The 43,072-nt window shown below is 44.6% G+C and carries 44 protein-coding genes and 1 tRNA gene; 29 read left to right on the forward strand and 16 right to left on the reverse strand.

The window, feature by feature from the left end; all coding sequences use genetic code 11:
* Window positions 1-984, reverse strand: a 984-nt coding sequence (locus tag B3763_RS13040; RefSeq protein ID WP_286747108.1) for a DUF2723 domain-containing protein, incomplete at its 3' end; no start/stop codon positions are given.
* Between the two features lie 94 nt (window positions 985-1,078).
* Window positions 1,079-1,723, reverse strand: a complete 645-nt coding sequence (locus B3763_RS13045; protein ID WP_286747110.1) for a hypothetical protein — start codon at window positions 1,721-1,723, stop codon at window positions 1,079-1,081.
* Window positions 1,724-1,788: 65 nt separating this feature from the next.
* Here B3763_RS13045 and B3763_RS13050 point away from each other — a divergent pair, with 65 nt between their 5' ends.
* From B3763_RS13050 to B3763_RS13100, 11 genes are all read left to right on the forward strand, one after another.
* Entirely contained in the window at window positions 1,789-3,033 is a 1,245-nt protein-coding gene (locus B3763_RS13050; protein ID WP_286747112.1) for a tetratricopeptide repeat protein, read from the forward strand.
* A gap of 94 nt (window positions 3,034-3,127) precedes the next feature.
* Window positions 3,128-3,598 (forward strand): Lrp/AsnC family transcriptional regulator, encoded by a 471-nt coding sequence (locus B3763_RS13055; RefSeq protein WP_370298768.1) that lies wholly within the window; start codon window positions 3,128-3,130, stop codon window positions 3,596-3,598.
* Between the two features lie 5 nt (window positions 3,599-3,603).
* Window positions 3,604-4,107, forward strand: a complete 504-nt coding sequence (locus B3763_RS13060) for a phosphoribosyltransferase family protein (protein ID WP_189628335.1) — start codon at window positions 3,604-3,606, stop codon at window positions 4,105-4,107.
* Window positions 4,108-4,133: 26 nt separating this feature from the next.
* Window positions 4,134-4,955 (forward strand): mechanosensitive ion channel family protein, encoded by an 822-nt coding sequence (locus B3763_RS13065; protein ID WP_286747115.1) that lies wholly within the window; start codon window positions 4,134-4,136, stop codon window positions 4,953-4,955.
* Window positions 4,956-5,021: 66 nt separating this feature from the next.
* Window positions 5,022-5,840, forward strand: coding sequence for a 3-methyl-2-oxobutanoate hydroxymethyltransferase (gene panB, locus B3763_RS13070; RefSeq protein ID WP_189628333.1), 819 nt, complete (start codon window positions 5,022-5,024; stop codon window positions 5,838-5,840).
* Window positions 5,841-5,912: 72 nt separating this feature from the next.
* Window positions 5,913-7,139 carry an NADP-dependent isocitrate dehydrogenase gene (icd, locus tag B3763_RS13075; RefSeq protein WP_286747117.1) on the forward strand — a complete coding sequence of 409 codons (1,227 nt, stop codon included), beginning with the start codon at window positions 5,913-5,915 and terminating at the stop codon, window positions 7,137-7,139.
* Between the two features lie 45 nt (window positions 7,140-7,184).
* Window positions 7,185-7,817: an LON peptidase substrate-binding domain-containing protein gene (locus B3763_RS13080; protein ID WP_286747119.1), complete on the forward strand. Its 633-nt coding sequence runs from the start codon at window positions 7,185-7,187 to the stop codon at window positions 7,815-7,817.
* Window positions 7,818-7,819: 2 nt separating this feature from the next.
* Window positions 7,820-8,284 carry an NADH-quinone oxidoreductase subunit A gene (locus tag B3763_RS13085; RefSeq protein WP_286747121.1) on the forward strand — a complete coding sequence of 155 codons (465 nt, stop codon included), beginning with the start codon at window positions 7,820-7,822 and terminating at the stop codon, window positions 8,282-8,284.
* A gap of 1 nt (window position 8,285) precedes the next feature.
* Entirely contained in the window at window positions 8,286-8,807 is a 522-nt protein-coding gene (gene nuoB, locus B3763_RS13090) for an NADH-quinone oxidoreductase subunit NuoB (protein ID WP_189628329.1), read from the forward strand.
* Window positions 8,797-9,279: an NADH-quinone oxidoreductase subunit C gene (locus B3763_RS13095; protein WP_286747123.1), complete on the forward strand. Its 483-nt coding sequence runs from the start codon at window positions 8,797-8,799 to the stop codon at window positions 9,277-9,279. The genes nuoB and B3763_RS13095 overlap by 11 nt, the downstream gene beginning before the upstream one ends.
* Window positions 9,279-10,496 (forward strand): NADH-quinone oxidoreductase subunit D, encoded by a 1,218-nt coding sequence (locus B3763_RS13100; protein WP_189628327.1) that lies wholly within the window; start codon window positions 9,279-9,281, stop codon window positions 10,494-10,496. Before B3763_RS13095 ends, B3763_RS13100 begins: the two co-directional genes overlap by 1 nt.
* Window positions 10,497-10,502: 6 nt before the next feature.
* Here the strand turns inward: B3763_RS13100 and B3763_RS13105 are convergent, their stop codons facing one another.
* The gene (locus tag B3763_RS13105; RefSeq protein ID WP_286747126.1) at window positions 10,503-11,240 is read right to left on the reverse strand and encodes an SH3 domain-containing protein; all 738 of its coding nucleotides are present in this window, start codon (window positions 11,238-11,240) and stop codon (window positions 10,503-10,505) included.
* A gap of 73 nt (window positions 11,241-11,313) precedes the next feature.
* On the opposite strand from B3763_RS13105, the gene B3763_RS13110 reads away from it, so the two are divergent.
* The 10 genes from B3763_RS13110 (at window position 11,314) to B3763_RS13155 (ending at window position 22,634) form a co-directional block, all read left to right on the forward strand.
* A tRNA-Lys gene (locus tag B3763_RS13110) sits at window positions 11,314-11,386 on the forward strand.
* A gap of 196 nt (window positions 11,387-11,582) precedes the next feature.
* Window positions 11,583-12,383, forward strand: coding sequence for a glutamate racemase (gene murI, locus B3763_RS13115; protein ID WP_286747127.1), 801 nt, complete (start codon window positions 11,583-11,585; stop codon window positions 12,381-12,383).
* A gap of 193 nt (window positions 12,384-12,576) precedes the next feature.
* Window positions 12,577-13,674 carry a complex I subunit 1/NuoH family protein gene (locus tag B3763_RS13120; RefSeq protein ID WP_189628324.1) on the forward strand — a complete coding sequence of 366 codons (1,098 nt, stop codon included), beginning with the start codon at window positions 12,577-12,579 and terminating at the stop codon, window positions 13,672-13,674.
* Complete coding sequence (locus B3763_RS13125; protein WP_189628323.1) at window positions 13,671-14,570, forward strand: 4Fe-4S dicluster domain-containing protein; 900 nt, start codon at window positions 13,671-13,673, stop codon at window positions 14,568-14,570. The genes B3763_RS13120 and B3763_RS13125 overlap by 4 nt, the downstream gene beginning before the upstream one ends.
* Window position 14,571: 1 nt before the next feature.
* Entirely contained in the window at window positions 14,572-15,099 is a 528-nt protein-coding gene (locus tag B3763_RS13130; protein ID WP_189628322.1) for an NADH-quinone oxidoreductase subunit J, read from the forward strand.
* Complete coding sequence (gene nuoK / locus B3763_RS13135; protein WP_189628321.1) at window positions 15,089-15,391, forward strand: NADH-quinone oxidoreductase subunit NuoK; 303 nt, start codon at window positions 15,089-15,091, stop codon at window positions 15,389-15,391. Before B3763_RS13130 ends, nuoK begins: the two co-directional genes overlap by 11 nt.
* Complete coding sequence (gene nuoL / locus B3763_RS13140) at window positions 15,388-17,520, forward strand: NADH-quinone oxidoreductase subunit L (RefSeq protein ID WP_286747133.1); 2,133 nt, start codon at window positions 15,388-15,390, stop codon at window positions 17,518-17,520. The genes nuoK and nuoL overlap by 4 nt, the downstream gene beginning before the upstream one ends.
* A gap of 3 nt (window positions 17,521-17,523) precedes the next feature.
* On the forward strand, window positions 17,524-19,221 hold the full coding sequence (locus B3763_RS13145; protein WP_286747135.1) for a complex I subunit 4 family protein: 1,698 nt from the start codon (window positions 17,524-17,526) through the stop codon (window positions 19,219-19,221).
* Window positions 19,218-20,738: an NADH-quinone oxidoreductase subunit N gene (locus B3763_RS13150; protein ID WP_286747137.1), complete on the forward strand. Its 1,521-nt coding sequence runs from the start codon at window positions 19,218-19,220 to the stop codon at window positions 20,736-20,738. The genes B3763_RS13145 and B3763_RS13150 overlap by 4 nt, the downstream gene beginning before the upstream one ends.
* A gap of 9 nt (window positions 20,739-20,747) precedes the next feature.
* Window positions 20,748-22,634 (forward strand): amidophosphoribosyltransferase, encoded by a 1,887-nt coding sequence (locus B3763_RS13155; protein WP_286747139.1) that lies wholly within the window; start codon window positions 20,748-20,750, stop codon window positions 22,632-22,634.
* Between the two features lie 386 nt (window positions 22,635-23,020).
* On the opposite strand, the gene B3763_RS13160 is transcribed toward B3763_RS13155, so the two are convergent.
* Window positions 23,021-23,347, reverse strand: a complete 327-nt coding sequence (locus tag B3763_RS13160; RefSeq protein ID WP_189628316.1) for a HesB/IscA family protein — start codon at window positions 23,345-23,347, stop codon at window positions 23,021-23,023.
* Window position 23,348: 1 nt separating this feature from the next.
* Entirely contained in the window at window positions 23,349-23,756 is a 408-nt protein-coding gene (locus B3763_RS13165; RefSeq protein WP_189628315.1) for a hypothetical protein, read from the reverse strand.
* A 128-nt stretch (window positions 23,757-23,884) separates the two neighbouring features.
* Here B3763_RS13165 and mce point away from each other — a divergent pair, with 128 nt between their 5' ends.
* Both mce and thiL read left to right on the forward strand, forming a co-directional pair.
* The gene (gene mce / locus B3763_RS13170) at window positions 23,885-24,286 is read left to right on the forward strand and encodes a methylmalonyl-CoA epimerase (protein WP_189628314.1); all 402 of its coding nucleotides are present in this window, start codon (window positions 23,885-23,887) and stop codon (window positions 24,284-24,286) included.
* A 271-nt stretch (window positions 24,287-24,557) separates the two neighbouring features.
* A complete protein-coding gene (gene thiL, locus B3763_RS13175; RefSeq protein ID WP_286747143.1) occupies window positions 24,558-25,595 on the forward strand; it encodes a thiamine-phosphate kinase in 1,038 nt (345 codons plus the stop codon).
* On the opposite strand, the gene B3763_RS13180 is transcribed toward thiL, so the two are convergent.
* Complete coding sequence (locus tag B3763_RS13180) at window positions 25,581-26,384, reverse strand: J domain-containing protein (RefSeq protein WP_286747145.1); 804 nt, start codon at window positions 26,382-26,384, stop codon at window positions 25,581-25,583. The two genes, thiL and B3763_RS13180, sit on opposite strands and share 15 nt — an antisense overlap.
* A gap of 94 nt (window positions 26,385-26,478) precedes the next feature.
* Here B3763_RS13180 and B3763_RS13185 point away from each other — a divergent pair, with 94 nt between their 5' ends.
* On the forward strand, window positions 26,479-27,333 hold the full coding sequence (locus B3763_RS13185) for an aminotransferase class IV (RefSeq protein ID WP_286747147.1): 855 nt from the start codon (window positions 26,479-26,481) through the stop codon (window positions 27,331-27,333).
* On the opposite strand, the gene B3763_RS13190 is transcribed toward B3763_RS13185, so the two are convergent.
* From B3763_RS13190 to B3763_RS13210, 5 genes are all read right to left on the reverse strand, one after another.
* Window positions 27,312-27,605 carry a hypothetical protein gene (locus B3763_RS13190; protein ID WP_286747150.1) on the reverse strand — a complete coding sequence of 98 codons (294 nt, stop codon included), beginning with the start codon at window positions 27,603-27,605 and terminating at the stop codon, window positions 27,312-27,314. The two genes, B3763_RS13185 and B3763_RS13190, sit on opposite strands and share 22 nt — an antisense overlap.
* Window positions 27,606-27,685: 80 nt before the next feature.
* Window positions 27,686-28,051 (reverse strand): hypothetical protein, encoded by a 366-nt coding sequence (locus B3763_RS13195; RefSeq protein WP_189628309.1) that lies wholly within the window; start codon window positions 28,049-28,051, stop codon window positions 27,686-27,688.
* A 140-nt stretch (window positions 28,052-28,191) separates the two neighbouring features.
* Window positions 28,192-30,762, reverse strand: a complete 2,571-nt coding sequence (locus tag B3763_RS13200) for an ABC transporter permease (RefSeq protein WP_286747153.1) — start codon at window positions 30,760-30,762, stop codon at window positions 28,192-28,194.
* Window positions 30,749-31,084 carry a PadR family transcriptional regulator gene (locus tag B3763_RS13205; protein ID WP_189628307.1) on the reverse strand — a complete coding sequence of 112 codons (336 nt, stop codon included), beginning with the start codon at window positions 31,082-31,084 and terminating at the stop codon, window positions 30,749-30,751. The genes B3763_RS13200 and B3763_RS13205 overlap by 14 nt, the downstream gene beginning before the upstream one ends.
* 281 nt (window positions 31,085-31,365) lie before the next feature.
* Window positions 31,366-32,619, reverse strand: a complete 1,254-nt coding sequence (locus B3763_RS13210; RefSeq protein WP_189628306.1) for a cystathionine gamma-synthase family protein — start codon at window positions 32,617-32,619, stop codon at window positions 31,366-31,368.
* A 141-nt stretch (window positions 32,620-32,760) separates the two neighbouring features.
* Between B3763_RS13210 and B3763_RS13215 the strand changes: the two genes are divergently transcribed.
* Window positions 32,761-33,213 carry an Lrp/AsnC family transcriptional regulator gene (locus tag B3763_RS13215; protein ID WP_189628305.1) on the forward strand — a complete coding sequence of 151 codons (453 nt, stop codon included), beginning with the start codon at window positions 32,761-32,763 and terminating at the stop codon, window positions 33,211-33,213.
* A 50-nt stretch (window positions 33,214-33,263) separates the two neighbouring features.
* Here B3763_RS13215 and B3763_RS13220 read toward each other — a convergent pair whose 3' ends face one another.
* Window positions 33,264-34,574, reverse strand: coding sequence for a hypothetical protein (locus B3763_RS13220; protein WP_286747157.1), 1,311 nt, complete (start codon window positions 34,572-34,574; stop codon window positions 33,264-33,266).
* Window positions 34,575-34,826: 252 nt separating this feature from the next.
* Between B3763_RS13220 and B3763_RS13225 the strand changes: the two genes are divergently transcribed.
* Window positions 34,827-35,564 (forward strand): hypothetical protein, encoded by a 738-nt coding sequence (locus B3763_RS13225; RefSeq protein ID WP_286747159.1) that lies wholly within the window; start codon window positions 34,827-34,829, stop codon window positions 35,562-35,564.
* Here the strand turns inward: B3763_RS13225 and B3763_RS13230 are convergent.
* The 4 genes from B3763_RS13230 to fabG all read right to left on the reverse strand — a co-directional run bounded on the left by B3763_RS13230 (window position 35,515) and on the right by fabG (window position 39,798).
* A complete protein-coding gene (locus B3763_RS13230; RefSeq protein ID WP_189628302.1) occupies window positions 35,515-35,928 on the reverse strand; it encodes a DoxX family protein in 414 nt (137 codons plus the stop codon). The two genes, B3763_RS13225 and B3763_RS13230, sit on opposite strands and share 50 nt — an antisense overlap.
* 36 nt (window positions 35,929-35,964) lie before the next feature.
* On the reverse strand, window positions 35,965-36,777 hold the full coding sequence (locus B3763_RS13235; RefSeq protein ID WP_286747162.1) for a tetratricopeptide repeat protein: 813 nt from the start codon (window positions 36,775-36,777) through the stop codon (window positions 35,965-35,967).
* An 80-nt stretch (window positions 36,778-36,857) separates the two neighbouring features.
* Complete coding sequence (locus tag B3763_RS13240) at window positions 36,858-38,945, reverse strand: hypothetical protein (RefSeq protein ID WP_286747164.1); 2,088 nt, start codon at window positions 38,943-38,945, stop codon at window positions 36,858-36,860.
* 106 nt (window positions 38,946-39,051) lie between these two features.
* Complete coding sequence (gene fabG / locus B3763_RS13245) at window positions 39,052-39,798, reverse strand: 3-oxoacyl-[acyl-carrier-protein] reductase (protein WP_286747166.1); 747 nt, start codon at window positions 39,796-39,798, stop codon at window positions 39,052-39,054.
* Between the two features lie 153 nt (window positions 39,799-39,951).
* On the opposite strand from fabG, the gene lpdA reads away from it, so the two are divergent.
* From lpdA to B3763_RS13260, 3 genes are read left to right on the forward strand one after another with little or no spacing between them, the layout of a single operon-like run.
* Window positions 39,952-41,346 carry a dihydrolipoyl dehydrogenase gene (lpdA, locus tag B3763_RS13250; RefSeq protein WP_189628298.1) on the forward strand — a complete coding sequence of 465 codons (1,395 nt, stop codon included), beginning with the start codon at window positions 39,952-39,954 and terminating at the stop codon, window positions 41,344-41,346.
* A gap of 33 nt (window positions 41,347-41,379) precedes the next feature.
* Window positions 41,380-41,907 (forward strand): RNA polymerase sigma factor, encoded by a 528-nt coding sequence (locus B3763_RS13255; RefSeq protein WP_189628297.1) that lies wholly within the window; start codon window positions 41,380-41,382, stop codon window positions 41,905-41,907.
* 2 nt (window positions 41,908-41,909) lie between these two features.
* Entirely contained in the window at window positions 41,910-42,734 is an 825-nt protein-coding gene (locus B3763_RS13260) for an anti-sigma factor (RefSeq protein ID WP_286747170.1), read from the forward strand.
* The last annotated feature ends 338 nt before the right edge of the window (window positions 42,735-43,072 follow it).

A 43,072-nucleotide genomic window follows, 5' to 3' on the forward strand; every position in this document is an offset into this window, starting at 1 on the left:
TACATCCTCCGGATTGTTTTGGTCAATAGGTGGGTCGGCTCGCGAACGAATAAGAATGACGGCATAACAAGAATAACCAATGAGCACAAAGGCCATAGAAAGAATAAGTGTATTGAGCTTTACCATGTCTTTTTTGGCGGTAAAGCGTAACCCAAAAACAATAGCGGCTATTACCAAAATGGTAAGGAAAAGAGCTCCTGAGCCAAATGGAAGCCCAAACGTATTGACAAAGGTAATTTCGAATTTACCCGCAATTGTTGGTAGTCCGGGAATAATAAATGAGTTGATAAACAGTACAAGGAATAAGCTGAAGCCCAAGGCCACTAATACACCTTGCCAAGTTGGATTTTTATATTTTTTGAAGTAGTAAATAAGGCCCATAGCGGGTAGAGTAACCAAGCCGAGAAGGTGAACCCCGGTAGAAAGACCCATCATATAGGCAATGAATAAAAGCCATTTATTGGCTCTGCTTTCATCTTCTACCAGCTCCCATTTTAGAATGGCCCAGAAAACCACAGCCGTGAAGAAAGAAGACATGGCATATACCTCACCCTCTACAGCGCTGAACCAAAAAGAATCTGTAAAAGTAAAGGCAAGAGCACCTACAGCACCCGCACCGGCCAATAGTATCTTTTGCAGATCGGTTTCTTCACCAACTTTGGCCTGCAGCACTTTGCGGCCCAGCATTACAATAGACCAGTATAAGAAAAGAATAGTAAGGGCCGAGGCCAATACGCTCGACATATTTACCCAATAGGCCACTTTGGTAACATCTCCAAACGACAGGAAAGAGAATAAGCGGCCAATCAGCATAAAGAGTGGCGCCCCCGGAGGGTGCGATACTTCTAATTTAAAGGCAATGGCTATAAATTCACCACAGTCCCAAAAGCTTGCAGTTTCTTCTACAGTGAGCACATATGTGATCAGAGAAACCAGAAATACAGCCCACCCGGTAAGGTTGTTTATCTTCTTAAAATCTGTCATTTAACACCAATTTGAGGCGTGAAAATAGTAAAAATATACTAGGGCAACGGTTAATTTTTATTAATAGCCATGGCCTCTTGTCTGTGGCTGAAAATTACTCCGCAACGCCCAAATAAAACCATAGCCAAAGCAAAAAGAGCGGTACATATGAGGTGGCCACAATGGCATTGGCTACTGATTTCTTTTTTCTGGCCGCAAAGTCGACCCCATAGGTGAGCACAACCCAATAAGCCAACTCAAACACATTGAGTTGTTGGTTTACATACCAGTATTTTTGGGGTACCTCACTGTATTCATAAAAATTCATGAGTGAAAGGGGGTAAAAACTGTCATATTCCCAGTAGGTGGGGTCAGTTTCAATAAACATAAACCAGAAAATTTTAATGATTGTAGGTACAAAAAAGACCAGTTCGGCAATCATGGCAATGTTCCAGCATTTGTAAAAGTTTACATTATAGCCCCACATAAAGCATCCAACCCATAGCACAAAGCCCACAATGGTAAACTTGATTGCATAAACCACAGGGATGGACAGCATGTTAAGGCTTGCGATTATTTTAAATATGAGGGCCTGAGGTCCCTCCAGAAACTTGAAAGCCGCAATTTCGTCTACAATAAAGTTTTGCTGAACATAAAAAAGCAGTAGGTATACAACACAGAGAAGTATAAAAAACAATGGCTTGTTAAAGCCAAACCAACTTCGGGCCTGAAGCTCAAGATTGCTGAATTCTCTGGGCATGGGGAAACTATTTTGAGTAAAACTACGATTTAAGGACGAAGCTTAGAATTAAATTGTATCAATGCATGGCTATTGGACTAAGCGGCAGTAATTTTGCTTCAACTGCACTTATGAAATTTCTGAACACCAAAATTTTAGGGCTCCTGCTGTTTTGTTTTGTAGCCTTACCCAGGGCAGAAGCCACTCAGGCAAAGGCCGATAGTACTCAATACCTTTTGTTGAACATGGCACTGCAGCTGCAAATTACAGATGCGGTAGATAACATGTACAATTTTAAATTCAGGGAAGCAGAAATTGAGTTCAACTGGATGAAGTTCAACTACCCTGATCATCCATTGCCATACTTTCTGTTTGGCATTAGCACCTGGTGGCAAATGATGCCCAATCTGGACAAAGAAAGCCCGCTGGGAGATGAGTTTTTGGCTTATATGGATACGGCCATTGTCAAAGCCGAGGCCATGTTTAAGGCCGATGAAAACAACATAGAAGCTGCTTTCTTTTTAGCTGGTGCTCATGGCTTTGTAGGGCGCTATCATTCAGAGAAGAAAAATTGGTTCAGAGCAGCCGGGGCCGGAAAGAACGCCCTCAAGTACCTGGAGATAACCCAGGGCAACGAAAGTTTTAGCCCGGAAATTCTGTTCGGAGATGCCCTTTTTAACTACTACTCCATTTGGATTCGCGAAACTTATCCGATGCTCCGACCCATGCTAGTGTTCTTTCCCAAAGGCGATAAAGAACTGGGGCTTCGGCAGCTCAATGAGGTTTCCCGAAACGCTTTTTATACCCGAATAGAAGCTACTTATTTCCTGATGCGCATCAAGGCTTTTGAAACCAACGAAACGTTTGATGCGCTTCGACTGGCCGAAATGGTTCATAAAAAGTATCCTGACAACCCCTACTTTCACAGATTTTATGCCCGAATGTTATACACTTTGGGGCAGGACGCCCAGGCTCAGCAAGAATCTGAAGAAATTCTAAACAGAATAGACAAAGGGCAAGTTGGTTATGAAGAAGTAAGCGGAAGATACGCCAGCTTTTTTCTGGGGCACATTCACCGAAAAAGGGGAAGGCACCAAGAGGCAGAGAAGTATCTGAGGCAAGCAATACGCTTTACAGAGCAGTTGGTCGATGAGGAAGAGTCGGGCTACTATCTCTACGCTCAACTGTATCTGGCACAGTATGCTACACAGGCCGGTCGTTTTGAGGAGGCCCTCGAAAGAATAGATATCATTCGGGACAACTCCAAACGTAGAGACGGTGTCAATGAACAAGCCAGGGAACTGAAAAAAGAAATAAGAAAACGGAAATAATTCGGCTTAAGCTTTCTTTAGATTCTTTGGTAAAATATTCTTTGATCTTTGTACATTTGTGCCGAATTATATTTTGTAGTTAATCTTAAGTATTGTGAACCTCAAACTTGATAAAATCGACCGGAAGATTCTTGATATTCTTCAGTCGAACGCGAAGATTACTAACGCGCAGCTCTCTAAAGAAATTGGTCTTTCTCCTGCACCTACATTGGAGCGGGTGAAAAAACTGGAAAACTCCGGAATTATTAAAAGTTACCATGCCAAGCTCGATACAGATAAGATTGGTATGGGAGTGAGCACTTTTGTATACGTTACCCTTAAAGGCCACAACAAGCAGAATATAGAGATATTTCTGGAGGCCATAAATAAGATTAACGAGGTAATAGAGTGCCACCACGTGACCGGGTCTGGCGATTTCGTTTTGAAAATTATTGCCAAAGATATTGCCTCCTATCAGCAGCTTATGCTAGAAAAAGTGAGCGATATCTCAGTGGTTGATAATTTGCAGTCGATGGTGATCCTCTCTACCTTTAAGGATAGTAAGGTGATGCCAATCCCTGAATAGACCTTATGCAAACAACTGAGAAACGCATTCTGGAGAAAGCTCAAATAGAGCAGATCATACGGAGAATGGCTTACGAGATTTACGAGCAAAACTACGATGCCTCGAAAATCTTCCTGGCCGGTATTGATAACAACGGAGTAAAAATTTCTGAAATGCTGGCCCGTGAGGTGAGAGCCATTTCAGAGATTCCTGTCGAGCTTATTAGAATCGATATAGACAAAGAGGCTCAAAGCCAGCCTACGGTGAGCTTCTCCAAAGAGCCCGATGTGCCCAATTTTACCCTTATTGTGGTAGATGATGTGCTTAACTCCGGCCGAACCATGATTTATGCTCTGGATCCTTTTTTGAAAATGAAAGTGAGGAAAATCCAGACAGCCGTTTTAGTGAACCGAAGCCACAAAAGGTTTCCTATTGCCGTAGACTACAAAGGGTTTGAACTTGGCACAACCATCGAAGAGCATATCCACGTGCAATTGACAGACGAGGACTATTCAGCTTACTTGTATTAAACCCATTTCTTAACTAAAAACGAATTATGGAAACCTCTTTACAGGAACTTTGGAATAGTATTAATGAAGCAGTCTTAATCTACGGCCTCAAGGTATTAGGAGCACTAATTACCCTGATTATTGGGTCGTGGGTTATTAAAAAACTGGTAAAAACCTTTGGCAAAACACTCACCAAAAAAGGGGTAGATCCCACACTTATTCCTACGCTAAAAGGCGTAGTAAAAGTAGCCTTGTGGGCGGCCCTTATTCTGGCTTTTGTAAAACAGGTAGGTATAGAAACTTCCGGTTTTATTGCAGTATTTGGAGCTGCAGGTTTGGCCATAGGTTTGGCACTTCAAGGGTCACTTTCGAATTTTGCAGGAGGAATTCTAATCCTTACCATTAAACCCTTCAAGGCGGGAGATTTTGTAGAAGTAAATGGTCAGTCGGGCACAGTAAACTCAGTAACCATTTTTAATACCGTGTTAAAAACCCCCGATAACAAAACCATTTTCTTGCCCAACGGAGCTGTGGCCGGGGCCAACATTACCAATTTTACTTTGGAGCCCAAAAGAAGATGGGATAAGGTTTTTGGTATTGGTTATGACGATGATTTCGATAAGGCCAAGCAAATCATTTTAGACTTCTTGCAAGCCGATGAACGAGTGCATAAAGATCCTGCTCCTTTTGTGAGAGTGGGCAATCTTGGCGACAGCAGTGTAGATATTACGGTTCGGGCCTGGGTAGATAGCTCAGAATACTGGAACCTTAACTGGGATATGATCGAAAAAGTGAAGAAAGAATTCGACAAACAAGGAATCTCTATTCCATATCCTCAGCGAGATGTACACATCTACAACGAAAAGTAGATAGTCCATTCAAAACGTATCACCAAGGGGTAAATGCTTATATTTACCCCTTTAATTTTACCTGACATGTCCATCCATAAATCAGAAATAAAGAAGGTAACCACACATCAGTTGCAGGCCATGAAAGAGCGCGGAGAGAAAATATCTATGCTCACGGCCTACGATTTTTCAATGGCTAAACTTATAGATGCTGCCGGGGTGGATATAATACTGGTGGGCGACTCTGCCTCAAATGTAATGGCCGGCCACGAAACCACACTACCCATTACTCTGGATCAAATGATTTACCATGCCAGTTCAGTAATAAGAGCGGTTAGCCGAGCATTTGTGGTAGTAGATATTCCGTTTGGTTCATACCAGGGAAACTCCTCCGAAGCGCTGAGGTCTGCTATTCGTATAATGAAAGAGTCCGGAGCCCACTCTGTAAAAATGGAGGGCGGTGCCGAAATAAAAGAGTCCATAGTACGCGTACTTAGTGCCGGGGTTCCCGTAATGGGTCATCTGGGACTCACTCCACAGTCCATATACAAGTTTGGTACCTATGCGGTAAGGGCCAAGGAAGAAGAGGAAGCCGAAAAGCTCATTGCCGATGCCAAACTGCTGGAAGAGTGTGGCTGCTATGCCATAGTGCTGGAAAAAATACCGGCCGAGCTGGCCAGAAAAGTTTCGCAAGAAATTAACATACCAACCATTGGTATAGGAGCCGGGCCTGATTGCGATGGTCAGGTATTGGTAATGCACGATATGCTCGGCATTAATGCCGAGTTTAAGCCTCGATTTTTAAGGCAATATGCCGATTTGGGGACGGTAATTACCAATGCGGTAGGTCATTACATCAAAGATGTAAAGTCGGGCGACTTCCCCAATGAAAAGGAAAGCTATTAGTCTATCAAAAAAGTAGATTTTATTACATTGCGCATCCATATTTTTTAGTGAAGAAAATTCAAAAACTTAACCATGAGTGAACAAAAAATAACCATTAGCAATGGTGTGCTAAATGTTCCCGATCAACCCGTTGTTCCTTTTATTGAAGGCGATGGAACTGGTGTAGACATTTGGCCTGCCGCCAAAAACGTGATCGACAGTGCAGTGGCTAAAGCCTACAATGGCGCAAAGGCCATTCAGTGGAAAGAGGTTTTGGCAGGAGAAAAAGCCTTTAATGAAACAGGTGAATGGATGCCTGAGGCTACATTAGATGCATTTAGAGAATATTTGGTAGGAATTAAAGGGCCTTTGACTACTCCCGTTGGTGGAGGGATCAGGTCTTTAAACGTGGCTCTAAGACAAGAGCTCGATTTGTATGCCTGTGTTCGTCCGGTGCGCTGGTTTGAAGGTACACCCTCACCGGTAAAAGAGCCCGGCTTATGCGACATGGTGATTTTCAGAGAGAATACAGAAGATATTTATGCCGGTATTGAGTTCGAAAAAGGCTCAGACGATGCCCATAAGTTTGCAGCCCTTCTGAAGGAAAATTTCCCGGCCCGATTCAAAAAAGTAAGATTCCCCAATACGGCCGGATACGGCATTAAACCGGTTTCTGAAGAAGGAACCCACAGACTGGTGAAAGCGGCTATTGATTATGCTTTTGCTCAAAAGAGAGATTCAGTGACTTTGGTGCACAAAGGCAACATTATGAAGTTTACTGAAGGAGCCTTTAAGTCTTGGGGTTATGCCCTCGCCAAAGATCAGTATGGTGCGCAAGACTATGAAGGTGGCCCATGGCAAATTATTGAGAAGGATGGTCATCAGGTGATTATTAAAGATGTGATTGCCGATGCCTTCTTGCAGCAAATATTGTTGAGACCTGCCGAATACTCGGTTATTGCCACTCTCAACCTCAACGGAGACTATGTTTCTGATGCTCTTGCCGCCATGGTAGGAGGCATTGGTATTGCTCCGGGAGCCAACATTAACTATGCTACGGGCAACGCCATTTTTGAGGCAACTCATGGTACAGCTCCAAAATATGCCGGTCAGGATAAGGTAAATCCGGGTTCTGTAATTCTTTCAGGAGCCATGATGCTTGAGTATTTTGGATGGCAGGAAGCTGCAGACCTAATATACTCCGGTTTGGAAAAAGCCATAGCGTCTAAACGCGTCACTTACGATTTCGAACGATTAATGGAGGGAGCCACCCTTCTCAAATGCTCCGAATTTGGAGAAGAAATTGTAAAGAATATGTAAACAAAAGCCCCTTAAAGGGGCTTTTTTAGTAAAGTGCTTTTTCCGATGGTAAAACGCGTTGTTCCCTTCTTTCCGCTTCGGTTGGTGGCCTTTCCTGGCGAACAGGTCAACCTTCATATTTTCGAACCACGCTACAAACAGTTAATCCAGGAGTGTCTGGACAGCGGCAGCACCTTTGTCATTCCGGTTTTTCAGAATAGGGTATTAGACTTTGGTAGCGAAATGGAGATAGTGAGTTTGGTGAAGCGCTACACCACAGGCGAAATGGATATTATTACCCGTTGTATTAGCGCAGTGCAGGTTTTATCCTTTAAAGACAAACTGGGCGACAAGCTTTATGCAGGAGGAGAGGTAGAAAGCTTAGAAAACATTAACGACCCGAGCACTGAGCAGTGGAACGAGCTAAAAACATTGGCCAAAGAATTGGTGCAGGTATTGAAAATGGAAGATAAACTAGATGTAGATTTGGTCACCGATTCGTTTGAATTGGCTCATAAATTAGGTTTATCTTTAGAGCAGGAGTATGATATGCTGCAAATGGTGAGAGAGTCTCAAAGACAGACTTATATGATTAACCATTTAACCCGTGCGCTTCCGTTGGTCAAAGAAATGGAGCGGGCTAAGGAACGAATTCGAATGAATGGGCATTTTCAGCATCATGACCCACTGAATTTTTAAACATGATAGAAAGCAATCTTTCTGAATTTGGTGTTTTGCTCATCTTCATATTAGGAGCACTTCTCTTTGCTGTAGTTGGACTTCTGGCCTCTCGGTTCATTCGGCCCAACCGTCCGAATTTTGAGAAACTCACCACCTATGAGTCAGGCGAAGATACCGTAGGTTCTGCCTGGGGGCAATTCAACCTGAGATTCTATATTGTTGCGCTCATCTTTATTCTGTTTGAGGTAGAAATTATTTACCTGTTTCCCTGGGCGCTGGTTTTTGGCGATGAAGCCCTTGTGCGTGGAACCGACTGGCAATGGGCCTGGTTTGCCATGACAGAGATGTTCATTTTTATTGGAGTTTTGGCACTGGGTTTGGCCTATGCCTGGCGAAAGGGCTATCTCGATTGGGTGCGCCCACCACAGAAGGCAGCCTCCTTTAAGTCAAAAATTCCGGCAGAAGCCTATAAGAAGTATTTGTAATATGGGATTGCTCGACCAAAAGATTACGCACGGAGGGGTAATTATCTCCAAGTTAGATGACCTTATCAATTGGGCCAGGTTATCTTCTATGTGGCCCATGGGGTTTGGTACCGCCTGTTGTGCCATAGAGTTTATGAGCGCGCAGAGCACTCCATACGATCTGGACCGTTTTGGTGTAATACCCAGAGCAAGCCCCAGGCAGTCCGATGTAATGATAGTGGCCGGCACAGTTACATTCAAAATGGCCGATAGAGTACGCAGGCTCTACGAGCAAATGGCTGAGCCTCGTTATGTCATTTCCATGGGATCCTGCTCCAATTGTGGAGGCCCTTATTGGGAGCATGGCTATCACGTGGTAAAAGGGGTCGACCGCATTATCCCTGTTGACGTTTATGTGCCCGGATGTCCGCCTAGGCCCGAAGCATTGATTGGAGGACTTATTAAACTTCAGGACAAAATAAGAAGTGAGACTATTGTTGCCCCGAAAGCCGTAGAAAAAATACTTGGTACGCATGAAGGCTGAAGAAATAAAAATACTCCTTGAAAAAAGCTTTCCGGGAAAGGCATTCGAGCTGATTGAAAACGCTACGCCTCAAGGTTTAGGGGTGTCTGCCGAAGATCTGGTAGAGGTGATGGATTTTTTGCATACCCATAACCAGCTTTACTTCGATATGCTTTCCTGTATTACGGGCCTCGATAATGGCCCCGAAACCGGAACTATGGAGGTGATTTACAATCTCTACTCAATCCCTAACAATATTCATCTTATGGTGAAGGTGGTATTGAATAGAGACAAACCGACTATTGATTCGCTGGTAGACTTGTGGAAAACGGCCGACTGGCAAGAGCGGGAAGTTTTCGACATGTTTGGAATTCATTTCAACAATCACCCGGATTTGAGGCGAATTCTAATGCCTGCCGATTGGGAAGGTTACCCACTGCGCAATGATTATAAGGAACAAACTTATTACCGGGGTATGAAAGTAGAATACTAGTGGCTAATCAAGTACAATACATATTCGACAATAAGAATCTCAGGCAATCAGAGCCTCAGAAGTTCAGGCCGGAAGACCTGAAGCGAGACGAAATGATTGTGAACATTGGTCCGCAACACCCCTCTACTCATGGTGTGCTTCGCCTTGAAGTGATTACCTCCGGAGAAGAGATTGTAGAGGTTGTTCCGCATATTGGTTATTTGCATCGCTGTTTTGAAAAGCATGCGGAAAATCTGCCCTACAACCAAACCATACCATTTGTAGACCGCATGGACTATCTGGCTGCGATGAATTCAGAGCATGCCTTTGCCATGGGAGTTGAGCGAATGTTGGGGATTGAAAAGGATATTCCGGCGAGAGTAGAATATGTTCGGGTGGTAGTTGCCGAACTTAACAGACTGGCTTCGCACTTTGTTGCTTTAGGTAGCTATGGCATGGATCTGGGAGCTGTAACCGCTTTCTTCTGGATGATGCGCGACAGGGAGCATATTCTCAGGTTGCTGGAATGGGCCTCGGGTGCTCGTATGCTGTACAACTACATCTGGATTGGAGGGCTTTTTTATGATTTGCCGGTAGGTTTTGAAGAGCGTTGCCTCGAGTTTGTAAACTACCTCAAGCCCAAACTAAAAGAGCTGGAGCAAGTGGTGATTGACAATACCATCTTTGTAAATCGTACGGCCAATGTTGGGGTACTACCCTTAGATTTGGCCATCAACTATGGCATTACAGGGCCGATGTTGAGGGGTTCCGGTCTTCGGTTCGACTTACGTAAAGTAGATGCTTACTCTGTGTATCCTGAAATTGATTTTGATGTTCCTGTGGGTAAAGGCCAAATGGGGCAGTTGGGAGACTGCTGGGATAGAACCTGGGTGAGGGTGCAAGAGTGCTATGAGTCTATTCGTATTATAGAACAGGCTCTGGAAAAACTTACCAAGGAGCACAAGAGAGATCGGGATTTTGACCCACGAGCTATGGTGCCGAAAAAGATTCGCCCCAAGGCACAAGATATGTACGTTCGGGCAGAGAACCCGAAAGGGGAGACGGGCTTTTATTTCCGGGCCGATGGGAGGTCTGATATCCCTTTGCGCTGCAAAGCACGAGGGGCCAGTTTTGTGAACCTTTCCATCATTAATGAGTTAGCCAAAGGAGGGCAAATTGCCGACCTTATTGCCGTAATTGGTTCAATAGATATTGTGCTGGGAGAGGTAGATCGATAGCTTGAGTTAAAGCAACTTTTTAAGGTTGTTTTCTCTAATGTAGGCCCGTTGTCCTCTCCATTTAATTTCGTACCAGATGTCTTTCTTGCCAATGATTTCTACCTTGTGCCCCTGATCGATGATTTCCACCAACTCGGCTGCAGCTGAAGGGCCGGTCATGAGATAGGCTTTATTTTGCATTACCAGCCCTCTGGTTTTGGCTTGGTTAAGATTCACCACATAAAAAATAAGGGCCAGAATAATTAGCAAACTGGCTGCCAGGCTGGGCGACTTCGCTCCGTGCTTTTGGATTTTTCTATAGATCATGGCAACGATCAACACCGCCAGGGCAAAAAGTACACCCAGCACCTCTAGTTTATAATCTTCGACTGCTTTTTTGGCTTTTTCAAACTGGCTCATGTTGTAGCCTTCCAGTCCGTTAACACTGGCCAGTTGTTTCATCTTGTCCAGCACTTCTTCGTCTCCGGTAATCCGCAAATAGTCGTGCAGGTAAAGCAGGGCTTTGGCAATGTTGCCCATGGCTTCATTGCTATAGGCCATTTTGAGCAACATGGCAGGCGATGCTTCATTTTGCTCTTGATAGATTTTCTCGTAAATACTTAGCGATTGTGTGTACTTTCTTACGCTGAATAATGAATCTGCCTTCTCTAGCTCTTTTTTAAAGTCTTGACTATTAGATAGTTGTGGAGCTAAAAATAAAGCTAGAAATATTAAATTCAGAAAATTGAATCCTCTCTTTTGCATTTTGTTTTTAAGGTCTTACCTTTGCAACCGCAATTAAGGAAAACGACCTTAATTGCCCAATGAAAAACTTCTTGATCTGGTAGCTCAGTTGGTAGAGCATCTCCCTTTTAAGGAGAGGGTCCTGGGTTCGAGCCCCAGCCAGATCACCCTCAAAAGCCTCAGATTTTCTGAGGCTTTTTTTATGTTCAAAAGCGTTGATTTTATTGCCTTGGTTTTCATTTTCACCCACCTTTTGAAACGGGGTCTCATGGTTCACGAAGTTAGAAAGCATTTTAGCTTTAGTTTTACCGTTTACAATATTTAACGCTTTCTTTGAGTACCTACTTTTCAAGTTTAGCAAGAATGAATCGACCCATCGGAATATTTGATAGCGGACTAGGAGGCCTTACCGTGGCCAATGCCGTGTATAGGCACCTCCCCAACGAACGCATGGTTTATTTCGGAGACTCCGCTCATTTGCCCTATGGCGATAAGTCGGCCGCTACCATTCAGGCCTATTCCGTAAAAATTTGCGATGTGCTTTTGCAAAAACACTGTAAGCTCATACTTATAGCCTGCAATTCAGCTTCGGCAGCAGCTTATGAGCTGGTGAAGGCGTATGTGGGTTCCAAAGCCAAGGTGCTCAATGTGATTGATCCGGTGGTAGCCTATGTGGCCCACAAATATGCCGGTCGAAAAGTAGGGCTCATTGGCACTAAGCAAACAGTGGGGTCAGGTGTATATGAGTATCAACTAAAGGTTAAAGATCCTTCCATACAGTTTTGCGCTTTGCCAACTCCTCTGCTCGTGCCTATGATTGAAGAAGGGTTTCATAACAACAACATTTCTGAGGCCATCATTGAGCAGTATTTGGCCGACCCGCTTCTGGAAAATATTGATACGCTGATTTTAGGGTGTACACACTACCCACTTATTAAAAGTCAGATCGATAAGTTTTATGAAGGGCGTATAGAGGTAATTGATTCTTCTATGATTGTGGCTAAAGCCCTGGCTCACTACCTGGCCGAGCATGGGCTGGCTTCTGCTCAGCGGCAGGGAGAGCATGAGTTTCTGGTGTCAGACATTACCCCCTCTTTTGAAAAAGCGGCCGAACTGTTCTTTGGCCGAAAGGTGCCTCTGGAAAAACATATCCTTTGGGAGTAAGTTGTAACCCTTGAATAGGCTTGGGTAAAGAGGACTTTTATAAGCTCAAAAAAGCGATTATAAAGTGTTCTTTACAGATTCCATGAACTAATTTTACAAGCAGGTGTTAGTAGTCTATTAAAATGGTAGGCTATTGATTATCCGATCTAAGAATTAAGTGTTTAATTTGCATTAACCAAGGACTTCGTTCAGCGTGTACGCATTTCTATTCTTCCTTAATTTTTTACTGGTTTATACCGTATTTGCCGTCTATGCTGAACGTAAGATATCTGCTTTTATTCAAGATCGGTATGGGCCAATGGAAACAGGCTACTATGGCCTGCTTCAAACAGTGGCCGACTTACTAAAGCTTATTCAAAAAGAAGATATTGTTCCTCTAAAGGCCGACAGAAAACTGTTTAAGCCGGCTCCAGTCATTATTTTCACTGCAGTATTTGCCGGATTCGCGGTTCTGCCACTTACCTCCGGTTTTTCAGGCTCTTCGGCCCAAATTGGTATTTTCTATTTGTTGGCTATTGTGTCGCTTGATGTTGTGGGGATACTCATGGCCGGCTGGGGGAGCAATAGTAAGTATGCGCTTTGGGGGGCAATGCGTTCTGTGGCACAAATAATTTCATACGAAATACCCCTTGGACTCATGGTGGTTTGTGTGGTGCTTATTGCCCAAACACTCAACTTACAGGAAATTACTTACCAGCAGGGCATTTGGTGGGGGCATCAAAAGGCCGAGGCGGCCAACTACCTGTTTGGCATAAAAGCTTTGGGTATAGAAACTACTCATATTGGAGGAGTTTTAACCTGGAACATTATGCGTTCTCCACTTCTTCTCATTGGCTTTGTAATATTCTTTATTGCCTCTTTGGCAGAAAGTAACAGGGCTCCTTTCGATATTCCTGAGGCCGAATCGGAACTGGTGGCGGGCTTTCATGTAGAGTATTCGGGCTTTCGTTGGTCTATGATTATGCTGGCCGAATATGGAATGATGCTTCTGGTGGCATTTTTGGCGAGCATTCTGTTTTTGGGGGGCTGGAATAGTCCTTTCCCCAATATAGGGGGCGTACGACTTGCCGAGTGGACGAGCGGGATTCCGGGCACCTGGCCGGGGCATCTTTGGGGAGCTTTTTGGATGATTTCCAAAGCTTTGTTTTTAGTGGCGGTTCAAATGTGGATACGCTGGACTTACCCGCGATTGCGTTTGGATCAGCTCATGAGCCTGAGTTGGAAGTATTTAACTCCCGCATCTATACTTTTGGTATTGTTATGTGCAGTTTGGAGGCTGCTCATGCTATGAAAGGTTATTGGAGAAATATAAAAACGGCTACTAAAACCCTCAAAGAAGGGCTTAAGGTTACTGCCCGGCATATGAAAGATGCCCGTAACCAGCGTACAGCCATAGTTCCTCTGGCCGAGAACTATTTTGAGAAGCAAAATGCCATTTTCACCACGCAGTATCCTAAAGAGAAGCTCCCTGTGCCGGATCATGGGAGATACAAATTGCACAACGAGATCGATGACTGCATAGTCTGTGATAAGTGTGCCAAAGTATGCCCGGTTAATTGCATTGAAATTGAACCTCTCAGATCGGTTGAGGAAATCGGCAAAACATCGGATGGTACCCCAAAACGTATTTATGCGGCTAAGTTTAATATAGACATGGCCAAATGCTGTTTCTGTGGGTTGTGTACTACTGTGTGCCCTACCGAATGCCTTACCATGACCGATGAGTATGATTTTAGCGCTTTCGATTTTGCTGAGCATAACGTGCCATTTGCCACCATGACTCCCATGGAGATACTGCAGAAAAAGAAGGAGCTTGAAGAGTTTAATAAACAAAAGGAGGCGGCTAAAGCCTTAAGTAAAGAGGCTGTGCCCAAAGCGGAAACTCCGGCCAAGCCGAAAATAGGAGGTGCAAAGCCTGCCTTTAAGCCAAGAGTGCAGGGGGCTAAGCCCAAAGTGGCAGTAAAACCGCAAATACCTCAAAAGAAAACGGAAGAACCCAAAGAGACTGGCAGTTCTGAAGAGTCAAAAGCTAAGCCAAAACCTGTATTTAGACCAAAGGTGCAGCCCAGGCGTCCTTCAGGAGAAGAGAACGAACAGCAGGCCAAAGATGAGGCTCCTAAAAAAGCGGCAAGGCCGGTATTGAAGCCAAGAGTTCAACCCAAAAGAGACAAAAACGAGGAGGAGTAATATGGAGTTGGAAACTATACTTTTTTACTTCTTTGCTGCGCTCACAGGTTGCTCGGTTCTTTTTGTGGCCATTACCAAAAATATATTGTATGCGGCATTCGCCCTTATACTCACTTTTATAGGAGTAGCTGGTTTGTTTGTCTTTTTGGGAGCAGAATTTATAGCCATTACGCAAATATTGGTTTATGTAGGAGGTATTCTCATTCTATTGGTGTTTGGTGTAATGTTTACCCAAAGGCTCAAAGGCCAGCGGGTACAAACGGGCAGGTATCAGCTATTGCTTGGTTTTTTAACGGCCTCAGGTCTGTTGGGCCTGCTGATACAAACTATTCATAAGGGTTCCTTTAGCCAGCTACCGTGGGTAGACCAGGAACACACCCAACAGGTAGAACTGTCTTCTTTTGGGCTGAGCCTGATGACAGACTATGTATTGGCTTTTGAGGTGATTGGAATATTGCTTTTGTTAGCTCTGATAGGGGCGGTTCGTGTGGCAGGAAATGCCAGAAAGGAGGGAGCCGATGCTGCTTAACACAATGCTGGTATTGGGAGCGCTTATGTTCTGCTCAGGATTGTTTGTGGTACTCACCAAGAAAAACACCATAATGGTGCTCATTGGTATTGAGTTAATGCTTAATGCAGCCAACCTCAATCTCGTTACATTTAGCCGCTTCGACCCGCAGGCTCTTCAAGGGCAGGTATTTAGTCTGTTTGTGATTACTGTGGCCGCTGCAGAGGCTGCCGTGGCTTTGGCCATTGTGGTTAAGGTGTATAAGTACTTCAAGACCTCCGATCTGGATCGAGTAAAATCAATGAAGGGATGATTGAGTTAGACCACCTCATAGCACCAGAACAGTCGGAATACACCCTATGGGTTGTGGCTCTGCTGACTTTGCCTTTGCTTTCAGGTCTGATTTCTGCCTTCTTAAAACAACAGGCACCCTATGGTTCGAGCTTTCTGATTGGGCTAAACCTTGTAGTAGCAGGTTTTCTTGCCCTGTCACTATGGGATGAGCCGGTCAGTATTCGGGGTTCATGGTTTAGTTTAGCAGGCAATGATTTTACCTATTCCTTCTTTTTAGACCGGTTGGCTTTGGCTATGTCTGTCATAGTCAATTTTGTGGCCTTGCTGGTGCACCTGTTTTCTATAGAATACATGAGGGAAGACCCCTCTAAACCGCGGTATTTTGCCTATTTGGGGTTATTCACGTTTTCCATGATGGGCATAGTGCTTTTTCACAACCTGCTCTTTATGTTCATTTTTTGGGAGCTGGTGGGGCTTTCATCCTTTTTACTCATTGGGTTTTGGTTCGAAAAAAAGTCGGCATCCCTGGCGGCCAATAAGGCCTTTATCCTAAACCGAATTGGCGATCTGGGCTTTATTACGGGGCTTATGATTTTGTACACCCAATTTCAGACCCTGGATTTGGACGCAGTAAAGAGTTTAATGGCCATTTCTGAAATTGAAGATGGCAATTGGGTGGTAGCGTTCAAAAAAGCGGGTCAGGAAGTAATGGCCAGCCTTGATGGGCGCTGGTTGAGTGCGGCAGGCATAGCCCTCTTTTGTGGAGCAGTGGGTAAATCGGCTCAATTTCCTCTACAAGTTTGGTTGCCGGATGCCATGGAGGGACCAACCCCTGTTTCGGCATTGATTCATGCGGCCACCATGGTAGCAGCCGGAGTATTTATGCTGGCCAGAATTTTTGTGCTGCTGGATGCCCAAGCTCTGGAAGTCGTGGCTATTGTGGGGGCGGTAACTGCTTTTATGGCGGCTATAGCCGCTCTTTCTCAGTTCGATATAAAGAAGGTGTTGGCCTATAGTACTATTTCTCAATTGGGATACATGGTGTTAGCCATGGGGGTTGGAGCCTTTAGTGCCGGTATATTCCACCTAATCACTCACGCTTTTTTTAAGGCTGGCCTATTTCTCAGTGCCGGTATTATTATTCATCAGTTGCACCATCTAGAAAAGGGTGGACAAAAGTTTGACCCCCAGGATATGCGTGTGATGGGAGGCTTACGTAGAAAAATGCCCGTCACATTTTTTGCCTTCCTGCTTTGCTCCTTGGCGTTGGTAGGGCTTCCCGGCTTTTCGGGTTTTTTGTCTAAAGATGCCATATTGCTCGACCTGGCAGTGTGGGCCGATGAGAAAGGCGGAGGCTTTTACATTCCGGAAGTACTGGCCTTTATGACAGTGGTTTTTACCGCTTTCTATACCTTTAGAATGATACTTCTGGTGTTTTTCGGAGAGTTCAGGCTGGCAGGCATACTGGGTAGAAATCAGTTGGAAAATGAACTGCATGAAGGCAACGGGTGGCTTACTGTGCCGGCTGTTATTTTTGCCCTGCTATCGCTTTCCATTCCATTTGGGTTTACCTTAAACCCTGAGAATTCCTGGCTTATGCAGGCTTTGCCTACTCCAATGTATGTGGTTCCGGTCGCGTATGCTGCACAAAGCCTGCTGGATATCCCTCACGAAACCTTTGAGGTTTTACATGGTTTGGTCAATGCGGTTTCCATTGGTCTTGCTTTGGCCGGTTTAGTGCTGGCTTATTGGGTGTATAGGCCGGGAGGAAAGCTACAAAAGTCATTTATTGAGAAAAGAGAGCCTGTGGGTGTATTTGGGCAAGTGTCGTTCTATCATTGGTATCTCAACGCCCTCTACGAGAAGATTATTCTAAAAGGTATTTTGGCCAAAGCCAGAGGGATGGCCTGGTTCGATAGGTGGATTGTAGACGAAGCGGTTAATCTGTTGGCCAAGTTACAAGTGGTAATAGCCTACCTTACCCGCTGGTTCGATCGTGTGTTTGTCGATGGTCTGGTTAATCTTACAGCTCATTCTATCGGAAAAGTGGGGCAATTAACCCGAAGTATCCAATCGGGTAACATTCAGGCGCAAATACTCGTGACCTTTATATTTTTGTTAACCTTAATTTTGCTGCTAGTACTTTAGCCTATGGAGCACATACTATCATATATCGTATTTATTCCTCTGGTTGGCGCTCTGGTAGTGCTTCTTACACCAAAGGCCTATCAGCATTTGTATAAAGTGCTGGTTATTGGTTCCACAGGCTTATCACTCTTGCTTACCTTATATGCCGTGCATATGTTCGATGGGGGGCTTGTGCCTCAAATATCGGGAGAAGCCAATCTGCAATTGGTCGAGAAGGTGGAGTGGTTTAGGCTTAGTCTGGGGTCGCTCGGTACTTTTTCAGTAGACTATTTGCTGGCGGCAGACGGCCTGAATATTTCCATGCTTTTGCTGGCCTCTATTGTATTGTTTATTGGAGCTATAGCCTGCTGGAAGATAAAGGAAAAACAAAAGGCATATTTTGGGCTTTATTTGCTTCTAAGTACTTCTGTGTTGGGGTGCTTTGTGGCTTTAGACTTCTTTTTGTTCTATCTCTTTTTTGAGTTTATGCTCTTGCCCATGTATTTTTTGGTGGGGCTGTGGGGTGGTCCCAGAAGAGAATATGCGGCCATTAAGTTTTTCATTTATACCCTTGTAGGATCTATCCTAATACTCATTGTAATGATTGGGCTGTACAACTCAGTGTATGACCCTGTGAAAACGGCCGAGCTGGCGGGCCTTAACGGCACAGAGCTAAGCATTGAAGAGGTTCAGGCTCTTGTGGCTGAGGGACGAATTGAAGAGGGACAATTGGTCAAATCTTTCAATATGCTTTATATGGCCAACCCGGCCAATTACATTCCGGGTTCATTGCTGGAGCGCAGTGGGTTAAGTACTTTGTTCGGTGAGCCTATCCGCTGGATGGCCTTTCTTGCAATCTTTATTGGGTTCGCCATTAAGTTGCCTTCTTTCCCGTTTCATACCTGGTTGCCCGATGCTCACGTGGAAGCTCCCACGCCCATTTCGGTGGTGCTGGCCGGAGTACTCCTAAAGGTGGGTGGATATGGCCTGATCAGAACGGCCTTTGCCATGTTTCCTGATGCAGCCTATCATTACGCCTGGCTCATTGGTTTTCTGGGTATGTTCTCCATTATTTATGGAGCTATGAATGCTTTGGCCCAAAAAGATTTAAAGAAGCTTATAGCTTATAGTTCCGTTTCTCATATGGGTTTTGTGCTTTTAGGTTTAGCGGCAATGACCAGCGAGGGAATTAGCGGAGCCATTTATCAGATGTTTTCGCATGGGCTCATTTCTTCTATGCTCTTTCTAATTGCCGGGGTACTCTACGATAGAACACATAACCGTACCATTGAACATTACGGAGGTTTGGCTCATCAAATGCCTTATTACACCGTGTTTGTAGGAATTGCCTTTTTCGCTTCGCTGGGTTTGCCGGGCTTTAGTGGGTTTATAGCGGAGTTGTTTGTGTTTATAGGGGCGTTTAAGTCTTCTGCAGTAATCGGTGCAATCCCTGCATGGATGGCCATAGTTTCTACTTTGGGACTGGTTTTGGCTGCCGGATACTACCTCTGGACCTTCCAGAAGATGTTTCTTGGTAAGTTTTGGGTAAAGGAAAAGAATTGGCTGCCTGCGCTTAAAGACCTGACCATTAGCGAATACATGGTATTAGTTCCGCTGGTGGTTCTCATCATTGCCTTTGGTATATACCCCGGCTTGTTGCTAAACTTAATCAATACCGGAGTGGAATCTTTTGTCGGACACCTAACCGAGTGGTCTAAATGATTGTTCTGGTGGCCAGCATGCAAAACCCGGGAGGACTTGCTGAGCAACTTCAGCGCTTAAAAGAAGGGCTTCATTTTATGTTGCCCGAAATAGGCATTGTAGTTACCATTATTTTGCTGGTGGTTTATGATCTCCTTTTTGAGAAGAATAAGTCTGTCGGACTAGCTGCCATACTGTTTTCTGCGCTTAGTTTTTTGCTGGTTTTTCAGGTATTGAGCTTCTTGCCCGAGGCAAATGCCCTGCCTTTATTCGAAGGTCTTGTGACTCATTCTGCCGGAGCTAATTTGTTTAAGATCGGCTTCTTGCTCAGTCTTTTAGTAGCTCTTCTAATGGCTGTTACTTCCCGAAAAGATAGTCTGCATTATTTCGATTCCAGCGAAGTATTGGTGTGTTTGCTGGGAGTGCTTCTTGGGGCGTTTCTTCTGGTTATGAGCTCCAACCTGCTGATGATTTATGTGGCCGTAGAGTTAGTGTCTATCTGTAGTTATTTATTGACAGGCTTGGGCAAGGGTAAAAAGAAATCGGAAGCGGCCATTAAATACCTGCTCTATGGCGCTGCGGCCTCTGCGGTAATGCTGTACGGAATGAGTTGGCTTTATGGGCTAACCGGATCAATCGATCTTAACTCCGACTCCTTCAAAATAGGTCTTGATTATGCTGCGGTGGTACCACTCAATATTGCTGTATTTATGGTGCTGTGTGGTTTGCTCTTTAAGCTTGGCGCCTTTCCCCTGCATGTGTGGGCTCCCGATGTGTATAGGGCCACACCGCTTCCAACGGTTGCTGTGTTTTCCGTAGTGCCCAAATTGGCTGCTCTTTTGGTATTGCTTAGGCTGGTGGCGGCTACAAGTGCAACCCACTTCGACTGGCAAACCTGGCTGGGAATACTTTCTATAGGAGGAATGGTTGTGGGTAACTTTTCCGCACTTTGGCAAGACAACGCTAAACGAATGCTGGCCTACTCGTCTATTGCTCATGCTGCTTTTTTACTGGCCGGAGTGTCAATTATGAATCGTACCGGTCTGGAAGCTACCGTGTTTTATGCACTGGCCTATTTACTCATGAATTTGGCAGCGTTTTACCTTATTCAAATGGTAGAAAATAAAGTAGGGAGTACATCGTACGAGCAGCTTAAAGGGATGGGCAAGAAGATACCATACGTTTCTGTTTTACTGCTTATTGTAATGGTTGCCCTCACCGGACTGCCGCCCACAGTAGGGTTCAATGCCAAGCTCTATTTGTTTAGTGCTGTTTATGATGAGTTTGGTCGCTCAGAGAGCACTATTTTGCTTTGGGTACTCCTTGTGGGGCTTCTCAATACCGTTGTTTCACTTTTCTATTACATTAAGATTCCCTACCTGCTCTTTTTTAAAGAAGGAGAGGGCAATGTAGCTCCTGGAGCCTACACCATTAGAGCATTAATACCCGGCACTTTACTGGTGTTGTCGGTGTTGTTACTATTCTTTAGGTCCGATTGGTTTGTTGACCTATTGAATAGTATTAATTTTGTGCTTTGAGAAGTTGACATGCTAGAGCCCATTAAACATGAGTGTGGTATAGCCCACATTCGTCTGAGAAAACCCCTTCAATACTATATTGATAAGTATGGTTCGGCAACCTACGCGGTAAACAAGCTTTACATTATGATGAAAAAGCAGTCGAACCGTGGCCAGGATGGTGTAGGGGTGGCCAATATTAAAATGGGTGTTGCACCCGGCCAACGATACATCAGCCGTTACAGAACCATTAACTCAGAACCGGTTGAAGAGATCTTTACCAAAATTGCCAAGAAGTTTGCCAAGGCCAAGAAGAAGGAGGGGTATAACCCCAAAAGTGCACAATGGCTTAAAAACAACATGGGTTTTACCGGAGAGGTGTGGCTTGGACACCTTAGGTATGGTACCCACGGAACTAACAGTATAGAGAGCTGTCATCCGTTTTTGCGGCAGAACAACTGGCGTAGCCGAAACCTGGTAATGGCCGGAAACTTCAACATGACCAATGTTGACGAACTCTTCGATATTTTACTTAGACTAGGGCAGCACCCCAAAGAAAAGACCGATACCGTAACGGTAATGGAAAAGATCGGTCACTTTATTGACGAAGAGAACCAGCGCATTTTCGATAAGTACAAGAAGAAAAAGGAGAACCACGAGATTACCGATATTATTGAAAATGAAATGGACCTGCAGCGTGTGCTCAAACGTTCATTCAAAGATTTTGACGGTGGTTATGCAATGGTGGGACTGCTGGGGCATGGCGCTTCTTTTGTGGTGCGCGATCCAAACGGAATTCGCCCGGCCTATAAGTATATAGACGATGAGGTAATAGTGGTGGCCTCAGAAAAGCAGGCCATCAAGGCCGCTTTCAACGTGAAATACAATGAGATAACCGATGTACAGCCCGGGCATGCTCTTATTATTCACAAAAGTGGTGAGTGGGATGAAGTGCCTATTATGAAGCAGCAAGAGCTTAAGGCCTGTTCGTTCGAGAGGATTTACTTTTCCAGAGGAAACGACCCCGAAATTTATCAGGAAAGAAAACAACTGGGGCGCCTTTTGGTACCTCAGATATTGAAGGCGATCAACTTCGACCTCAGAAACACTGTGTTTTCATACATTCCTAACTCAGCAGAAGTCTCGTTTTTGGGGATGATGCAAGGGTTGGATGATTACCTCATGCAAAAGCAAAAGGAGGTAATTGTAGATAAGAAACCTACGCTAGACGATATTGAGCAAATGCTCAGTTTTAGGCCCAGGGTAGAAAAGCTTGTGATCAAAGATGCAAAACTAAGAACCTTTATTGCAGACGATGCAAGCCGTGACGACATGGTGGCCAATGTCTATGATACAACCTATGAGGTGATTAGAAAAGGCATTGATACGGTGGTGGTTATAGATGACTCCATTGTGAGGGGTACTACTCTTGAGAAGAGTATTCTTCGCATGCTCGACAAGCTGGAACCCAAGAAAATTGTGGTGGTTTCTTCGGCACCACAAATCCGTTATCCCGATTGTTACGGTATTGATATGAGCAAGATTAAGGAGTTTGTGGCTTTCCGAGCCATGCTTCAGCTCATAAAAGAACACTATAAAGAAGACCTGCTAGAAGATGCCTACCATCAGATTCTGGCCAATATGGAATCTAAAGAGCAGTTAAACTATGTGCAAACTTTGTACAATCAGTTTACAGATGAGCAGATTTCGGCCAAGATTACAGAGATCATTAGGCCGGAGGGCTTAAAGGCTGAGTTGGAGGTAGTGTATCAAACGGTAGATAACTTGCACAAAGCTTGCCCAAACAATTTGGGTGATTGGTATTTTACCGGAAACTATCCAACTCCTGGAGGTATGCGGGTGGTAAATAAGGCCTTCGTTAACTTTATGGAGGGTAAGGAGGTAAGAGCTTATTAGTACTGAGTATTGGGTACAAAGTACCTAGCACAGTGACTACTGAACCCTAATACTAGTGTTTTGACTGTTAGAGCCGTCATTCTGAAGGCGGCACGACTGAAGAATCTCCTACTTGGCATAAAAAATTTAGAGGCTGTTTCAAAAGCTGGTTGTCATTCCCGGCTCCGATCGGGAATCCCTCAAATTGGCACTTAAGGCCGGTAGAGACTCCCAGTCGTCAGACCGCTCCGAGTGGTTTGGATGTCCATAAAAAGCAAAAGCCACTCAATGAGTGGCTTCATTATTCATTTTTTTTCGTGAAGCTGAACATACTTCAGCATATATAAGTGATAGACCCTGAATCAAGCCTGCCTGTCGGCAGACAGGTTCAGGGTGATGCTAACTTCTTAAACCGAGAAGCTCTCTCCACAACCACAGGTTCTGGAAGCGTTCGGGTTAATGAATTGAAAGCCTTTACCGTTCAATCCGTCAGAGAAGTCTAACGTTGTCCCCAACAAGTAAAGCAAGCTTTTTCTGTCTACCAGAATTTTCACTCCTTTATCTTCGAAGACCTCATCCTTCTCACGGATTTCGGCATCAAACTCCAGGTCATACATTAGGCCGGAACATCCTCCTCCTTGTACAGCTACCCGAATGTTATGATTGTCGGTTTTGCCCTCTTTCTTACGTAGCTCAATAATCTTCTCTCTCGCTATGTCGGTTACTTTTATCATCTTACGCTACTGGATTTAAAACTACACTAAAAACGGTTATGGTATTGATGTCTCTGCCATAATACAGTTTGTCTAGGGCATCGTACATATTGCTGGCTCTAAAGTAAGAAGTGTGTAGCTCATTGTCGCCTTTGGCGATCCACTGTACGGTGTACGACTGATACTTGTCTTTGTAAGACTGTACATAGTCATACATCTTTTTCAGTGCATCGAGCTTGTCGATTCCAACTTCAGAGTGAAACAGGAAGGACTGATTGTGCCTGGGGTTAATGGTAATAAGGTCTAGTTTTACCTTACCCTCAACCGTCTGAAATTCAAAACTCAGCTCACTGCCGGTTATGCTCAGGTGGCTTTCTATCTTTTTTTGAAGCTTTACGCTTTCTACGTGTATATCCGTTCCTGTAGTCATTTTTTTATTGTCTATTGTGCTGCTTCATCGCTATATTCAAGCGATTAACTTAACCAACCTTGGGTCGATTAAGTTCACATGCAGCCGCAAAGATAACCAATGAAAATCAATTGATTAAAAACTACGAAATGAGAAAAATAGAACACATTGGCATTGCTGTAAAGAGCATAGAAGAATCGAATGTGTTGTTTGAGAAGCTCTTTGGTCGAGCCCATTATAAGATTGAGGAAGTAGCCTCTGAAGGGGTCAATACGAGCTTTTTCCAGGTTGGTCCAAATAAGATTGAACTACTGGAAGCTACACGTCCAGACAGCCCCATAGCCCGTTTTATTGAAAAGAAGGGAGAGGGTATTCATCATATAGCTTTCGATGTGGAAGATATAAGGGCCGAAATGAAGCGATTGGAGGCTGAGGGGTTTACGCTTCTTAATGAGGAACCCAAGCGCGGAGCAGACAATAAACTGGTGTGTTTTCTACACCCAAAAACTACCAACGGAGTGTTGATTGAGCTGTGCCAGGATGCGGGGTAGTTCATAGGTCAAAGTTCATTGTTTATGATTCATAGTTCATGGGACATCTTTTTTAGATTGGGGGAGGTAAAACTTTTGTGCCTTGGCTGCCATAAGCTATAAAGAAACTTTTCAGGCAGCGTTGGCCCAAGGATTGGCCCATCCGTTCCATAAGAACTATCCAAATACTGGCCTTAGGGTTGTGCCCTTAAAATGAGCAGATTTCCAACTTTGAACCTGAAACATAAAACTCCTAAACTGAAATTGTATCTTTGCCCCAGAATAGAAAACTATGGCAGAAAAGCGTACAGAACTATCGGATTTGGGAGAGTTTGGTCTTATCGACCGAATTGCTGAAGGGATTGAAAGACAACATTCAAGTTCGGTGCTTGGCATTGGAGACGATGCGGCTGTGATGGATCGTGGCGAAGAGTATAGTCTGCTTTCTACCGATATGCTGGTAGAAGGTATACACTTCGATCTTTCCTATGCACCCATTCAGCATTTAGGCTATAAGGCGGTGGCGGTTAATGTTTCAGACATAGCGGCCATGAATGGAACTCCCGAACAAATAACAGTGTCTCTGGCCTTGAGCAATCGCTTTTCACTAGAAGCCATAGAGGCTTTGTATACTGGTATTAAAGCTGCAGCCAAAGATTTTAAAGTAGATATAGTAGGAGGAGACACCACCGCATCAACCAGTGGGCTTATTATCTCTATTTCTGTACTGGGGCGAGTGGCCAAAAATGAGGTGGTTTATCGCAAAGGCGCTGGGCAAAACGATATACTTTGTGCTACTGGCGATTTAGGGGCGGCCTATATCGGACTTCAGGTGTTGGAAAGAGAAAAACAAACCTACCTGGCCAACCCGCAAATGCAGCCGCAGTTGGATAAATACCAGTATATAGTACAGCGTCAATTGAAGCCGGTTGCCCGAATGGACATTGTGCACGAGCTGAAAGAAGCCGGGGTAGTGCCTACCAGCATGATCGATATTTCTGACGGGCTGGCGTCAGAGGTATTCCATCTTTCGAAACACTCTCAGGTAGCTTTTGCGCTGTATGAAGATCAGTTGCCAATCGATAAGCAGACCTATGATACTGCAGTAGAGTTTAACCTCGATCCCATTACAGCAGTGCTCAATGGGGGAGAAGATTACGAACTACTCTTTACCATAAAACAAGAAGATCATAAGAAGCTGGAAAAACATCCTGACATACATTTTATTGGCCATGCACAAGCCTTAGATAAAGGTAATTTGCTGGTAACTAGGAATGGCAACCGTGTACCCATTAAGGCCCAGGGGTGGAACCATCTAGCTGAGAAGTAGGAGGGTTAGTACAATTAAGCCAAAGAAAGTACTGACTATTGCTGCGTTGAACTTGGCCTCAGGGGTAAACCATCGAGAACTACCCAGTGCCCCGGCAATAAATACCAAAAGTGCGAACAGGTAAATAGCAGGAGGTGGGTTAATGGATTTAATATATGTTGACGACTGCGGGGTTTTAAAGCTGTGTACTCCATAAAAAAGGCTTTTCCGCAAATCAACCGTTTGCCCTAAAGCAGGGGCTAAAGCAGGGTCAGAGACCTTTATCGTAATACGTTTGGTAGGAGCATCGGGTGAGCCACCTGGGCTTTGGCACTCCACATTCACAAGTTCAAACAGATTGATGACCTGGGCAGAGCCTGCATCGGTAAAGATGAAAAAATCCAGAATGAAGCTGAAGGCAAACAACATCATAATCCTGTTAATGATGGCAGCTGTTCGGGCATTGGCCTTGTAGTCTGTTGGGCTGTAGCGATTTCGCCCGGAGTAGCCCAAGTCTTGTACCCAGCTGGTGGCCCGCTCTTCTTCCTGTCTCCTGAGCATTTCCTGTACCTCAGCCCAGGTAAAGGTTATTTCCGGCTCATTTAAATCTCCATTGTCGTATCGCCTGCGAGTGTCCTCATTACTGAGAATGGAGTGTGCTTCAGTGAGCTCCTGAAAACGAGCCTGAGCATTGGCCGAATTATTAAGGTCGGGGTGGAAGTGCTTGGCCTTTTGCCGATAAGCTCTTTTGATATCTTCTTGTGTGGCCGACCGTCCTATTCCCAATATCTCATAGTAATCTTTACTCATATCATTTTGATTGGAATGCTATTAGGGAGAGCTATTTCTTTTTACTTTCAGGCCTTTAAGAAGCTATTCCGATTCAAATTATTAAATCTTGTTTATGAAGCCAATACATTATTTCAACGGTGAATTTTTACATAAAGAAGACATCCATATTTCGGTCGATAATGTGGGCTTCTTAAGAGGGTTTGGGGTTTTTGAATTTTTTAAGGCCAAAGGCTCTTCGCCCATATTTATAGAGGATCACCTGGAAAGGCTCTATCGATCGGCAGCAGGATTAGGCCTCGAGGTGCCTTTGAGTAAAGAGCAGTTCCGCGAGACCGTTAAGCAACTGTTGGTGAAAAATGATATGGCCTATTCTTCGGTTAAAATAGTCTTGAGCGGTGGGCCTTCCACCGATGGGTTTACACCGGGACCTACGGAGGTGCTCATTTTAAATATGCCTTTTGCCGATTTAGACGCCTCGGTTTATGCACAGGGAGTAAGCCTTATGCTTTGCCAATACGAGCGAGACTTTCCGCATATTAAGAGTTTGTACTATGCCAACGCTGTTGCGCTTCAACCAGAGTGGAAGAAGCAAGGGCATATTGATGTGTTGTATTACAAGGGAGAGTATGTTTCGGAAGTGTCGCGCTGCAATGTGTTTATGGTAAAAGACGGGGTGATCAAAACCAATCAGGAAGGAGTGCTTAGCGGAATTACCAGAATGCATGCCATCGAAGCTCTTAAAAATAGGTGGCCCGTAGAAATAGCTCCCTTAAAACTAAAAGAATTGTTAAGTGCCGATGAGGTATTCATTACCAGCACCACAAAGAAAATTCTACCGGTTGTGAAACTTGGAGATCATCAGATTGGTACGGGTTCACCGGGTCTTGTGAGCAAAGCTGCGTTAGACGTCTTCAATGCCTATATAGAAGATCACCTGGCCGGCAATCAGGCAGCGTGCATTTCATAGCCAATTACATCCAGCAACATGTCTACTATTTGCACAGGAATGCGCTTTTCCATTTCCTTGTATCTATAGTTAATCACATGGCCATCTTCAAGCTGAAAGGCTATACGCCCTGTCTGAATTTTATTTTCAAAGATTTGAATCTCCAGAATAGTCTGGTCTATGCCATTGCTGTAGGTGTTGTTGATTCGCCAGGTCACATTATTCCCTATCTCTACCAGCTTGTTAAGCAGGCTACGGACAGTTTCTTTTTTCTCGTGAAATAGCTGAATCATTGCAATAACGTTGATACAATATACTAAGACAACGCTATTTGCAAGGTTAAGTTTGGTAAAATTTACCGGTGTCTGCTCAATCAGTCATCTTCCGGGTAAGGCACAAAAAGAAAGTTGGTAAAGTCGGGCTCCACCACAAAAAGACAACAAAACTCATCGGGGTTTTTATATGCTTTTTTGAAAGCCTCCGCATCTTCTATAAGCTTGCGTTGCACAAACTCATCGATATAGGTGATGTAGTAATTCCAGTTAATGGCCAGGTCTTCTTTGCCAATAAGTTTTTGCCCAATGGCAATGTCTACTTTAGAAATCGGAAATATGGGATACTCCGAAAAGCCTCTTTTTTTCACCTGATAGGCAGCTTCTTTCAAGGTATCGGCCACCACCACAAAGTCTTTGGTAATGGTGCCCAGGTATTTGCCATTCAATTCCGGATCGTTCTGCATAGCGCAAAGTTAAGGCTAAGTGAGCAAGTAGAGAAACCTTAAGTCCAACAAGTATAAATGTGAGGGGGCGAGGCGTATTTCCATGTCATGAGTAAGGCTGACCAGATACGTTTAAAATCCGCTGTGTGCCACCGCTCGTCCTATTCTTCTTTCAGGTATTTTACCGGATTGAGCCGCATGGCCTTGAACAGTTGTGAGTAGATGGTGAGTATGGCAACCACTAAGACACTGGATACGGAGAAAAACATAATGCCCATTCCGAAACTAACATGTTCGGGGTAATTGTTTAACCAACCCTGCATAATCCAATAGGCTACACTTATGCCCGTAACTACTCCCAGAATTAAAAGAAGAAGGTATTTCCCAAGATAAAGCCCGAATATTTTGCGAGCTCGGGCGCCTACTACTTTTCGGATACTTACCTCTTTGAGGCGCTGCCTGATCTGAGTGCCAACAAAGCCCATGAGCCCCATGCATGAAAGCACTATGGCAATAATGCTGCCCCCTCTAGATACTTTCTGAATGTTAGTTTCCAGCTCATACTGATTTGCAATGTCATCTTCCACAAGGGTGTAGTTGAGTGGATAAGGAGCAAACATTTCGTTGTGTATGGCCTCTATCTGTTCCATTAGTGCCTGGTTCATAGCGTCAACTTTCACGTGCGTATCGTAAGTAGTGAGGTAGCCGCCCATATACAGTATCAGTGGTTGAACGGGAGTGTGCAGCGATTCGAAATTAAAGTTCTTTACTACCCCGATAATCGTGGGCTTACTAAAATCGCCATAGCTGAAATTTATGGTAGTACCTACGGCATTTTCCATGCCACGCGCTTTTACAAAGGCCTCATTTACAATGCAGGCCTTGGTGAAGTCTGTGGCTATACCGGGGTCAAAATTTCTGCCTTGCAATAATTCCATGCCCATGGTTTCCAGATAGTCTGTGTCAACCCTGGCATGGCGTACAATAACCTGCTCACCCTCATCGGTTCGATAGTCGGTGCCATTGAAGCCGGAGGCTATGGACACATTTTGTATACCTGAGAGGCCAAGTAAGCGATTCTTGAATGTGTTTTTCAGAGACTCCTCCTCAATAGGTCTGAAAATGCGTACCAGGTTTTCTCCGTTGTAGCCAATGTCATAGTTCAATAAAAAGTTAAGCTGCTTGTTCAGTGTGAGCATACTGGCCAATAAGAAAACAGCTATGCAAAACTGTAGGGTAACCAGCATTTTAGAAAGCAGATTTCTACCGCCCAACCTGGCTTTGCCCTTGAGCCCGGCCACCGTTTTGAAGCGAGAAAGGAGTAAGGCCGGATATAAACCGGCTAGCACGGTGCTGAGCAACATTATGCCTACTCCGCCAAGAAGAAATTTTTGGGAGAAGATGACTGACAACTCATAGCTTTTATTGGCATATGTGGCAAAGGCCGGCATAATTATATAGATAATACCCACCGAAAGAAACAGGGCCAGGAATGACGAAGTAAAGGCTTCGACTACAAACTGTTTGAATATACCGGTTTTCTCAGCACCAAAAACTTTGCGCAAGGCTACTTCTTTGAGCCGAACAAGGTAATTGCCCACGGCAAAGTTGGCGTAGTTTACACAAGCAATTAGCAGGCAAAAAGCTCCTATAATGGCCGTTATAAGTATCATCTGATTATCTCCCCGCGCATTTATGCCATTGCCCGTACGAAGTTCCGGGTTCAAGTGAATGTCCGTAAGTGGCTGAAGCCCCAGGGCCACGTCAGCTTCGAACTCATCGTTCTGCAATAGAATATCGGTCATTTGTTGTTCTACTTCATTCACCGAAACCCCTTCAGCCAGAGTGAAAAAGCAATTCATATTAATGTCGAACCAAATGGTTGTGCGTCTTTGATTGGCCTGTGCCCACAGGCTGAAAGGCATCAGTATTTCGGGCCGTATAGAGGTGTTGCCAGGAAAGTCGCGGTATATACCAATCACCTTAAAGCGTGCTTCCTCGTTGTCTAACACTAAGGTAATTTCATCCGAACTCAGGTCGGCAGGAATGCCGTAGCGCAGGGCGGTGCTTTCGGATATAACCACTGTCGAAGGTTCATTGAAGGTGCCTGCTTCGCCAATTAAGAAGTTTACATCAAATATGTCAAAGAAGTCACCATCGGCATAGTGTGTTACCTGGTTAATGAACTCCCTGTCGATTTTACCCAGAAAGAAGCCGCTTTTGTACCTGCTCGAAAGTTCAATTCCTGCTATCTGTCGAGGCAACTCTTCACCCATAAGATAGGAAGAGCCTGCAAAAACGCTGGGCTTGTCGCCAAAACCCATGGAAGCCTTAATGCGATATGTCCGGTCTGCTTTTTCATAAAACCCATCAAAGGAGTATTCGTCTGTTACAAAGACAAAAGCCAGCCAGCTGATGGCTATGCCTATGGCCAGCCCTAGAATGTTGAGTGTAGAGTAGCCTCTGGTTTTCCATAAAAAACGAAGCCCCGTTTTGAAGTAATTGTGAAGTAGCATGATTCCTGAATGTTGAGTTTTGACCTTAATTTTTACTTGGTGGAAGCTTTTGAAGACTTCCCAGATGTATTTTCTTTTGGCGTAGGCAGACCCCCGCGTTTCATGGCGCCACACAAAAGCCTCATGCAGGTCGCCTTCTACCTCTTCGAGCACCTCGGTTGGGCAAATGCGCTGCAACAGCCTAACGGCCCACTGTGGAGGTTTAGGCAATGCCATAATTGAAAGAGGCTTTGGGAACCTGAGACCACATTTGTGTTCTTCTTTCCTGAATTTCGTGAGCTACTTTGTAGCCGGTGGGCGTGGCTCGGTAGAGCTTTTTGCGTTTTCCTCCCCGTTCCGGGGTGGGTTCGCCAAAGCTTGATTTAACCAGTCCTTTTTTTTCCATGCGCTTAAGCACCATGTGAATGGCCGGTAAAGAGATGGCTTGTTTCATGTGTTCTTCATATACTTTGGCAATCTCTACACCGTGGCTCTCCTCCTGCATGAGTAGAATAATGAGAATGGTTTCTTCCAAGGTACCCAAAGAGTAATCGCTCATATTGTTAACATTTGTTTAAAATATGTCTGACGAATATAATTAACAGATGTTTAAAAAATCAAAATAGTTTGAATGAAGAGGGAAATTTATGTAGTGAACCGATGGATACGCAGGGTAAAGCTTATCGACTCTTGATTCTTTTTTAGCGACAGTGGCATAAGAAGAAAGTGGAGGGTGCCTCCAGGATCGGCTTATTAACCTCCTGGGCCTTTAACCAATTGGCAGGCACAGATGCATAAGCTTAGAAACCCATAAGACACCCTCTGGATCAGACTAGTATTTTAGACAGCCGCCAATGCCTGGTCAATATCCCATTTGAGGTCTTCGATATTTTCAACTCCAATGGAAAGCCTTACCAGCGCATCGGTAATGTTCGATTTTATTCTGTCTTCAATGGGTACTCCGGCATGAGTCATTGAGGCAGGATGCTCTGCCAGTGATTCTGTGCTGCCAAGACTTACGGCCAATTTCATAAGCTTAAGGTTGTTGAGAAAGCGGAATGCCTCTTTCTCTCCTCCTTTAATATCGAAAGAGACCATAGCGCCAGTTCCTTCGCACTGTTGCTCGAAAATTCGCTTTTGGTTCTTGTCTTCTATAGAGCCGAGGTAGTAAACCCTCTCTACCTTAGGGTGTTTCGTCAGAAATTCGGCTACCTCTATGGCATTTTGTTGTTGCAGGTCCATTCGGGCTTTGAGAGTTTCAAGGCTTCGCATTAGTAGCCACCCTGTCCATGGTCCGGCCATATTACCCAGAAAAGTCCGCATGGCTTTTACTTCAGCAATTAAAGCTTTAGAGCCCAGGCAAGCTCCTGCTATTACATCGCTGTGGCCGCCAATGTACTTGGTGGCCGAGTAGAGAACAAAATCTGCTCCGTGTTGCAGCGGGTGTTGCCAAAGCGGCCCCATGTAAGTATTGTCAACAGCAATCAAAGGCTGGTTATCTTCAGAGGCCAGAGCGTTGGAAATTCGTTTGCACATGGCCAGGTCGATCAGCGCATTGGTGGGGTTGGCCGGAGTTTCCACAAAGATCATCTTGAGTTTGGAGGCCAGTCCCCTGTCGCTTATGGCTTTCATTATCTCTTCTTCTTGCTGGTGTGCATCGAAGCCGATGATTTCTATGCCAAAACGGGTTAATATTTCTTCTATAAAATGGCTGGTTCCACCATAAACAGGTTTGCTGTAGAGTAAGGCATCGCCAGGGCTCAGGAAGCCCAGCAGTACAGTGGTAATGGCCGACATGCCACTTTCAAAAACGGCACAATCTTCTGCTTTATCCCACAGCGTGAGCCGGTTCTCTAAAATTTCCAGGTCCGGATTGTTCAGTCGGCTATAAATAAGTCCCAGTTCCTCCGACTCTCCTTTCTCTCGAAGGCCATAGGCTACTTCGAAAAACGACTTGCCTTCTTCGGCATTCTTAAAAACAAAAGTACTGGTTTGAAAAATCGGGCATTTAATGGCTCCTTCAGAAAGGGCCGGCTTATAGCCATAAGACATCATGAGGCTCTCGGGCCTCATGCGTAGTTCGGGTTGTTCCATTTCCATAGTTTGAGATAGAAAATAGATCAAAAATCTTTTTGATGTCAATTGATCAGAAAATATATCTTATTTATATTTCCATTTAAGAAATATTTACTTGATGAGGCTTGGAATAGGTGCCTCAAAAGAAAAAAAATCTTTATGGATGCTATCGATAGGGAAATATTAAAGGCGTTGCAACTTAACGCCAAGCTTACCAACAAGGAGCTGGCTGCCCGATTGGGGCTTACCATTACTCCTGTTCATGAGCGAATCAAAAAATTGGAAAGAGAAGGTTTTATTTCTCATTACTCGGCCATTTTGAACAGTCGGAAAGTGGGACTAGGGCTTGAGGTTTTCTGTAGTGTTTCGCTCAAAGATCATCAAAAGGAATTCATTGAGCAGTTTGAAAAGGATGTGATGGCTCTGGAAGAGGTTATAGAGTGTTACCATATTGGTGGGCGTTTCGATTATCTGCTTAAAGTGGCGGTACATAACATGGAAGCCTACAGAAGTTTTGTTTCACAAAAACTGGCCGAACTCGATAACATAGGCAATGTTCAGAGTTCTTTTGTTATGTCTGAGGTGAAAAAATCGAATAAGCTTCCACTCTAATCTTAATTAGAACCCTAACAAAGCGAGCATGGTGAGGCATTGGCCCTTGGCTACCAATTGCTTTTTGGTGTAGGGTCATAGCGATGCCAGGGCACCTCATTGACCCAGTTGAACCCACGGTTGGTTAAATAGAACCGTGAGAGATCGTAGGTTTTAAGTTGTAAAAACAAGCTGTCTTGCTCCAGAACACCGCGTATCTGCAAGCCATCGTTGAGCTTTTCATAGCGCAGCGGATAGTCTTTGCGCAGCGAGTCGGCTCCAATAGAAATGGTAATGGTTTGGGTGGTAGTGTCTATGGCCGAGCTGTAGAAGCGGGTTCTGTCGTCCATATACATTACCATGGTATTCTGCGGGCTTTCAAAGATCATTCGCTGCCAACGCTCATCATCGGTAAGAAGTGGAGGTATGGTGTCGCCATTCTTAACAAAGGTAATTACATCGTAAAGTCCGTATAGGGCCGATTTAGGCCTGAGTTCTCCGTATTGCGACCTCCCGGAAATCCCCGCTTCAATTCGCTCATAATAGATGTAGCCAATAAAGAGCACCTGAACAATGAGTAGCCCCAATTGTTTCTGAGCCGACTTAAAGAAAGGAGGCCAGGGTGTAACAGCTTGAGGCTTTTGCCAAATGAATACGCCCAAAATGGCTTTATAATCTATAAGAGCGATATAAAGCCCCATGAGCATTAGCTGGGCAGAAAAAAGCTTTACCGGCACATCATAGGCCATGTTGAGCATAAACACATTGAACATTACGCCAAAGGTTACCAGTCCGCCCAGGGTTCGGGTGCGTCTAAAGATTAATAAGGTGCCGGCTATAACCTCGCTCAGCCCTGCATATACCGAGTAGGTTTTGGAGGCCCCCATGAAGGTCCATAAAAGCCCCATGGGAGATGACTGACCATAGGTGCGCAGCAATCTGTCAATTCTCAATTCGGGCATTTGCAGATAAAACACCTTAATGAATCCGTAAATGGCCATAAAATAGACTAAATAATAGACCACCACCATTACAAACACCCTCCAAAGACGGTAGTAGTTCTTTCTGTTCCTATCGGCAAGGCTCCATACAAGGGTGCCCACAATAGCCAATAATAGAAAAAGGCCGTATTGAATCCAGTTTTCGGTTCTGTCTCCGCTGCCGGGGCTGCCATCGGGTAGGCCTTCCATGCCTAGCAAGGAGGTAGCCACCTGTTCGGCACACCAGGTCCAGAAGTCTGAAAAGGCCTGTGCGAGTGTAAACTCATTGAAAAATCCCAGTATAGTAGAAAAGGGAAAGGGTAGAATAAAGAGCAAAAAGAAGATAAAAGTAAACCTAAAGCTTACTTTTTGGATGGGAGACCAGGCCTGAGGAAGGTACATAAGCTATTCGTTAAAAAAGGTAATGGGCTTGCCTACTTAGATCATCTGAACGTAGCCCCATTGTACCTGCCGCTAGCCGCAAATAGCCAATGGTGAAGACACCAATGTGGGTCAGGCATGAAAGTCTACCACAGAAGACTTAACTAAGTTACCAAAAGGTGAAAATAAAAATACCTAATCCTCTAATTGACCGAAACACAAAAAAAGCAAGTTTCCAATATGTTTGTTAGCTTTAGTTAACCACAACCACCCATGAAAAAGGAAAGCAACTTTAAGAAGTTTCGTTATTTTTTGGCCGAACTACTTATACTAATAATTGGCATAACGGCCTCGTTTGCACTCAATGAATTTAGAGTAAACAAGCAGGAGCAACGGCAACAAAAAGACTTGCTTAAGAGCTTTAAGGCCAATTTGGTAGTAGATAGTACCATTCTGCACCAAGGCATTAAGCAGTTGGAAGGTCAGCTAAAAAACGCTCAAAAGCTGCTCGTTAATACCCCTACAGAATATTCCGACTCCACGGTGGTATGGGTGGTTTCTTTACTCAACTACGTACCGTTCAGCAGTAACGACATTACCTATCAGGAAATGAAGAGTGTGGGTTCTACACGAATCATCGGCAACGACTCCCTAACCGCTAAGATTATCGGCTTGTATGAAAATGGTTTTGAGTTGGTAAATACCTGGACTGACATAGACTCTGAGCATGTGAGGCTAAAGATGATTTCGTATGTAGAAGAACAGTTTCCCTTTGTCTTAGGCTTTCAGTACGGGCGTGCAGCAGCAAGCACTCAAAGAGAGTTTCTTCGGGCAGTGCAGGCCGATAAGTTCAAACATCTGATACAGTTTGGGGCATCTTACAAGGCCAGTACCAAATACAGCTTTGAGCAGGTGCTCGAAGATATTCGTGAAACCCTGGCCCTGATAGACGAAGAACTGGCTATTTCCCAAAAATCTTCTGATCCAGAGAGTACTTCCCGGGGCCTGTAATGAGAATGGTTAGAAAGGAAAGTAGGTAAAAGACCGCTTTCTCCTGAGAGCTAAACGGGTCATCGGCATGAGCCACTTGCCAGGCCACCAGCATGGTAACGATTAGCGGAATTGCCGCTAGCCGTGTGGTTAGGCCGAGTATCACCAATACGGAGCATACAAATTCGGCAAAGGCGGCCAAAATTAAAGAAGCCTCCACGCCTATGCCTAGCGGGTCTCCAAAGCGAAAATCTCCATTAATTACACGTTCAAACTTACCCCATCCGTGGGTAATCATCATGGCCGAAGCACCCACTCTAAAGAGGAGTAGACCAATGTTTATTGAGGCAGAGTGTTTGCCGGTTCTGAGTAGTCTTTTGAGCATATCTCGCTTTTTTTTCGAGAATAGCCCATCCGGACATTATTTGCAATACTCATTTATATATTCGGTAGCCAGCGGGTCTTTTAGCTCATCGCCCATCTTAAAGTCTTCACAGGCTCCTGTCAAACCATACTTTTTCGACTGATATTTGGCCATACCTCTTCGTGTGTAGGCTTCGGCATATTTTGGGTTAAGTTCAATGGCTTTATTAAAAGTTTCTATGGCAGCTTCGTAATTTTCATAGACAAAAAATACCATGGCTTTATTAAAATAGGGTATGGGCAAGGTTGGGTCCAGCCGAATGGCACGGTCAAAATCTACAATGGCAGCACTGCCTGCAGAACCTCGGGCATAGGCAGCTCCCCGGCTAATAATGGCCTGTACGTTTTGTGGATCCTCATCAATTACCCTGGTTAAATCGGCAATGGCGCTACGGTTTTTACCCAACTTTACATACGAGCGCCCTCTCAACTCCAGGGCCTCCATATTGTTCGGATCTCCTTTAAGCAAGGTGTTCATATCGAATACTACATACTCATATTTCTCCATTTCAAACAGGCATCTGGAACGGCCAAGCATACTCAGGCGGGTGTTTTTCTGACGATTCACCAGAAGTGTGTAATCGTCATAGGCTTCATCGTACAGGCCTAATTTTTCTTTGGCAGTGGCACGGTTAAAGATCGAAAAAGCATCTTCCGGCTCAAGCCTTATCACCCGATCATAAGTTGCAACGGCTGCTTCGTACATTCCTTGTTGAAGGTACTCATCTGCTTCTTCTCTCGTAGCCGACATATCGCAGGAGAGGGTGATCAACAAAAGAGTTAGGTAAGTAACTAATGATTTAGTGCGCATATACAAATAAACTAAAACATTAGTTTTTTCAATAAAAAAATCAAGAAAAAATTGACATTGGCAGGTGTGGGCGGTGGGGCTTAATAGCTGCCGTGATATTTACGGGTAAACCATTCCAGCGAAAATAGGGCAAGCAGCAGGTATAGCCACCACGGGTTGTTAATGATTGGGTTGAGCTTTTCGTTAGCCCTCGATATTGGCCGCGCATCGAGTTCATCGATCTGCCGCAGGGCATCTTCGTAGTTCGCCAGCAGATAAAACCGGCCTCCCGAATTTTTGGCAATATTCCTTAGTAGCTGATGATTGGCCGTTAGGTCTATATCTTCCAACTGCAGGGCCTGCACGGAAAAAGTGCCCTCGGCTGTTTCTCGCTTGCCGGCCAGACTGGTGTTGGCCGTATAGCGATATACGCCCGGCTCCAGCCCTCTTATTTTAAAATTTTCGGTTGGGGAGTTCACAAAATTATACTCTTCCGTTTCGCCTGCCGCATTGGTTAGTTGCAGGTCTATGCTGTAGTCATACACCTTTTCATACAGCTGATTATATACTTCTGTATTGAACTCAATCACTTCCGTGTTGAAGTAGCTCTCTTGGGTGGTGTTAATGCGAAAGTTGCGTTTATCGTCCTTAGTGGCTAAAAACTGAATCAACTTTCCAAACAATTCATCAAACAACTTACTCTCTTCGAACTGACCGTTTTCCTGAAGACGCCACTTCCAAAAGCCCGCCCCCGAAAAAACGGCCGACTTGGTATCGTCCCCATTGAGCACAGTAAGCAATGGGCGGCTGGTTTGCGCACTGCCAACTTTCTGATAGAGATAAACACTTGCATTGGCTTTTATTTCAAAATTGCCATATGGAGCTCTCACAGGTGGATAGTTACCGGCACGGTAGAGCAGTTCCTGGTTTATGTTAAAGAGTTCAAAATTGGGGTTAAAGTTAGGCGATACAGCGTCTGACTGACCGAAGTTGTTATAGGCCAACACCGGATTGAGCGCATTCACCGTGTTAAGGTCTTCAACTCCGGTAATATAAAAGGTGTTGGTTTGGCTTATCCAGGCACTCAACCAATTGGGCATATCAGTTATTTGGGGCAGTTGGTGTAAAACAATCAGGTCGTACGGCCCTTCGGGAGTTTCTTGTGCTATTCCCTCAATAAAAACATCAACCTCAACCCCCTCTTTGCTTTCTATAACCGCTCGCAGTGCTTTGATATCGGGGTGCGGTGCGGCAGCCGCAATTAAAATGCGTTGTTCACTGTCAACCACTTCAATAAATGCTGTGCGAGAATTGTTACTCACTGAGCTTTCATTTGCCTTGGGGCGTACAGAAACCCTGTAGCTTTCAATGCCCAATGTTTCGGCATCTAGTAAAAATGAAACAGTATTAATCTCCTGATCGCCTCTTATAGTTACCGATTTACTTTCTACCACCTGCTCATTGCGCAACACATCAACAAAAACCTCCTCACCCACATAGCCATTGTTGTATAGATCCACCTCTAAGGGGAAGCGGTTGCCCTGATAGGCTATTTTGTTATAGTTGAGTCGCTTGATGCTCAAATCCTGCTCAGGAATGGTATCGCCAAGGGCCAGGCTAAACACAGGGTAATTGAGGGTAAGAAACTGAGGAGAACTGCCATAGTTGTGTATACCATCACTCACCAATACTGTGGCCGTAAGGTTCTGTTGTTCAAAGTCTTGTCTTATTCCTTGCAGTACTCCATGCAGGTTGGTGGATTCTGCCGAAAAGGAAAGCTCTTCTATGCCACCTAAGTAGCCGTTTAAGCCCCTAAGCCGAACATCATAGTCACTTTGGTTTAGGATGTTAAACAAAGATTCTATCTGGTTTCTTATGCTTGTAAAATCGGTCGAATCATAAGCATCTTTTATGGAAGCAGAATCATCGATGGCCACAACTACAATTGGCTTTTCTTCCAGATAGGTCACCTGATTGAGCAGGGGCCCCAGAAGAAAAAAGCAGATTAAAGCCACGGCAGCCGCTCTAAGAATCAAGAGTGCGTAGTTAATGCTCCTGCTCCAGGGGCTTTTTTTGGAATAAAGGATAAAGCCATAGCTAAACCCCGCTATCAGACAAAGCGGAATGAACCACGGAGAAGCGTCTGTCTGTAAGGTGACTTTACTCAGAAATAGCAGAAGACTACGCAATGGCTTTTAGTATGGAATGAAAATCGGTTGATGCCATAATAACGCATTCGAGCGAAATTTGGTCATCAACCGATGATGAAAATTGCAATGATTTGATAAGCGGTGCTTAGGTGAGCATACCTCCGTCAACCACCAATGTCTGGCCGGTTACATATGCCGATAGATCAGAAGCCAGGTATAGACAAGCATTAGCCACATCTTCCGGACTACCACCTCGCTTAAGAGGAATGGCGTCTCTCCAGCCCTGAACAGTTTTTTCGTCAAGTGCGTCAGTCATTTCTGTTTCTATGAAACCCGGGGCCACAGCATTGGAGCGTACTCCTCTGGAACCAAGCTCAAGAGCAACAGATTTGGTAAAACCTATAATTCCTGCTTTGGAAGCCGCATAGTTAGCCTGTCCGGCATTGCCCTTTATGCCCACCACAGAAGTGATATTAATAATAGAACCACCCCTTTGTTTCATTAGTGTTCGGGTAGCTGCTTTAACCGTATTGAAGCAAGATTTTAGGTTCACGTTCATTACCTCGTCCCACATCTCTTCGGTCATTCGCATCAACAGGTTATCTCTGGTAATTCCCGCATTGTTCACAATTACATTGAGGCTGCCAAATTCAGCTACAATATCATTCACCAGTTGCTCTGCAGCAGCAAACTCCGCGGCATTCGATCGGAAGCCCTTAATCTTGGTGCCAAAAGCAGCAAGCTCTTGTTCAAGTGCCTGTCCTTTTTCTACGCTAGATAAGTAGGTAAAAGCCACATTGGCGCCTTCCTGAGCAAATTTTGTAGCAATGGCTTTCCCAATGCCTTTCGATGCTCCGGTTACCAGAGCCGTTTTTCCAGTTAATAAACCCATAGTGTATTTGTTATCAATTTTTTTTCAAAAAATGTTCTTGTCAGTTTAGAGTTTCAAATAAAGCCAAAAGCCTTTACTCCTCCAATTTCCTGGTTTTGATGTGACTGGATTTGGATTAACTTTGCCCTTCCCAAAAACAGGTAAAGTAAAATTATGGCAACAAAGTACGACTTAATAGTTATTGGAAGTGGACCGGGCGGTTATGTGGCAGCAATCAGAGCCTCGCAACTCGGCATGAAAGTAGGTGTGGTAGAAAAAGCAGAACTGGGCGGAATTTGTTTGAACTGGGGCTGTATTCCCACAAAAGCACTGCTCAAAAGTGCTCAGGTATTCGAATATATTCAGCATGCCAGCGACTACGGAATTAAGGTAGATAAAGCCTCTGCCGATTTTGGAGCCATGGTGCAAAGAAGTCGTGATGTTGCCAATGGTATGAGCAAAGGGATCAACTTCCTTTTCAAGAAAAATAAAATTGATCATATAGTAGGTTTCGGAAAGCTCAAAGCCGGAAAGAAAGTAGAAGTAACAGCCGAAGACGGGTCCAAGACTGACTACTCTGCCGAGCATATAATTGTAGCCACCGGAGGCCGTGCAAGAGAATTGCCCCACATGCCAATCGATGGCAAGAAAATTATTGGCTACCGTCAGGCTATGTCTTTAGAAAAACAGCCAAAATCTATGGTGGTAGTTGGTTCAGGAGCTATTGGGGTAGAGTTTGCCTACTTCTATAACTCCATTGGCACTGAAGTAACCATTGTTGAGTATATGGATCGAATTGTTCCGGTAGAAGATGAAGAAGTATCGAAACAACTCGAAAGAACCTATAAAAAGGCAGGCATGAAGATCATGACCAATGCCGAAGTAACGGCCGTAGATACCAAAGGAAAAACTTGCAAAGTTTCGGTGAAAACCAAGAAAGGTGACGAGACTCTTGAGTGCGATGTGGTACTTTCAGCCGTAGGTATAAGCACAAATATTGAAGGCATTGGTCTGGAAGATGTAGGTGTGGCTACCGATAAAGGTAAAATTCTGGTAGACGACTATTACAAAACCAACATTCCCGGAGTATATGCCATTGGCGATGTAGTGCATGGGCCAGCTCTGGCACACGTAGCTTCGGCCGAAGGAATTATTTGTGTCGAAAAAATTGCCGGTCAACACGTAGAACCTTTGGATTACAACAACATTCCGGGTTGTACATATTGCCAGCCCGAAATTGCCTCTGTAGGCTATACTGAAAAAGCAGCTAAGGAAGCCGGTTATGAAGTGAAAGTGGGCAAATTCCCATTCTCTGCTTCAGGTAAGGCCAAGGCAGGAGGAGTGCCCGATGGTTTTGTAAAAGTGATTTTCGATGCCAAATACGGTGAGTGGCTGGGAGCCCACATGATTGGCGCCAACGTAACCGAAATGATTGCCGAAGTGGTAGCTGCCAGAAAGCTGGAAACTACAGGTCATGAGATCATTAAATCGGTACACCCTCACCCAACCATGTCTGAGGCCGTTATGGAAGCCACCGCAGCAGCTTATGACGAAGTAATTCACCTTTAATTCATGAAGTAAATCAAAGCCACTCCCCAACATATGGAAGAAAGTGAACTGGTGCTTCGGCTGAAGGATCGGGACAAAAATGCCATGGCTTATCTTTATGATAAGTACAGCGCAGCACTTTTGGGGGTGGCTTCAAGAATTATAAAAGATGATGACATCTCTGAAGAAGTTCTTCAGGATGTCTTCATGAAAATTTGGAATAAAATCGATCAGTACGATGCTTCCAGAGGTAGGTTCTTTACCTGGATGATGAACCTTACCCGGAATGCCGCTATCGATAAACTGCGGTCGAAAGAAATTTCCAGGTCGTCTAAAACCGACTCAATGGATGACTACGTATATAGAGTCGACAGCCGCAACAGCACCGAAATGCACACCGATGGAATAGGGGTGCGTGCCTTATTAAACGACTTGGTAGAAGAACAGAAGTTCATTCTGGAGAAGGTATATTTCGAAGGGTTCACTCACACAGAAATTGCTGAAGAATATGACATACCTTTAGGTACTGTTAAATCCAGGCTGCGCTCTGCCCTAAAACATATGAGAAAAAAGCTGGCTTAGCCGTGAATATAGAAGAATACATATCGTCAGGAATACTTGAGGCCTACGCGCTCAACGAGCTCTCTGCAAAGGAAATGAGAGAAGTGGAGGCTGTTATGGCCAGGTATCCGGAAGTGAAAGCCGAGCTCAACGCTATTGAGAAGGCTTTTGAAGATATGGCTATGGCTACTCAGGTGGCTCCCAAACCTGAAATGAAAAAGGCTATTCTCGATAAAATCGATGAGCAGACTGCGCCTTCTGCAGAACAACCGACAACCCGGCAGGATACTCCAAAAGTAGTTTCCTTACCAGCCTCCCAGGGCTGGAAGTATGCAGTAGCAGCTTCGCTTGTGTTGGCTTTGGTAAGCGGTTATCTGGCCATTGACTACCGCAGCAAGTGGAAGTCGAGCAGCCAGGCCTATGCCCAATTACTGGCCAGTAACTCGCAGATGGCCGAACAGTACAATCAGGTCAATCAAAAGCTCGATCAGCTGGAGACAGATTTCGGAATTTTGAGCAATCCCAACTTCAGAAGAATTGGTATGGCAGGCACTGACAATGCCAAAGAGGCTTATGCCGATGTATACTGGAACGAAACCACTGAAGAGCTCTATCTGAATATAGTCAACCTGCAAGAGTTGGCTGCCGACAAGCAGTATCAGCTCTGGGCTATAGTAGACGGTCAGCCGGTAGATGCCGGGGTGTTCGATTGGAATGCTGAGGGCTTGGTGAAAATGAAGCGTATTGCTCAATCGGCTGCTTTTGCCGTAACGGTAGAGCCCAAGGGAGGGAGCGAAAGTCCTTCGTTGGAAACCATGCAGGTATTGGGCAATGTAAAGAAGTCTTAGGTTGCTTTAGCCATCTCCACCCACTTTAAAACTTTTCCTGTTTTATCCATCTTCCAGAGAAAGTGATTCGTCAACCCGTGGGAGTCGTTTAGAGCTAAAGAGGAACGAGACAGAGTTTCCTCATGCAGTACCTTACCACATACATTGGAGTCTTCACCAAATGGCTTACTTCAACTGCAGTTTGTAGCGGATTGCGCATGCAGGCTAAATAGGTAGAGATGTTATTAAAATAACCTGAGTTCGATGTACGAAAAGAACGTCATACCGGAAAAACAGGCCTTAAACTCTCAAAAAGGGCTGTTTTTCCGGTATCTCAACCGAGCCTAAATGAGATTGCG

It is taken from the genome of Roseivirga sp. UBA1976, from assembly GCF_002336325.1.
In the GTDB taxonomy this organism is placed as follows: Bacteria; Bacteroidota; Bacteroidia; order Cytophagales; family Cyclobacteriaceae; genus Roseivirga; species Roseivirga thermotolerans.

Bases quoted from the DNA above. Each gene is read 5' to 3' on its own strand.
- B3763_RS13045 (WP_286747110.1), bottom strand. From the start codon at position 1,723: ATGCCCAGAGAATTCAGCAATCTTGAGCTTCAGGCCCGAAGTTGGTTT.
- B3763_RS13050 (WP_286747112.1), top strand. From the start codon at position 1,789: ATGGCTATTGGACTAAGCGGCAGTAATTTTGCTTCAACTGCACTTATG.
- B3763_RS13060 (WP_189628335.1), top strand. From the start codon at position 3,604: ATGCAAACAACTGAGAAACGCATTCTGGAGAAAGCTCAAATAGAGCAG.
- B3763_RS13065 (WP_286747115.1), top strand. From the start codon at position 4,134: ATGGAAACCTCTTTACAGGAACTTTGGAATAGTATTAATGAAGCAGTC.
- panB (WP_189628333.1), top strand. From the start codon at position 5,022: ATGTCCATCCATAAATCAGAAATAAAGAAGGTAACCACACATCAGTTG.
- icd (WP_286747117.1), top strand. From the start codon at position 5,913: ATGAGTGAACAAAAAATAACCATTAGCAATGGTGTGCTAAATGTTCCC.
- B3763_RS13080 (WP_286747119.1), top strand. From the start codon at position 7,185: ATGGTAAAACGCGTTGTTCCCTTCTTTCCGCTTCGGTTGGTGGCCTTT.
- B3763_RS13085 (WP_286747121.1), top strand. From the start codon at position 7,820: ATGATAGAAAGCAATCTTTCTGAATTTGGTGTTTTGCTCATCTTCATA.
- nuoB (WP_189628329.1), top strand. From the start codon at position 8,286: ATGGGATTGCTCGACCAAAAGATTACGCACGGAGGGGTAATTATCTCC.
- B3763_RS13095 (WP_286747123.1), top strand. From the start codon at position 8,797: ATGAAGGCTGAAGAAATAAAAATACTCCTTGAAAAAAGCTTTCCGGGA.
- B3763_RS13105 (WP_286747126.1), bottom strand. From the start codon at position 11,240: ATGCAAAAGAGAGGATTCAATTTTCTGAATTTAATATTTCTAGCTTTA.
- murI (WP_286747127.1), top strand. From the start codon at position 11,583: ATGAATCGACCCATCGGAATATTTGATAGCGGACTAGGAGGCCTTACC.
- B3763_RS13125 (WP_189628323.1), top strand. From the start codon at position 13,671: ATGAAAGGTTATTGGAGAAATATAAAAACGGCTACTAAAACCCTCAAA.
- B3763_RS13130 (WP_189628322.1), top strand. From the start codon at position 14,572: ATGGAGTTGGAAACTATACTTTTTTACTTCTTTGCTGCGCTCACAGGT.
- nuoK (WP_189628321.1), top strand. From the start codon at position 15,089: ATGCTGCTTAACACAATGCTGGTATTGGGAGCGCTTATGTTCTGCTCA.
- nuoL (WP_286747133.1), top strand. From the start codon at position 15,388: ATGATTGAGTTAGACCACCTCATAGCACCAGAACAGTCGGAATACACC.
- B3763_RS13145 (WP_286747135.1), top strand. From the start codon at position 17,524: ATGGAGCACATACTATCATATATCGTATTTATTCCTCTGGTTGGCGCT.
- B3763_RS13150 (WP_286747137.1), top strand. From the start codon at position 19,218: ATGATTGTTCTGGTGGCCAGCATGCAAAACCCGGGAGGACTTGCTGAG.
- B3763_RS13155 (WP_286747139.1), top strand. From the start codon at position 20,748: ATGCTAGAGCCCATTAAACATGAGTGTGGTATAGCCCACATTCGTCTG.
- B3763_RS13160 (WP_189628316.1), bottom strand. From the start codon at position 23,347: ATGATAAAAGTAACCGACATAGCGAGAGAGAAGATTATTGAGCTACGT.
- B3763_RS13165 (WP_189628315.1), bottom strand. From the start codon at position 23,756: ATGACTACAGGAACGGATATACACGTAGAAAGCGTAAAGCTTCAAAAA.
- mce (WP_189628314.1), top strand. From the start codon at position 23,885: ATGAGAAAAATAGAACACATTGGCATTGCTGTAAAGAGCATAGAAGAA.
- thiL (WP_286747143.1), top strand. From the start codon at position 24,558: ATGGCAGAAAAGCGTACAGAACTATCGGATTTGGGAGAGTTTGGTCTT.
- B3763_RS13180 (WP_286747145.1), bottom strand. From the start codon at position 26,384: ATGAGTAAAGATTACTATGAGATATTGGGAATAGGACGGTCGGCCACA.
- B3763_RS13185 (WP_286747147.1), top strand. From the start codon at position 26,479: ATGAAGCCAATACATTATTTCAACGGTGAATTTTTACATAAAGAAGAC.
- B3763_RS13190 (WP_286747150.1), bottom strand. From the start codon at position 27,605: ATGATTCAGCTATTTCACGAGAAAAAAGAAACTGTCCGTAGCCTGCTT.
- B3763_RS13195 (WP_189628309.1), bottom strand. From the start codon at position 28,051: ATGCAGAACGATCCGGAATTGAATGGCAAATACCTGGGCACCATTACC.
- B3763_RS13200 (WP_286747153.1), bottom strand. From the start codon at position 30,762: ATGGCATTGCCTAAACCTCCACAGTGGGCCGTTAGGCTGTTGCAGCGC.
- B3763_RS13205 (WP_189628307.1), bottom strand. From the start codon at position 31,084: ATGAGCGATTACTCTTTGGGTACCTTGGAAGAAACCATTCTCATTATT.
- B3763_RS13210 (WP_189628306.1), bottom strand. From the start codon at position 32,619: ATGGAACAACCCGAACTACGCATGAGGCCCGAGAGCCTCATGATGTCT.
- B3763_RS13215 (WP_189628305.1), top strand. From the start codon at position 32,761: ATGGATGCTATCGATAGGGAAATATTAAAGGCGTTGCAACTTAACGCC.
- B3763_RS13220 (WP_286747157.1), bottom strand. From the start codon at position 34,574: ATGTACCTTCCTCAGGCCTGGTCTCCCATCCAAAAAGTAAGCTTTAGG.
- B3763_RS13225 (WP_286747159.1), top strand. From the start codon at position 34,827: ATGAAAAAGGAAAGCAACTTTAAGAAGTTTCGTTATTTTTTGGCCGAA.
- B3763_RS13230 (WP_189628302.1), bottom strand. From the start codon at position 35,928: ATGCTCAAAAGACTACTCAGAACCGGCAAACACTCTGCCTCAATAAAC.
- B3763_RS13235 (WP_286747162.1), bottom strand. From the start codon at position 36,777: ATGCGCACTAAATCATTAGTTACTTACCTAACTCTTTTGTTGATCACC.
- fabG (WP_286747166.1), bottom strand. From the start codon at position 39,798: ATGGGTTTATTAACTGGAAAAACGGCTCTGGTAACCGGAGCATCGAAA.
- lpdA (WP_189628298.1), top strand. From the start codon at position 39,952: ATGGCAACAAAGTACGACTTAATAGTTATTGGAAGTGGACCGGGCGGT.
- B3763_RS13255 (WP_189628297.1), top strand. From the start codon at position 41,380: ATGGAAGAAAGTGAACTGGTGCTTCGGCTGAAGGATCGGGACAAAAAT.